This window comes from Thiohalophilus sp., from assembly GCF_034521165.1.
Classification (GTDB): Bacteria; Pseudomonadota; Gammaproteobacteria; order UBA6429; family Thiohalophilaceae; genus Thiohalophilus.
The window spans coordinates 748,348-802,747 of the sequence record NZ_JAXHMV010000008.1 but is presented as its reverse complement, the minus strand read 5'-3'; the positions used below and the strand labels follow the sequence as shown (position 1 = coordinate 802,747).

Genomic DNA, 54,400 nt, shown 5'->3' with positions numbered 1-54,400 from the left:
AGGAACTCTATCCGGCCACTATGGGCGGGAGATTCCATGACTTCTATAACAGCATGTTTCTTGCTCACCAGCTCATCTTCAAGCCTGATGTCGTTGCTGCTGTTGCGACCAATAGTGATCCGCTGTTTGTCGATCGGCAGTTTGATGCCGGCACTGTCATCGGTTTTCTGCACTAAAAGCGCCATGTCCGGCTCCGTTAACTCATCAGGGCAATAAAGTAAGGCAGCCAGGCCAGCAACACCAGGATGCCCGCGACCAGGACGGTATTGCGCACCCGGCCATAGCGCGCGTGCTCCTCGCCGGTACTCTGACTGCGCAGCATGGTAGTCATCAGCGAATCCAGCATCAACAACATAAACAGCAACGGCGCCAGCACCGGAATCAGCAGGGTCGGGACCACACCCCAGCCATGATAAACTGGCGAGGCACCCGGTTCCGGCTGCAGGATCACCGTCAGCAAGGCACACAGGATCAGCACAATGCGCAGCGGTTTAAGTTCAATCAGTAACTGCTTCATCACGAGGCGCTCTTATTTTCTTGGAAGAGATTGTATTTAGCCGGGAGTACCGCTGTACCCTGTCGTTTTCGAGTATACAAGTTTAGCGCCACTTTAGTGAAAACCGTGTTTGCCGGCACCGGGGTCGAAATCCACGCGCACCTGGTTCTCATGCGGCCGGTCGAAGACCAGGTCGATACTGAAACTCTCGCCCCTGAGATCGGCGCGGATCTGTTTTAACTCGGGCAGTCGTTCGGCCAGGTAGGAACAGGTCGCGGCAATACGTGGCTCATTATCGCTTTGAATTGACTCCAGCAGGGCATTGGCCACGTATTTGGCGCGCTGGGTCTGATCCGGTTGTGCGATGTGCTGCCCGGCCAGCTCAATCCCCTGATCCATCTCCCGGTCCATCTTGTCCAGATACTGCTTCTGCAGATCGCTCAGGGCCTTGTTGCGGTCGTATTCAATCGTCTCCTGGCCATTGACCAGCACCGCGACTTTTTCACTCATGTTCGACTCCCGCTAATAACAGACGGCCATCTTAGCAGAGAGGCGGAAGTGACCACGAACCGGAAACCGGACCAGGCTCTCAACTGCGTTGGTACAAAAACCCTTCGAAAGGCAGGTTATTGCAAATAAGAATCATTTTTATATTAAAGTTTACTAATGCTCTTCCGATTACCTCGACCGCGTCACTCAACCCGTTTTTGCTCGAGGCACACCCATGTTGAACAAACTCTCTAAGGATGGTCAATCAGACCGCGGTTGGCACGCAACAGACCCAGGATTTCCAGCAGTGAACTGGCCCGGCTTTCCTATGAACTGCAGGAACGGGTCAATCAGCTCAAGACCTGATCGAAAAGTTCAGCCGGCCGGCTCTGCGGGCTGGCCGGATTTGCCGATGAAGTCCTCGATGACCTTCACCGGCACCGCGCCCACCTGCTGGGCCTTGAGTTCACCGGCTGGGTTATAAAGCAGGAAGGTCGGCGTCCCGACCCAGCGGGCACCACTTTGTTGCATGAACCAGTGGGCCACGGCGTCAGCATTGCCGATCAGGTTGGGGAAATCGACCTTGTGCCGCCGGATAAAGTCTTCCGCGTCTTTTTTACCGGCCCAGCCGTCGATGGAGATCCCGAGCATGCGGGCATCCTGATCGGAATGGACAAAATGAAAATCGACATAACTGTGGATTTCACGATTGCAGACATGGCAATCGGAGGCCCAGATCATCACCACCGTCCACTGTTCGCCCCCTGTAAATTCCTTGATTGTCCGGGGCTCGCCTTCAAAATCCTTCAGCGGTGTCTCGCCCACGGCCAGGCCGGGGCTCAAACAGGCCAGTAACAACCCCAGGCGCAACAATTTCGAATACTGTAACGGCATAACCTTATAAACCTGCTATTGATTGAATATAAAATACTGTCAGCGTTGATAATACGACCGCCGTGCGGACAGACGGTTCCATGACGTCCTGAACACCCCTGTCCATCGCGGGGAATTATCGATTCTCACACCCGATCAGACAAAATTGTCTGACAATTATTCCCCCTCCCTCGCGACAGGAGCCAGCTGCCGTGATCAATACGCAATAGACGATGGCAGGCCGTTTTCATTACACTGGATGGGCCAAATAACAGGTAAAATCCCATGAGTTCAAGCGACTTTGCCACCTCAAGCAACGCGGAAACCGCGTTTTATGCCGCCTTCAGCGGCGGCAACCTGGAAGCAATGCGTCAAATCTGGCTGGATGGCGATGATACCAGCTGCATCCACCCGATGGGCGATCGACTGCTCGGCACCCAAGCGATTCTCAAAAGCTGGGAAACCATTTTAAGAAATACCGGCGATGTCATCGTGGAATTATCGGATCGGGTAATTCATGCCACGGACCGGTTCGCCGTGCATACGCTGGTGGAGAATATTCATACCCTGGAAGAGCCGGAAACGGTTTTCCGTTTTGTTGTAACCAACATTTACCAGCAAACCGCCGAGGGCTGGCGAATGTTCCTGCATCACGCCTCGCCCATGCCACGGGATATCTCGCAGGAAAAAGATCCCGCGCCTGTCGTGCACTGACCTGGTTCCCATCGCACTGTAGATCCTGTTTGCGGATACGCCAGGCTAAATTTTTTCTCGCAAACCGGTACGCCCACACCTCCTACCGGCACGGTATTCGATCGCCTATTGCGTTACCACCGCGATCACCTGCACCACGCCGTTTTGCAACTGCCATTTGATCTCCAGATCGTACAACTGCATGCCGAACACCCGCTCACTGTCGGGGGCTCTGTCCTGATAGGCCGGGCGGGGATCCTGTTGCAACACCTGTTCAATCAGGTCGGCAAGATTGGGATATGTTGCGCTGAATTTTTCCAGCTGCTGGCGGGCTGTAGCGGAGAAGTTAACCGGCAACTGTTTGTCCGGCGCCTGCGGGGCAAACCCGGCCCGGGCGTCGGGCACACTGTCGGCATAGGGGATATAGGGTTTGATATCCAGCACCGGCGTGCCGTCGATCAGATCCAGATTACTCACCTGTAATGTGACCCGACCTTCACCGGTTTCCACGCCATCGAGTGTCAGCAGGGACAGGCCGATCGGATTGGGTCGTTCCGGCGAACGGCTGGCAAAGACCCCGACTCGCCGGTTTCCCCCGAGTCGCGGCGGGCGCACGGTCGGTTTCCACGCTTCACGCTTGGCCTCGTGAAAGACAAATACCACCCAGATATGGGAGAAGCCCGCCAGCTCGCGCACGGCTTCCTCGCGGTTATAGGGCGCCAGGAGTTCTATTTGACCGGTCGCTGCCGGCGCCAGACGGGGCTGGCGCGGCACACCGAATTTATCGGAAAAACAGGAATGAACCACGCCAATTGGCGAGAACGAATAGTCCACTAGCGAATCTTTTGCAACGCGTAATCAAAAAAGCGTTGGGCATTGGTCAGCCGGATCTTCTTTTCCACCTCGGGTGGCAACTGATTCATCCAGCCGCGATGATAGTCATATAATGCTGCATACTGGGTCCAGCCATCGTCGGCCTCATGCCAGGTATAGACTTCATGTCCGCCTGAAACCGGATCGGTTCCGACCATGATGCGATCCTGAAACCGCATTATCCACTGCCGCCACTCCTCCGGGATCGGCTGGCCACGGACAACGAAATCCCCATAGTGCCAGGGATCCCGCGCCGACATATCCGCCCAGACATTGGGGCAAACGTCCATTACCGGTGTGATCGCCGCCGGTTGCAGGATACCGCCGACATGCGCCCACTGAAAGGTAACATCAGGGTGTTGCTCACAAATCGACAACATGTATTCATAACGGGATGAATCGGTATGGATGTTAACCGGTACATCGAACTCCCTGGCCAGATCCAGCAAGCCGAGAAATACCGGGTTGTCGCGACGCGGACCGGCGCCCGCAACCAGATGAATTTCCCCCAGTCCGTAAAACCTCCCGCTGGCCAGCGCCTCGCGGGCCTTGTCAACGACCTTTTCATCGTAAAACCAGTTCAGTCGATTGCCTGCATCGTAATAGGGAGTGTAAAACGGCACGATCCAGTCTTTACCCAGCTCCGACAGTTTAAGCGCAAAATCGGACGGCACACTGGAGACCACGGCCAGTACCACATTGTGTTTTTGCAGATCCTCCAGTGCCTGTTCCGGGCTGTAGATTTCGTCCTGATCCCAGTTGTAATGCAGGTGGATATCGGCAAACGGCGGCGGCTGTGGTTGTGACATCGACTGGCAACCAATCACGCTGAACGTTCCGACCGCCAGAAACAGGATGAGACGGTGCCACATGAGATTCTCCTTCAGGTAAGAGGATGGGTCCGCAACCGGTGCGGCAAGGCCAGATAGGCCTTGCTGCCCATTTCAGAAATCCGGCTGACAGCCCGTTCAAAACCCAACGCGAGGCGCTTGCCCGCATACAGTTCGGCGGGAGGCACTTCCGCCGCCGCGACCAGTTTGACATTATGATCATACAGCGCATCGATCAAGTGCACAAAACGCTTGGCAACATTATCGTGTGCTTCGGTCATGCGAAATATATTACTTATATAAACTGTGTGAAATTGCTGGGCGATCCGGATATAGTCATTGGCCGAACGCGGTGTATTGCACAGGGCGTTGAAATCAAACCAGACCACATCATCCGCCAGAGCCCGGTAGGCAATCGGGCGTTTGTTCACGGTTAACTGGCGATCGTGCTTGAGGGTATCCGGCGCCATCTGCTCGATCGCGGTGGTAATAAACTTTTCACCCTCTTCAGGCCCGGCGACATAGAAATGCTGACTGGCTTCCAGCAGCCGGAAACGGTAATCAGTCCCCTGCTCCAGATCCACTTCACAGGTATGCCATTTAAGCAGTTCAATGGCAAACATAAAGCGTTCGCGCTGCAGGCCGTTTTTATACAATTCATCAATCGGCGTATTGGATGTCGCCACCAGTGTCACGCCCTTGTCGAACAGCGCCTTGAGCAGGCCACTCAGCAACATGGCATCGGCGATGTCATGCACGTGGAACTCGTCCAGGCACAGTACCTTGAGCTGATCGGCGATTTCATTGGCGATGACGACCAGCGGATCGGGTGAACGGGGCAGATCGCGCAAGCGAGCGTGGATATCGATCATAAAACGGTGATAGTGCACCCGGTGTTTGTCTCGAAACGGCAGGCAGTCGTAAAAGCTGTCCATCAGGTAGGTCTTGCCACGGCCGGTGCCGCCGCGGACATACAGTCCCCGCACCGGCTCCGAGCGACGATCGAGCAGGCGCGCCAGCAGTCCGGGGCGCCGCTGTTGCGCCGCCAGCAGCGCTTCGTACAGACGCTGGGTCTGTTCCACCGCCGCAGCCTGCTGCGGGTCGTGGACAAACCCATTGTGCTCGAGGTCAAACTGATAGCGCTCTTGCGGTGTACTCATAGGGCAGGCGGCATTCCTGAACTGGTGTCTCTATTTAATGTATCGTAGTATTTTGGCAAAACTTGATACAACAAACGCACACATCAAAATTACGCTAACGCATGATCATTTATCTACATGGTTTCAACAGCAGCGGCGCCTCGGCCAAGGGCCAGTTTCTGCGTGAGCAACTGGACGATATACCGATACTGACACCAACTTACCATTATGATCCCTCGCGGGCTATTGTCATGCTGCAACACCTGGTCGAGGAGTCATTGCGACTGGACAGCAATCTGCTGCTGGCCGGGGCGTCCCTGGGAGGCTATTACACCCAGTACCTCGGGCAACGTTACTCGCTCAAACGGGTGTTAATCAATCCGGCGCTGATGCCCCTGGCAAGCCTGGAAACCTGTCTGGGAGAAAACATCAATTACTATACGGGTGAGCGTTATACACTGACCACCCGGCATCTGGATGCGCTGCGGGCGCTGGATGTACCGCACCCTTGCATCGCCTCCCCGCCGACGCTGTTACTGCTGGACAAGGGCGACGAACTGCTCGATTATCGACTGGCCACCGAACGCTATGACAACTGTGCCGACATCCGGCTGTATGATGACGGCGATCATGCCTTCCAGCATTTACCGGACGCCTTGCCGGCCATTCGGGGAGTGTATGCCCGCCCCTGGCCCGATTCAGGAACCGATAGCAAATAGCGCTTCGAGGTCGTGGCGGGAAAAAGCCTGGAATGCGAGCCTGGTTTCGGTATGCTGAATTGGCATAATCTGTACCATCCTGGCCGTCACCAGCTGTGACAGGGCATCGTTATCCCCACCCGGGCAATCGCCACCAGCTGTTCGGCTGCCTGATTGATTTTGTCCGCTCGACGCTGTTGAACACACCGAAACCCACCGACGATTAAATCCTCTGTTTGTTCAGTGCCGGTCAGTGTGTTCGGTATTTCGGTGGTTATATCCATTCTGGATGGTATCACGCAGGCAATCGCCAGCGAGACCGCCATGATCGGACCAATTTATATTCCTTCTCAGCGGCCCTCTGCGCCTTTGCGTCTCTGCGTTGAGTTTTCCTTTCTACAGCCGGATAAAGTGCGTCCTGCGCACCACCATCTCGATACCAGGATAACGCTGCGTGGAACGCCCTGTTCCTGCCTGTAAACGCTATAACACGCTTCAGCCGCGAAAACCGCACTGTTTGTGGCTAGCATCGCAGAACGGCTTGTTCTGTGACTGGCCACAACGGCACAGTGCCGCACGGTTGCGGGTCGTGCTGGATGTTCCATCCTTGCTGCGAATGGTCAGCGGCCCCCTGGCAATCAGCATCGCATCGTTCTTGACGGTCAACTGTAATGGCGTGACGTCATCTGCCAGCGCTTCACGGCGCTCATCGTCAAACCGGGCGGGATCGGCAAAACCGCAGCGCTTGTGGGCGCCATCGCAAAACGGTTTATCCCGCGACTGGCCGCAACGGCACAACCAGGCCTCATTGCCATTCAGCAGGAGATTCCCCTCGCCATCCTCGAGTGTAATCTCGCCTTCGAACTGCAGGGGTCCGTCCGGTCGAACAATCAGGGTATTGGGCTTGCTCAAGGGGCCTCCCTCGTGAATTTACTGGTTTGCGGCTCGCTGCCGTCAGGCGAATTGGCTATGTTATTATAAACAGGAATGTCGTTGCCACGGTGAATCCCATGCCCCTGTACGCGATGCGCCATGGTCGCACCAATTTCAATGATCTCGGTCTGTGTAATGATGACCCGGGCCGCGACGTGCACTTGACCGACACCGGGATTGCCCAGATCGAGGCCGCTGCCGAACGCCTGCGGGACGTGCCGCTGCAACATATCATTACTTCCGAACTGCCCCGCACCCGCCAGAGCGCCGACATCGTCAACCGCTATCATCAGATCCCGATCAGCGCGCATCCCGATCTTAACGATATTCGTTCGGGCTTCGACGGTCGTCCGGTGGCCGACTATTTTGACACTATCGGCGCCGATCCGCTGAACACCCGGCCGCCCGGCGGGGAGTCACTGCTCGAACACAAACAACGCATCGGCCGGTTTCTAGCGTGGTTGCAAGAGCAACCCGAAAAGAGCGTGCTGCTGGTGGTGCATGAAGAAACCCTGCGCGCGCTCAGTGCCTTGCTGAATGACCTGGATGATCAGACAATGGCCCGACTGAATTTTGACAACGGCCAGATCGTGGAGTTTGACTGGTGAATTACCCGGCCGACATGGTACCGCAAAGCTGGTTATGGCTCGCCGGGGTCCTCTATTTCCTGATCCTGCTGCTCGCCATTATCCAGGTCCACTGGCGCGAGTATCTGGCGCAGCCACACAAGGCCCATGTTTTTCTCGGCAGCAGTGTCGCCCTGATCCTGCTGTGGCAGATCACCACCACCCGCCTGCCGGGTCTGGAATACCACTATCTTGGCGCCACCCTGATGACCCTGATGTTCGGCTGGCAACGGGCCCTGATCGTGATCAGCCTGGTGTTGCTGGGACTCATTTATAACGGCAGCAGCGACTGGCAGACCTACCCGCTCAATGTGCTCGTAATGGGCCTGACCCCGATCCTGATCAGCACCGCGATTCTACGCCTGGCCGAATCCAGACTGCCCCACCATGTCTTCATTTATATTTTCATCAACGGCTTTTTCGGCGCGGCCCTGGCCATGGCCGGCGCCGCCAGTCTGGCTGCCGGCCTGTTACTGATCGCCGGCGCCTACAGTCCCGGCCAACTGGCCTATGATTACTTTCCCTATCTGCCGCTGATGATGTTTCCCGAAGCCTTTATCACCGGCATGTTCACCAGTATTCTGGTAGCCATGCGCCCGGAATGGATCGAAACCTTCGACGACGCCCGCTATATCCAGGGCAAATAATCACCGCTCTTTCCCTGTTCGAGTCGCACAGCCCCACTCTGATTCGATCAGCCATCACCGACACTTTGTCAGACTTTTCCTACACCACTTGTCTGATCTGGCCTACATCATTTTCAGCCTGGTCTGACAGACACCAGGCCCCACCCATACCTATCCTGACTGACGTTTCTGGTAAAAAAAGGATTACAAATGGGATTTGTCAGAACCCTGGAAGGGGGGCCCCCTCGTTCCGGTCGACATGATCGTATCAACAACGATCGTTATTTTCATGTTACAGGGCAAGGCTGGTATGCACTGACCCGGGAGGGACTCGGCGGGCCGTTTGTTGATAAACGGGAGGCCGAGATATTTGTTTACAAGGCCATTGCGGGAGAGCTCCTGCCGGAGAATCAGTATAACGAAGAAGCAACCGGGTAAATTCGACACTCACATGACGAAAATCGAAACCGGATTATAATGAACCGCATCGCAATGGGAAAAACAGGCTGATTCCACCACGCCGCCGGTGCTTTTATTTCAACAGCCAGCCATGGTTCTTTTATATCCGCTAATGCATCACCTTCTAACCGTATGGGACCTTTAGTGAAGCGGAACAGGTCCTGAGGCGCTATTTGCGATGCGGCAGTATCGTCCGCGACAGACAGGAACCCCGGTCAGCGTATTGAGCTTTAATAACCGTCAAAAAAAAACGGCCACCGACGGGTGGCCGTTTTTATTACGCCGATGAGACGGGGCTTATTCGATATGACAGGCTTCGTCAAAATCGAGTCGCGGGCCGCGCGGATAGAGTTTCGATTCATCGCCATAGCCCATGGCACAGATAAAGACCGACTTGATCTTGCCGTCAGGGAAAAACGCCCCGTCCATTTTGGCATTATCGAAACCGGACATCGGCCCGCAATCGAGTCCCAGGCTGCGCGCCGCCAGCATCAGATAAGCGCCCTGCAGCGAGGCATCGCGATGCGCGCTGTCCTGAATCTTCTCGGGTTTGCCCTCGAACCAGGATTTGGCATCGGTATGTGGAAACAGCTTGGGCAGTTTCTCGTAAAACTCCAGGTCCATACCGATAATCGCCACCACCGGCGCGGTCATCGATTTTTCCACGTTGCCTTCGGCCAGCGCCGGTTTCATCCGGGCCTTGGCCTCATCGGATTTGACAAACACAAAACGGGCGGGGCAGGAGTTGGCACCGGTCGGCCCCCATTTCATCAGGTCGTACAACTGCTGTAACAGTTCATCGCTGACCGGCCGATCCTGCCAGCCGTTGTGGCTGCGGGCCTTGCGAAACAGGGTATCGAGCGCGTCAGCATTCAGGGCTTCTGCCATTACTTTCTCCATGGATTATCAATTTGACTGCTATTATGAAGGCCGTCCCCCTGCCCTGACAAATGCGTGGTTATTCATTCAACAAATTATTAATGCCTTAACCCGGTATACGATGGCTGACCAGCAGGGCTTCGGGGACGTGAAATTTGATCACTGCGGGTAACTCCAGGCAAATGCCCGGCACCGGTTTAACCGATACCCACAGGACGTTGGTTTTCAGGTTCAGATCGGCAAACACCACGGTACGCTTATAGAGTTGCAGGACATGATCGATGCGGCCGATGATCTCCTGACGCATATCGACGCTGCGTCTGCGCAGACCGGGGATAATCATCATAAAGTCGCTGAGATATTGCCCGGTTTCATCCCGAATCGGCACCCGGGTATACAGCGGTTCGGCCGGCTCCAGACCCGGCCCGCACATCAACTCGGTTGAGCTCATCACCCCCTCCCGTCGTGAACCCGCCACACACGACCACTGACATACCTTCCCCGCAAATCTTGCGGGTATACCCTGCATGGTTGACGCTTACCTGTCTGTAACGGCCAGTCCTTAATTAGTTTTAGCAGCACCGTACTGAAATGCCACCGTCATATCCCCAGTTAGAACAGGCCTTTAACCGCATCGTGAGGATAATGCAGGGCAAATGTTAACCACCGAAACACTGAAAACACCGAATAACACTGAAAAAAAACATAATGAATATTCCGTTTCGGGGAGTTCAGTGGCTTCGGTGTTTTCAGTGGTGCTGCTATACCGCCGCAGGACTCACTGATCGAAATTCCTGCATACTCCATACTCTGACGAATCTTGCAGGTCACGTTGGCGAAGCCTACATGACTCTAAGAACAGGGCATCCACACCGTTCTTTGGGAATGCCAAAATGTCAGGCAGCGCGATGCGCAGCCTGACCTGCGCCTTGTGCAACTTTGGGGAACAGTTATTTAGCGACTGCATTGTAACAGTCTGCTCCGTGATCGACGCTAACGGGACGAGCGCGGCTTGAATCCGGCCGGTTTATTGGCCAGCCAGTCGACGAATTGTTTTATTTCGGGATGCGCGAGCAACCTGTCGCGCGTGTTGTATTCCAGGGCCAGCTGCTTTTCGTCCAGCACCCGGTGAATGTGATGATGGCAGGGACGGCACAGCCACAACACCCGACCGGTCATTTCCTCGCGGCTGAACAGTTTTTTCACCCGCTTGTTGCGATGGCGGGTACGCGGGATCAGATGATGTTTGGTCAGGCCGCTCTCCTGCCGCCCGCACAACGCGCAGATCTGCTCCAACTGACCCATCTCACGTCAGTTCATCGGCCCGGGTCAGATCGATCAACTGGCCGCTTTCCTCACCGAGGGTACCGCTATCTGCGATCGCTATCCGTGCCAGGTTGGCCGTGGTTAATAGTTTGTCTTTATCTGTGCGGGGCAGCGGTTCACCGCACAACCAGACCAGCAGCTCCTCCAGCCCGGGGTTGTGACCGACCAGCATGAGCGGGCCGTGGGGCACTCTCATATCGTCGATAATCCGCAGCAGGTCACTCCGCGAAGCCAGATACAGCCCCGGATCATAATGAATGTGGTTAAAATCGAACTCCAGCCGCTCACAAACCAGTTCGGTCGTCTGCCGGGCCCGCACGGCCGGGGAACTGACAATCAGCCCGGGCCGAAAACCCTGATCAAACATCCACTCGCCCAGCCGGTCCGCCTGCTCCCGCCCCGCATGACTCAGGGGACGATCGGCATCCTCCATCATATTATCACCCGCCTCGGCCCTGGCATGGCGTAACAACCACAGTTGTTTATCCGTCATTTCTCTCTCCTGCACATTATCCGGCGCACCGCATCACAGCGGTTCATTATCGAAACGGGCTTTGTTGAGACTCACGTTCTGGCGCTCCTGCAAGACCAGCATGCCGGCTCCGGCGATGATCAGCGCGCCGATCACAAACAGGTAACCGACCATCTCGTCCCAGAACAGATAGCCGAACAACGCCGCAAACACCACCGAGGTATAGGTAAAGGCGCTTACCTGCGACGGCGGAGCGATACTGTAACCCCGGGTCAGCAACAGCTGTCCCAGAGTGCCCACTATGCCAATCAACAGCAGTAATAACCAGCTGTCGGTATCCGGCGTTTGCCAGCTCCAGCTCAAGGGCACGGCTGAGACCAGGGTCGCGACCAGGGCGAAGTAGAACACGATGCGGGTGGTGGGTTCACTGCGTCCCAGCCGCCGCACGGTCACCTTGGCCACCGCCGCCAGCGCGCCGCCCAGCAGGCCGATCAACGCCACCGCTTCAAACCCGCCCTGCGGCTGCAACACCAGAATGACACCGATAAAACCGACCACCACGGCCAGCAAGGCGCGACGGGTGATCCCCTCACCCAGCCAGGCAATCGCCACCAGCGGGATAAACAGTGGCGAGGTCATCTTCAACAACATCCCGCTGGCCAGCGGCATATTGGCCAGGGCGTAGAAAAAACAGTACATAGCCGCCACGCCGAAGCCGGCGCGCATGACATGCAAATACCAGACGCGGGTTTGCAAATGCCGCCAGCCGTAACGCCACAGCAGCGGCAACAGCACCAGGGCGCCGAACAGGTTGCGCATGAAGACGATCATTTCGTTGGGCATATCGGCGGAGACCGCCTTGACCGCCGCCCCCATTGAGGCGAACATAAATTCAGACAGAATAATAAACAGACTGCCCAGAACCAGACTCTGGCGATACAACATACTATTCATGGCATATCGGCGCGAGCGACCGTTCCCGGAATAATGGTTGAGCAAATAACAGACGAACCGGTTGGCGACATGACAATCTCTGACTATTCTATACAGTGTGAGCAGGAGAGCCTGATTGTATAACAGCAATAACCCGACAGGCAGCACCTATGCAGTCCGATAAACCAAAAACCGGTCTGATTATGACCGGTGGCGGTGCTCGTGCCGCCTACCAGGTCGGGGTACTCAAAGCCGTCGCCGACATCCTGCCACGCGGAGCCAGCAGCCCGTTCCAGATTCTTTGCGGCACCTCGGCCGGCGCCATCAATGCCTGCGCACTGGCCACTCATGCCTACGACTTTCGCAAGTCGGTACAGCGCATCGCGATCATCTGGTCCAACTTTCATGCCGAACAGGTTTTTCGCACCGATGTCCCGGGCATCCTGCGCACCAGCTTCAACTGGTTCATGGCACTGATGTCCCTGGGCATGAGCCATCACAGCCGCGCGCTCTCCCTGCTGGACCGTTCCCCCCTGCAGCACCTGCTCGAACAGTACATTCGCACGGAAGACATTCAGCACTCCATCGACAAGGGGTATCTGCATGCATTGAGTGTCACCGCGTCCGGCTATACCTCGCATCAGTCGGTATCCTTCTTCCATGGCCAGCCCGAACTCGAATCCTGGAACCGTTTCCGGCGTATCGGGGTACGCACCGAGATCAACGTCGAGCACCTGATGGCCTCGTCGGCCATTCCGTTTGTGTTCCCGCCGCAGAAAATCAACCGGGAATATTTCGGCGACGGTTCCATGCGCCAGATGGCGCCGATCAGTCCCGCCCTGCATCTGGGGGCCAACAAGGTCATGATCATCGGCAACCACATGGAGAATCAGGAACCCCAACGCACCCGTGAGAATCGCGCGCCCACCATCGGCCAGATCGCCGGGCATGTGCTGGACAGCATCTTTCTCGACTCGCTGGATGCCGACATCGAACGGCTGGAGCGGATTAACGACACGGTCGATTTGATTCCGCAAAAGCAGCGTGACAAGCACGGCTTCCCCCTGCGCCATATCGACACGCTGGTGATCTCGCCCAGCCAGGATATCGGCGATCTGGCCGAGGAATATATCGACCAGTTGCCGCGCAGTATGCGTCTGCTACTGCGCGGCATCGGCGCCTACCGCTCGGACGGTTCGGATCTGGTCAGCTACTTGCTGTTCGAACGCGCTTACACCCGCAGACTGATCGATCTGGGCTATCAGGATACCATGAACAAGAGACACGAGCTGATGCAGTTTCTGGAGGTCGATCGCATGATTCAGGAGATGGCATCAAAAAAATAGGGCCGAGGGACGAGGGACGAGGTCCGAGGAACCAGAGGGATACGCCGGCACTGATTTTAATCACTTCTCCCCCGCATCAAGTTTGGATCTCCACGTCCTTTGCGTTTTTAGCAGAGGACGGGAGAAATGGCGGGTTCAGGCGCGACGATATTTACGCTGCGCTTTTTTGTTGCTGCCACGCCGTCATGGAGCCCAGGTACACATCCACGTTTTTGTAACCGGCACGCTCCAGCACACTGGCCGCGATGGCGGCGCGCTGGCCACTGGCACACATGACAGTGTAGGCCTTGTTGCTGTCCAGCTCGTTCAGCTTATCGGGCAGTTCACCCACATAGGTATGCACCGCTTCTTGCATGCGGCTCGCCTCGACTTCGTCAATTCCACGGACATCCAGTAACTGCCAGTCGGCCGGTTGCCTGTTCAGGCGCTGTTCGACGGTGGCCGTATCGACAAAGTCGATTGACTCGAATGGCTCGCCGGCGGTCACCCAGTCCATGATACCCGCCAGGTAACCTTCGACCCGATCGAGGCCGATGCGACCGAGATGACGGGCAGCCTGCCAGGCCTGATCGGCATTCTCGGCAATCAGGACCAGTCGCTGTTCCGGTTTGATCAACCAGCCGGCGAACGCCGGGATCATCGCTTCGGGCACACACAGGGAGCCCGGCAGGTGTGCCGAGGCATAGGCTTCGGTGCTGCGCACATCGATCCGGATTACCTGATCGCCCAGGTCCTTGATATCGTCGACACCCAGCGCGGCCGGTTCCGGATGCATCGGGTCTGTACCGCTCAGGTTCAATTGCTCCATAACCCGGAAGTACGGCGGCTGATAATGATGCTCGGCCACCTTCACCTTGATAAATTCATGGCGATCGGTGATCTGCAGACGTGGATTATTCTGCCGCTCGTGTCCCAGTGTAGAGAACTCGCGATCGGCCATGCCGCTGCCACAGACCGACCCGGCGCCGTGCGCCGGCAGCACGATCGCCTGATCGCCCAGGGCCAGAATCCGTTGCAGGCTGTCGTACAACAGTCCGGCGACTTCCTCGGCCCGCTCCGGGTAAAAGTCGGTCCGCCCGACATCGCCGATGAACAGGGCATCGCCGGTGAATACGGCAACAGCGTCCTTGCCACTGGCATCGTCATAGACCGCGATAGAAATGCTGTCGTCGGTGTGTCCGGGCGTTTCCATCACCTTCAGGCGCAGATCGCCCAGTTGCACCGTCTTGCCATCGCGAACGGTTTGCGCATAGCGCACCTCGCCGGCCGCATGGGGGCCATGATAAACCGTCGCCCCGGTGCGTTCGGCCAGCAGGCCGGCTCCGGAGACCAGATCCTCGTTGCGATGGGTTTCAAATACACAGGTTATGCGGACGTTATTCGCCGCGGCAATTTCTTCATAGACTTCGATATCCCGGCGCGGATCAATTACGGCCGCCTGGCCGTCGGCGCCGATGATATAGGACAGATGAGCCAATCCGGGGGATTTGATTTTTTCCAGAAACATATGCATCTCCTTTTACGTTTTCTCTCGCCAACCAGTAACCTGACCGGTAATTGCAGTATCAACAGCACGGCCAGATAACGATATCCTTTCGCTTCATATGGTCATACGCGCCGCAACGGTCAGCTTGAGTATAGGAAATGCTGTGAGGATAAGAAGGCCCGCTTGCAACCCGGGCAGACGCATCAATAGCGATATAAATTGTGGCAGTTGATAATTATCAATCAATGCACCCTTCGGGTGCAGGGACGAGTGACGAGGTACGAGGGGCGAGGGACGAGGGACGAGGGACGAGTAAAAGCCGATCGTGCAGGCCCGCAGGGTGCTGTGGCCGGTCTGCCAGTTTGCTCGTCAAAAAATTGTTAATTTTCCCCGTAGGGATCATCCATCAGCAAGACGCTGAGATAGGGGGCGTAGGTCAGTACCGCCCCCTGCACAATGCCCAGGTCATTGAATGCATCCACCACCTGTTCCATACAGGATTCATTCTCCGGATCATCCTTCAGTGCTTTCAGGGCAGCGAGCAACGGCTTGATCTCCTCGTCAGCCACATATTGCTCGAGCATCTGGATGGCCTCTTCAAGCCGGGCGGGACGAATGGATTTACCGAGGTATTTTGATCTTTTTGACTCTGGTTCGTCGAATTCCGGCGGTTCGTCAAAAACATTGCCGGCGATCCCGGCCGGTTGAGTATCTGCCTCGGAATCAGTAAAGCCATTGGATACCTGCACTATCTGTTGCTGCAGCGCCACGACAAACTGGTTAAATTCATCGGCGCTGGGATTATCCATCAATAACGACAGCAATGGCTCGGGTTCGGCACGGCCATAAAACTCGACACAGGCATTGTTGACAATGGGCTCGGGATCCAGCACCGACAAACCAAGCGTGATCTTCTCTTCTTTAAATGGCGTCTTTATTCGCACATGGATGACGTCATTAATAATCTCAAACTCCCGGGTGCCTTTTAAAAAGCGTTTCTGGACAAGTTTCATGGTCATGGCAGTGTGATTGCTCGTCGATGAAGGGCCGCGAGGCAGGATAATGCAAACCGTGCTCGTTTGCCACCGGCCCCGGGCCTTTTGAAAATGTCAGGTAGCGTTGCGCACAACCTGACCTGCGCCTCTGCGCACCTTCCAGGAATCGTTATTCAGTACAATCCGCAGGCTACTGGATGCGAATGGAGGCGTCCCTGTCCGAACGGGGTTCAACTTTACCGATGATTACCGCCGTCGGATAGCCCATGCCGTGCAGCGTTTCAATGCAGGCACTTACCTTTTCCCGAGGGATGCCGGCGAGCAGGCCCCCGGCGGTTTGCGGATCGTATAACAGAGGATAGGCCGGGTGATGTGAAACCCGCTCGACATCGTCAATGGCACGCCGCAGGCGCAGGTTTTGCGGCTGAAGGGATGAGAGGATACCCGCCTCAACGGTTTGCAGGGCGCCATCCAGTATGGGTAATGCATCCATATACAGCGTGGCATCAACGTCCGAGGCCCGGGTCATCTCGATCAAATGCCCGACGAGACCGAAACCGGTAAGGTCGGTACACGACGTTGCCCCGTGTTGCCGCAAACACCGTGCAGCCTGTTGACTCGAGATCAGCATCGACTGGATGGCCGCGTCGATCCAGCGCCCTTTGGCTTTCGCGCGCATTTCTGCCGCCAACAGCGTTCCTGTACCGATAGGTTTGGTCAACACAAGCGCATCACCCGGCTGCAAACCCTGCTTGCGCAAGGCGGTATCGGGATCAAGCAGGCCGTTGACGGTCAATCCAAAGGCCAGCTCCGCGCCTTCGCTGGAGTGTCCGCCGGCCAGCACGGCGCCGGAAGATTCAAGAACCTGTATGGCCCCGGCCAGTACATCATACAGCGTTTCTTCCACAATACGTTCACGTCCGTAGGGGACGGTGGCAATCGCCAGCGCCGATTGCGGTTCGGCCCCCATGGCAAAAACATCTCCCAGGGCATGGTTCGCGGCAATGGCGCCGAATGTATAGTTGTCATCGATAAAGGCACGAAAATAATCAACGCTCTGCACCATCACCTTGTCTTTGGGCAGGGTCAGCATGGCGCAATCATCGGGGGAGTCCCGGCCGATCAATACATCGTCACGTTGAGTGTCGGGCAGACGCTGCATCACCCGGGACAGCACCGTGGCGCCCACCTTCGCGCCACAACCACCACAACGCATGGCCAGCGTGGACAGTTCTTTTATCGCTTCTGCATCGGCGATACCACTGGCCAGTTCAGGGCTGTCTTCCTCGTCCATCTCGGGCAGCTCGTTATACTTGAGCATGAAGCGACGATCGATCCAGTCCTTGACGGTCCATAACCAGGCCGACGCATAGGACCAGTTCCCGCGCGATGCCACGGCGTATTGATCGCCGGTGCTGATCAGCCCGAGGAAATTCTTTTGGGGCCGGTAACGACGCAAGCGCCGGCCTGTCGCGGCGGCCGGGAGATTATGCGCGAGTACGGGTCCCTGGCGCACGGCAAACACCCCGGACTTGGGCCGTGAATCGGGTAATGAGGCGACATCCCCCGCCGCAAACACATCCTGGTGAGACAGTGACTGCAGATGCTCATCCACCCTGATAAAACCGGCTTCATCTACTGCAAGACCGGCTTTGGCCGGCCAGGCCGGCGCGGAGGCCGAAGTTACCCAGAGTACGGCGTCCGCATCATACGCCCCGCCCTCGGCGGTAAGCACCTTGTCCGCCCTGACCTCGGTCACCCGTGCCCCGGTTTTGACCGTGATATGGCGTTGCCGCAGAATCCGCTCGAAACGGTGCCGCACCCCGGCATTGTGCATGTACATAATGTCGTCGCTGGCACTCAACAGCGTGTAAACCACGTTTTCGGGATCCTTGCCGGCCGCTTTGAGTATTGTCTGCAAGCGCAGCTGCGTGGATAACGCCAGCTCCACGCCCCCGGCCCCGCCGCCGACGACCACGATGCGAAACGGCCCCTTGCTCACGCGGACGCGTTCGATCAGCTGTTCCCATTTATCCAGAAAGACATCGATGGGTTTCACGGGCAACGCGAACTCATCCACCCCCGGGATATCTGTGCTGACCGGTCGTGAGCCGGTATTGATCGACAAAATATCGTACGCAATCGGTGGACGCCCGCTGGCATATACCAGCTTGTTATCCAGATCCAGCGATTCGACCTCGGCATGATAAAGGCGCGCACCGGCAAAGCGGGCCAGCGGCCCCAGGTCGATATGGCACTCGTCATAGTCATAATGGCCGGCGATGAAACCCGGCAGCATGCCTGAATAGGGCGTATGAATATCCCGTGTAAGCAGGGTAACCCGCAAACCCGGAACCGGCCGCATACCGAGCCGCCTTAAAACTGTAACGTGGGAGTGGCCCCCGCCGATGAGGAGCAGGTCTTTAACAACCGGCGCGTCTGTCTTATGCATAACGATTCAACAGCTCTGTCAGCGTTCGGCGCAGGTCCGAAAACCGGCGAAAACATCGTTGCGTTCAGGACCGTAGTAGGTCCGCCAGGTATTGCGAATCATCCGTGCGCGGGTCGGCCAGGCGCCGCCGCGCAGGACCCGGGTTATCCCGAACAACGGCTGCGAGTAGTCCCCGTACATATCCGGTTCAAAACCGGGATAGGGCCCAAACGTGTCCCCGGTCCATTCCCAGACGTTGCCGATCATTTGCCGGCAGCCGAAGGCACTGTCGCCAGCGGCATGCGCGCCAACGTCCACCGTGCCCAGGGCGTAGCCATCCAGATTGGCCTGATCCGGGCGCGGCGGTTCATCGCCCCAGGGAAAGCGGCGCTTGACGGGCGATAAACTGCGGCCGTCCTGTGAAGGCTCGGCGGCAGCCGCCGCTTCCCACTCGGCTTCTGTCGGCAGGCGCCGACCGGCCCAGCGACAATAGGCCTGGGCCTCATGCCAGCAGACGTGGTTCAACGCCGCATTCATGGGCATCGGCTGCCACTGATCGAATTGTTTGATCTTCCAGCCGTCGGCATCAAGACGCCAGTAGACGGGATGTTCGAGCCGAACCTGGTTACGCCATTGCCAGCCTTCGTCATCCCAGTATTCACGTTTGTTGTAACCGTCGGCTTCGACAAAGCGCAGAAAATCGCCGTTGCTCACCGCCGCCCTGGCGATGGCAAAGGGTTCGAGCTCGACAGGATGTGCCCATTTCTCATTATCGAAGACAAAGCCCTCGGCGGGTCTTGCCCCGAGCATGAATTCACCACCGGGTATTCTGGCATCGCCTTCCAGGCCACCGGCATCCAGGATACGGTAGCCCGGCCGGCCGATGTCGGGTTCGGGATAATTCAGTGTCTGGCGGGTATAGGTATAGGCCTCATTGTGCATGTCATGATGAAAAACCGCATATTGGGCGAGGTAATCCCGCTGCGCATCCTCGCCGCTGGCCAGAGAAGCTTTTACCTGTTCCCTGACCGTCTGGATATAGTCCAGTGTCTGCGGCATGCCCGGCAGCGGCAGATCCCAGCGATCGTCATGCCCGATCGAAATCGAGTCGTACAACCGATCGGCATCCTCGCGGATCGGTGATTTTTTCAGGTGCTCTCGCAAGACCCAGAATTCATAAAAATAGGCCGCATGGCCTATCTCCCAGCGCAGCGGGTTAACGGTGGACAGCCGGGGACCCATCAATTGTTCCGCCGAGAGACCGTCAATCAGCGCCAGGGTGCGCGCGTGGGCGTCATCGATTTGCTTTGCGATTTGATCCGGATTAAGTTTATACATGCCTGAGTGACTCGGGTTATCATCTTTGATCAGCAAGCAAATCCATGTACGACAAGCAAGACACGATTTTTTGCATGAATAAATTTAGTATAAAGTTGCAAGGCCGGGCCCGCAATGCCCTGTCAAAGACAACGCAGTGGCCTGAAAACAATTATTTTTCTACCATCTTGACGTAATAAACTTATGCGCATCCTTCTGGTCACCCCCGCACCGCCAAAATCCCGGGCCGGCAACCGGACCACCGCTGCCCGCTGGGCCACGATCCTGACCGCGCTCGGTCATCGTGTGGCGATCAGCACCGACTTCAGCGGCCAGAACGCGGATATGATGATCGCGTTACACGCCTGGCGCAGCGCCGAACCCATCCGGCAGTTTGCCGAGGCATTCCCCCAACGCCCCCTTGTTGTGGCCATCACCGGCACCGATGCCTACCGTTTTATACATACTCACCCCGATACCACCCTGCAATCGATCCGCCTGGCCAGCCACCTGGTCGGCCTGCATGATCTGATCGGCAATACACTGCCAGAGGATCAGCGCAACAAGCTGCACGTCATTTACCAGTCGGCAAAATCCGTCCCCCGGCGCCAGCCATACCGGCGGTTATTTCATGTCTCGGTAATGGGGCATTTACGCGAGGAAAAGGATCCCCTGCGACCGGCGCTCGCCGCCCGTCTCCTTGCGCCCGACAGCCGCATCCAGGTGCATCAGTACGGTAAAGCGCACAGTGACGACTGGGCTGTACAGGCGCGCGCCGAGATGCAGGCCAACTCCCGCTATACATGGCACGACGAAATTCCCCACTACCGAATTCGACAGGTCTACCAGCGCACCCATCTGCTGGTATTGCCTTCGCGCATGGAGGGTGGGGCCAATGTCATTTCCGAAGCCGTTGTGGCCGGCGTGCCGGTCATCGCCTCGGACATCGAAGGGTCGATCGGACTGCTGGGTGAAGATTACCCCGGCTATTACCCGGTGGAAAACGAGCAGGCCCTGGCCGATCGCCTGCACAGGGCGGAAACCGACAGCCCCTTCTACAAAAAGCTCGAACAGGCCTGCATTGCCAAACAGCCGTTGTTCACCCCCGAAAACGAGAGCCAGGGATGGAAACACCTTTTAAGCAAACTCTGAGCAGCGCGGCCCGACGATGGAATGTGTCAGCGGCCTCTGAACATGTTTTTCAACCGGGCAACAAACTGTTCATACCACCCTGCCGGTTTGATGCTTTTGACACAACTCAACGCGAAACGCTCCCGGCGTTCGGACATCCAGTCCGGCTTGTAGGCATCATTGCCCGTCAAAAAATCGATCTCCTCGACCCGGTCGGTGTCGATCACATACGCCATCAAAAACGCGGTCAGGATGGAGCCCGGTGACCAGGGCTTCCACGCCTCGTCATACGCCAGCCGAAAGATGCTCGCCTTGCCGTGCAATACAAACCACAACTGCGCGGCGACGGGCTTGCCCGCGACATACAGCACCGCCAGCCGGGTCCAGCCCGGCCCGGAAAAGCCGGCCACCATCCCGTCAACCAGATCCGTATATTGCTCATTCGCCTTCCAGCTGGCACCGTAGACCGCGTAATAATCGGCCATGGCGTCGGGCACCTCATCGCCACAAAAAAGGCGAATGTCATAACCGTGTTCGCGCTCGAGCTTGCGTCGCTTGCGGGCAATTGTATTGCGCAGCCGGGCCGGGCGTGACGCGATATAGTCCTGATAGGACTCGCCCTGCACACGATAAATCCAGTTATACAGCCGAAATCGACGATAAAAGCTGAATCCGACCGCTGCCATCGCCCGTTGCAGATCATGCACCCGGCCATCATCGTCGGCCACCGGCTTCAGAAGCAATGAATCGACCGGCAGCTGCGCCAGCCCCCGGGCCAGGCAATCGAGAACTTGCGGCTGATCAGTATCCGCCAGCAGCAGACTATAAAATGGCGTGTAACGATGACTGAGGGCGTACCAGGTATTACCGGCACATTTGGCCAGCGGCAGAATGGCCATCACCTGCTCCCCGTCCACCACGCAGGCCAGCAGCATCGTCTGATCCGCATCCAGCCCGAAGGCCACCAGATTCTCAAACCACGCTCGCGAGAGAAAGATGCTCTCCTTCTCCCCCTGCGCGAAAAGCGCATTCGCACTCGCTGGTAGCTCGCCCCAGTCAGCGTAACAGACAAACCTCATCAAAGAACCTGGCTGTAGTGATAATTAGCGGAAATTCAAGCTGGCCGGATAAATCCTAATATAAAGAGTTATTGTTTATCACCGACCGGTTTTAATATCTGCAGCAGGGTTTTATGTAAATAAAATTTTCAAGCCGATCAGCACAAGTATAATACCACCTGCAAATTCGGCTTTACTCTCTAGCCAGGTTCCACTTCTGACCCCAATAAACACACCAACCCAACTAAAAACAAAAGTCGTCAGCCCGATAACAAGGCAGGCAACAAACGGATTTACCTCTAGCAGGGCTAATGTGAATCCGGCCGCCATTGCATCAATGCTTGTTGCTATCGCAAGCACTAACATGACTCTGTGCGTAATATTCGATATATCCTCTTCTATTCCCTCCGAAAAGGATTCATAAATCATTTTCCCGCCGATCAACACAAGAAGAAAGAATGCAACCCAATGCGCATATTCTTCAATCCAGCCCAGGACACCTTTCCCTCCAAGATAACCGATCAGCGGCATTAGCATCTGGAAAAGCCCAAAATATACTCCAGACTTGACAGCCAGAGCGTGAGGTGTTGTTTTTTGTTTGGCCCCCAGACCAATCGATACGGCAAAAGCATCCATGCTTAGTGCAATTGCCAAAAGCGCTACTTCAATCATCTATTGATCCTTCCGCTACCCTCCAGACAGAACTTTTACATATCTGCCGGAGTTTCCTGTTGCCCGCGAACGGCGTAGTGCCTGATTGCACCGATAAGATGCAACACAAGCAAAGCCGGAAGAATATATAGACCCGCATTTACATGAATCCACTCTATGGGCTCATGGATAATCGAAAAACTTCCCAGCGGAATACAAACGGAAAACCACCCGAAAACATCCATGCATTCACCTTCTGTAAACAGATACATCGGTCCTGTAATAATCAGTAATACCAAAAATGCCAATATCGCCCTGTGTACGATATAGGCAGCCCGGCGCTCCAGAGCGCTTTTCCCGATATTCTCCGGAAAACCCTCGTACAGTCTGAATATTAATCGCCATACCACGAACAGAAACACAAAGAAACCCAACGATATATGAATCGCTATCACATATTCCTCAACCACCTCTGAAGGCGCGAACGACGCCGCAAATCCCAGCGTAAGCATGACAACAACAAGTAGCGCGGTTATCCAGTGATTGATCGTCGATATTGCAGAGTAGCGGTCGTTGCCGGACATTTTCTTCCTCATTAATCAATGGTCAAGACAATTATACAGACACCATTCGGTCTGAATCCCGTGAGGCGGACATTACGAACGATATTCAAAAACATTTGCATAACCTCAATCCTATCAAGCTTTCGCTTCTTTTCGACATACACAGACCTGACTTTTTACCCGGGTATCAGGGTTCACCATGATCCTGACTCGAGGACATTCGGTGGGAGCCTGTTTACGAAATTTAGGCGGCCACGATTTGTACCAAATTAGATGGAGCTGCCCGATACCGCTTTGCTCTATCGGGCCTACTGGCCAAATAACTGTTCCAGATTCATGCCCACTTTATACTTTGGCTAATCCAGTAGGTCACGCTGGCGTTAGCCTGCGTGACACCCCTGCGATATGGAGAATGTCAGGTAGCGCTACGCGCAACCTGACCTACCTACCCGTCTGCACACCTTTTAGGAACAGTTATTTAGAGTCTGTTTTCGAAATTCAGCTCGCTCACAGGATGTACCATTTCGATAAACTGGATGCCGGCCCCGGCTTAGAGCATGCCGGGGCAGGCTCTCCGCCGGCATGACGACAATGGCGACTAATCGAGAGTGGCGCCCATTTTTCTGGCGATGGCGGCGATTAGCGGTTCGGGGGGATAGTCCGCGTCGGCACTTTGTATATAGGTCTGCCACTGCTCGAACTGCATGGCGAGATCGGGATTGGTGCCCTGGCAGCCCAGCAGGTTGATGACATGGTCACCCACTTCCCATGGCCCCTCACCGGTGATCTCACCTTCGACGACATGCGTCTGTTTCCAGGGCTGGCCTTCGTGCCAGTAAAGATCGAAATACAGCAGACCCTTCGGATGCGGAAAGTGATGGGCGATGACCTTCTCCTCGCCGTCGGGGGTGCGAATCATCAGCGGGGCGGTAATACTAAACAGATCAGCCATAATTTTCAGAGCAATGTTGAATTGTGAATTTTGGGTTTTGAATTATACCAGGCGCGCCCTCCGGGCGCAGGTACGAGGAACGAGTTACGAGGGACGAGGAAAGATTTCTGTCCTTTGCGTCCTCTGCGTCTTAGCGGCCTCCGCGTTATTTCCACAAACATCAAGAAATAACCGTCCGGCGGGCTGCTTCATCCCCTGTAAAATCGATCATCGCTTTCACCACCGCGGTCCAGGCAGTGGCCAGATTATCCAGGTTGTAACCACCTCCGCCCAGGGCCAGCAACCTGCCCTCACTGGTCTTGTCGGCGAGATGGCACAGGCGACGGGTGACGTGGGCGTGGCTGGCCTCGCTGTAATGCAGGTGGGTGATGGGGTCGCCCTTGAGACTGTCGGCGCCGCATTGCAGGAGGATCACCTCGGGCCGTTTTTGTTCGAGGAAGTTTTCCGCCTCGGGCCAGATCGCCAGAAACTGTTCATCGTCGGCCTGCATGGGCATGGGAATGTTCAGCTTGGTACCGGCGGCCTCGCCCTTGCCGGTCTCCTGCGAGAAACCACTGCCGGGATAAAGGTAACGGCCATCCTCGTGCACGTCGACGATAAACACCTCCGGATCATATTCGAAGCTGTAGAAAACGCCATCGCCGTGATGGGCATCGATATCGACATAGGCGATCCGCCTGATGCCGTAGACCTCGCGCAGGGTTTCGATGAGTACACCGCAGTCGTTGAAGACGCAGAAGCCGGCGGCGCGATCCCGATAGGCATGATGCAACCCGGCGATGGGAATAAAGGCGCGCGGGTAATTACCCGCCATCAGCTGGTCGAGCGCCGCCAGACCGGTACCCACCACGGTGGCGGCAGCGTCGTAAATGCCCTTGACCGCCGGGGTATCGGGATCGAGCATGCCGCGACCGCTTTTGGAAGCCGCCTCGACCTCGTCCACGTACTCGCGGGTATGAAAACGTTCGATCGCCTCGCGGCCGGCCGTGGCCGGCTCGCCACGGGTAACCTGGCTGTCCAGGCCGGATTGATGCAGGCGTTCCACGAACGCATCGTGACGCTTTGGCCCGAACGGATGCTCCGCGCCGAAGTGGTACCGGGCCAGTTGTTCGCCATGGTAGACAATGACGTTATCGGACATAGGCATAGCGTCGCTCTGACGGGGGATTTAATGCGTTGTACCTGTTTTATGTTTTTAGCATGAATCCCGGTCAGGGAAAACCGCCCCGCACAGGCCCCCGGACCAGCAATAAAAAAACGCGCCGGATGGCGCGTTGTGTGACAGGGATCGTGGGGGGAGGATCAACAGGCCGTGATGTCCGGGTGCAGGCCCTGGTGATGCAACACATCCATGACGCTCATGGGTATGTTGTGCCGCTCCTCGAATTCAACCAGCATGTCGTGGGCCTTGCTGGCCTCCACCTCCACATTATTGATATGAGGCAGGGACATCAGTTGCTCGCGCACCTCATCCAGGCGCTGGGTATCGAGTCTGTCATGAAAATGAATCTGGATTACATGCATAACATACCCCCGACAATGACAATGAATAAATAGGTCACTCAAGGTATAGGCGACCGGGGCCCGGTCCACAAGGCGGCGGCGACGAAAAAACGGCCGCGATCTTGCACGATGTGACCCACCCGGCATCCGGCGGGCGGTTCAATCGGCTTCCCCGCTCCCTTATAATGGTTCTCTCTTTTGTATGACGGGTAAGACGATGCTGGTACAGGAACAGATTACGGTCTCCACCCGTGGGCGGGGCACCTATGACATCAGCTCCGACGTGCGCGAGGTGGTCGCACGGGCCGGCATCGACACCGGCCTGTGCCATGTCTTCGTGCATCACACCAGCGCCTCGCTGATTTTGTGCGAAAACGCCGACCCGGCAGTGCGCCGGGATCTGGAAACCTTTATGGCCAATCTGGTGCCGGATGGCGATCCCATGTTCGAGCATGACGACGAGGGACCCGACGATATGCCGGCCCACGTGCGCACCATTTTGACCCAGACCGATCTGACCCTGCCGGTCAGCCAGGGCCGTTGCGCACTGGGCACCTGGCAGGGGATCTATCTGTGGGAACATCGCACTGCCGCCCATCGACGCCAGGTGACCGTGACGGTGCAGGGTTAAATCCCGAAACCGGCCGTTAACTGTTAACAAAACCGGGGCTTTTACAGTTTCATCGCCATCTGGCTACCGCCTGTCCGACCCTGTTCCCACCTGATTGATTTTTCACCCGCGCTTGACTATAGCTATAGAAGGCAAGCATCGAATGGAGGACAGGTATGAGCGAAACCCGCATTCCACGTGACGGGGAAGCCGGCCCGGTCCCCTTTCGTAGCGGTCGCTTTTTCAATATCGGCAGTCAATGGTATTTCGCCTGCCGGGAAGGGATCGATCGTGGCCCGTTCAGCACCCGCCATATGGCCGAGCTGGCGCTTTGCGAATACATTGAAAACTGCCGTCACGTCAGGCGCGCCAACGGTTTTTAAACCGCACGGCGACAACAGACTGTTCAGGCGTGTAACAGCTCGGGGCAGCGCACACCCGTGCCCCCCAGCCCGCAATAGCCGCCGGGGTTTTTCGCCAGGTATTGCTGATGATAATCCTCGGCAAAATAAAATTCCGGCGCCTCCCGAATTTCGGTCGTGATCGGCCCGTAGCCGGCCCCCTGCAGGCATTGCTGATAATGCTCACAGCTCTGTTCGGCCAGCTCGCGTTGTTCAGGGCTATAGATATAGATGCCCGAACGATACTGGGTGCCGATATCGTTGCCCTGGCGCATCCCCTGGGTGGGATCGTGACTTTCCCAGAAGCTTTGCAGCAACTGCGCGTAAGGGATCTGCTGCGGATCAAACACCACACGGACCACTTCGTTGTGGCCGGTCATGCCGCTGCACACTTCCCGGTAGGTCGGATTGGGCGTATAACCCCCGGCATAACCGACCGCCGTTGAATACACGCCGGGCAGTTGCCAGAAACCGCGTTCCGCGCCCCAGAAACAGCCCATCCCGAACATCGCCAGCTGCATGCCTTCAGGGTAAGGCGGCAGCAGCGGATGGCCGTTGACATAGTGCGCCCCGGGGACCGGCATGGCCTCCTCGCGTCCCGGCAAGGCTTCGTCGGGGCCGGGCATGGCGGTTTTTTTCATTGCGGCAAACATGCTTTTCTCCTGTTGCTGCATCAAGTCTGCTACCGGCGGGCGGACAACGCAAGCCTGTAAACCTCGGGGTTATCGGGCCAAATGGCTTTCGATTAGCCGTTTAGTCGACAGGCTGAAAATAGTATCCTGTAAGTCGATTTCAAATGACAGAGTTGACTCTATCGTGGCCAGAATCTGCATCGAACCGTCCGGCCGGGAATTCGAAGCGGCCAGCGGCGAAACCATCCTGGAAGCGGCGCTGCGTGCCGGTTTGAACGTTCCCTACAACTGTAACAACGGCAGTTGCGGGCAATGTGCGGCCCGTATCATCGAGGGGGAAATCGGAAAACATTTGCCCCATGATTTCACCTTCAAACAGCATGAGAAAGATCAGGGGCTGTTTTTAATGTGTTCAGCCACCCCCGGCTCGGACATGATCATTGAAAGCCGTACCATGGGCAATGCCGCCGATGTGCCCCACCAGGAGATCGAGGCGAAGGTGTATAAAATTGATGAGGTTGCCGATAACGTGCGGGTATTGCAATTACGCACGCCGCGCAGCCAGACCCTGCGTTTTCTGGCCGGCCAGTATGTCACCCTGCATATCGACGGCCTGGCACCGCGCAACAAGTCCGTCGCCAGTTGTCCCTGCAACGGCATGTATCTGCAGTTTCATATTCGTTATGCCGGGGAGGATCCGTTTGCACGCTATGTGTTCGAGGAGCTGACGCCCCGTTCATCTATGCGTGTCAGCGGTCCGCACGGGGAATTTACCCTGGATGAAAGTTCGAACCGACCTCTGATTTTTATCGCCAACGATACCGGTATCGCGCCCCTCAAAAGCCTGATCGAGCACTGCATTGCCCTGGAAAGCAACCAGCCCATGCATCTTTACTGGCTACTGAAAAGCCGGGCCGAGCATTACCTGTCCAATTATATTCGCTCGTTGCAGGACGCGTTGGATAACTTCCTGTATACACCGATCTTCATGGACGAACTGGATGAGGCGGCAGCCGATCCCGAACAGATCCTGCGGCAACTGGGGCAACGGATCGTCACCGACTATCCCTCTTTGGAAGCGTATGATGTGTATATGAACGGCCCCGCGGAGAAGTACCGCAGCCTGACGGATATCTTTATTGAGCACAGTCTGCCGCAAAACCGGCTATTTATCGACTCACTCAAACGTTACTGACAACACCCGAAATCAACTGCTACCCGCCTATAATACTCTCGCAGAGACGCAGAGCGCGCCGAGGATAAGCAAGATCATATTTCTTTGCGCCGTGGCGTCTTGGCGAGAGTTAAGCTTTTTCCTCCTACTGTACATCAGACCAAAACAGGCATAACCACCGAAAAACGGCGTCCAGGTCCGTCAGGCACACAGCTGTCTGGCCAACTGTTCCAGGCTGTCACCGGCCTGGATCACTTCATCGGCGATGAGTATCACGTTCTCTTCTTCGAGCCCGAGCCGCTCGAGCAGGGCTTCGTCGAGTTCCAGCACCGGGGTATCGGTCAGGCCCTGGGATGACAGCAGCGCTTCGACCAGATTCAGCAAGCCGATTAGGGTTTCATGCTCGCCATCGTAATCGGTATTGTGGTGATGACGAGCCACCGTGGCCAGCATCTGTGGCATGTCCCAGTAGCGCATGGCCATCTGGCCAAGTTCGCCGTGACTGACCCCCATCAGGTTATACTCAAGACGGTTGAGCGCCACATCGGGATGCCGCTGGACAAGCTGACTCAATGCCTGATGTTCCTGCGGAAACAGGTACCCGAGTACAAACAGGCCGATATCATGTAACAGTCCGCATAAATAGGCGGTGCCGGGGTCCGGCCGCTTTGCCGCCGGTATCTGCCCGGCCAGTTGTTGCATCAGCGCGGCACTGTAGGTGGCATGCCGCCACAGGCGCCGGGCACCCAGTACGCCGTCGGTGGAAATGTGTAACACGCGACCGACCGACAACCCCAGGGCCAGTTCCAGGGCCGGGCTCACCCCGACAACCCGCAGAACCGCATCATCAATCGCGGTTACCGGGGAATGATGAGTGAAAAAAGCGGAGTTGGCATAACTGATCAACTGAGCCGCCAGCACCGGGTCCTGTTCGACAATGTCGATCAGATCCCTGGCGTTAACCTCTTCGTGCTGGCGCAACGCCAGAATCCGGATGACCGTTTCCGGCAAGGGGGGCAAATCGCGCAAACGACGCATGCGCTCCGCCAGCTTCATACCTGCTCCCTGTTCGGCCAGTAGTTCGTCAAATGGCTTACCGGTCTCCATGGCTGTCCTCTGTTGCCTGATTCGGGTTAAATCCTTTCATCCTTGAAATTCTTCGGACCACGGGCGAAATACTTTAGGCCCGGGGCCAACAAAACATCGTTGTCGACCGCAATCAGGCCTCATCCGCCTGTTCGCGCGACCGGCTCCAGCGCCGCCATATAAGCCCGGCCGGGCGGTCCTCCCCGGTCAATACGTATTCCAGCACATTGAGATTCGCCACCAGCCACTCGACCGAGGCCTGGATCCCGTCACGACCGCATAACAGAAGTCGATCGCCGCTCTGCAGCGGCTCCTGGGCTGAGGGCAACAGGATCTCCTGCTCGGCCTCGTCACCGTCACGCTGAATCAACAAGACAATCAGTGGCAACTGCTTGCTGTACTCATGGGGGTCGGTCGTCAGATTCTGGATATCGAGGGATTCGCCGGCTTCCAGCATGGTGTGAACCGCCGGCGCGATCGCTTCGTTCAGCGTCAGCATCCAGACATGCGGCGCCTCATCGCCGGTGATACCGCCAATCCGACTGATCAGCTCATTGGCCCAGTCATCGTCATGGCGGCGGGCCAGGCGCAGAAAATTCGCCAGCAGGGGCGTTGTGATAATGGCAAAGATCTTGTGTGCGATGATGCTGCCGCGTTGCATGATCAGATCGCTTTGCACAGCATTGAAAATCATATCGTTGGCACGACTGTTCTGCCGCAGTACCGTGAACAGATCGGGGTTCAGGCCCCTGGCTGTCATCACAATCGACAGGTTATTGGCATCGTCATCGGTCCCCGCCACCAGTCCCACCGCGTGTTGTATATCGGCCTCATGCAGGGTATCGGCCTCGGTACCGCGTCCCACTACCACGCCGTCACTCGGGGTGCCGGTTCGCTCCGGCGTGGCCTCGATCACCGTGGTGGCGATCCCTTCAGCTTTGAGCCGTTCATGCACGGCCTTGCCAAACCGCCCGTAACCGCACAGGATCCAGCGGCCGGTTGGCGGGAACACCGGCTCGCGCAGGGGTTCATGTGGCACGCTGGTCATCCATTCATACAACAGATACATGCCGGGGGAATGCAGAGCCAGGGCCAGCCGGCCCGCAAAGGTATCGAACGGGTTGATAATATGGTCCGTGCCGAACGAGGCGATGTTTTTCTCGACATCGTGGGTTTCCGCCCGGGCAATGGTGCGTAAGCCGGGATTTAGCAGTTTACTGGTGATGGCAATCTTGAGATTCACCGCGTCCTCATTGGTCAGGGCCACCACGCCGGCGCAGTTGTAATACTGCAATCCGGCCTTGACCAGGTTCTCGGGAATCGATGCATCGGCACACAAACCGGGGACGAAGGTTCGATAGCCGGCCAGATCCAGCTGGTTGACCCGGTTTTGATCAATCTCCACCACCACGGCATGAATCCCCGCCTCGCTCAGGGCGCGGACCAGAAAGTTGCCGGTATCACCGTAACCGCAGATCAGATAAAACGGTTCGCTGATCCGCCGCACATTACGACGAAACGCCCTTTCTGTCAGCAAAGTACGAAAGGCCGGATCCTGAATAATGGTCAGCAGATAACCGATGGCATACAACCAGCTGATGACCGTGGCATAGATACTGAAGGTCGCCCACATGCGTTGCGCACCGGTGAACTCATAGGGAATCTCGCCGAAGCCAATAGTGGTTCCCATATAGCTGACAAAATAAAACGCATGGAAAAAATCCATGCGCCAGGGATTACCTTCATCATCCACGCCCGGGATTAACACAAACCCGAGAATCGACATCGCATAAACACTGATTAGCACGATTAGCGGGACATGCAGACGCCGCAGGAAAACGAACAGGATATTATTCATCAGGCCGGACCGTCCGTCAGCGGCGCATCATCGCTGTTTCAATCACAAACAGGACGACCGAAGTAATATTGGCCAGCAGCGCGCCGCCGGAGAGCGAAACGATGGCCGCCATCACATGCGGGGTCATACCGGTGTGCGTGACATGTTCGACCACGCCCCAGATCACAACGGCAATGATCAATTGCACATCGGCGACCAGACTGGTGGCCAGCAAGACCGCGCCAATATGGGTCCGATCGCCGAATTTCAAGACCGTGGCAATCAGGCTGATCACCAGTGCCGCATACAGCTCGTAGACATTATGGTGGACAGGGTTGTCGATATCGCCGATGAAAAAGCCGAAGTTAATCGTCAGAGCAAGCACAATAAAAAATGCGAAAATCACCTTTTCGAGGTTCATTACAGGACTCCTGTTCTTATTGGCGGACCGGTTGTCTCCCCGGTTACTCAGAGTCTAGCATTATGTCAGTCCGGGCCAAGCTTTATACCGGAATCCCGACCTCTTTGCGGGCGGTTGTCAGGGTGCTGAAGGCGCTCCCCGGAGCGACCGGCTCACGCCGTCAACCGCTGTACCTGCCAATGCTGACTGCTGGAGGGGGTATTATGGCCGTCTTCACTTGATCATCACAACGGCAACTGCGACTATTTGTCCGGCCGAAGGGCAAGCCAGTCTATCCCCCATTCACCATTTATATTGACGAACAGGGAGTCATCACCATGCAAGCTGTCGTTATGACCGGGGCGGGCGATCCGTCCGTATTACAGGTCGTGGAGCAGGACGAGCCACAACTGCAACAGCCCACCGATATCAAGGTGCAACTGCATGGGGCAGGCATCAATCCCATCGACACCAAGCTGCGTCAACGTGGCGTGTTCTTCGAGGATGCCTTGCCGGCAATTCTGGGCTGTGACGGTGCCGGGGAGGTGGTGGAAGTCGGCGACCAGGTACAACGTCACCAGGTCGGGGATCGGGTCTGGTTCTGTCACGGCGGCCTGGGTCGCGAACCGGGTAACTACGCCGAGTATACCGTGGTACCCGAAACCGTCGCCCGGCCGTTACCGGACGAGATTGATTTTACGACCGCGGCAGCCGGGCCGCTGGTGCTGATTACCGCCTGGGAAGCGCTGTATGATCGCGCCCGATTGCAAAACGGCCAGAGCGTTCTGGTCCATGCCGGCGCCGGCGGGGTCGGCCATGTGGCCATTCAGCTGGCCAAACTGGTGGGGGCGCGGGTGATCGCCACCGTCAGCGACGCGGACAAAGCCGCCTTTGTGCGCGAACTGGGTGCCGACGAGGTCATCAACTACCGGGAAACGGATGTGGTCGAGGCCGTCATGGCGCTGACCGAAGGCCGGGGCGTCGATGTGGCCTTCGACACGGTCGGCCCGGCGGTCTTCAACCAGAGTCTGTCGGCTGTCGCCCATTATGGCCAGCTGGTGACCCTGCTCGATCCGAGCAAGGAGGTTAACTGGGGCATTGCCCGCCAGCGTAATCTCGGGATCAGCTTTGAGTTAATGCTCACCCCGATGCTAGAAAATCTTCCCCAGGCCCGGGCTCACCAGGGAGACATCCTGGATCGTTGTGCCGGTTACCTGCATAGCGGGCAGTTAAAGCTGCATGTCAGCAAGACCTTGCCGCTGGCCGAGGCGATGCAGGCGCATCAGCTGATTGAAGCGGGCCACACGCGTGGCAAGATTGTATTGCAACCCGGTGCCTCCTGATCGGCCCCGTTCAGGCCGCCGGCAACGGCTCCACATCCGCCACCGGATAGGCACGGCGAACAAACTCGCGCGAAGGGACGCCAACGATCTGGCTGTTGAGATGCATGACGCATTCACGCGCCACGGCCCGCGTCTCGGCCAGCGTCCCCCGGCGGTAACTGACAATATCGCTGGTTGCACTGGCAATCACATAACAGTACCAGTTGTCGCCGCTTTGCCCTTGCGGCGGCCCGCTTTTTTCGATCGAAACCAGTTTATATCTGGACATAGCCTTCTCCTTGCCGATGTTTTTTCAATCACGGGCAAACGATAATCCGGCAATATGTCCAACTTGTGACAATCCGATGTGAACTTCATGAAAGATATCAACAAGACACTCGAACAACATCAACGCCGTCTGAGCCGTTGCCGACGCTGCCCCGACATGCAGGGCCCGCCGGTCACCGGTCAGCCGGCAGTCTCGCCGGTGATGTTAATCGGCCAGGCACCCGGCAATCGCGAGATCGAACTGCACCGCCCCTTCGCCTGGACCGCCGGCAAGACCCTGTTTGGCTGGTTTGAACGGATCGGCCTGGACGAAGCGGCGTTTCGCCAGCGGGTTTACATGGCCGCGGTGTGTCGCTGCTTTCCCGGCAAACTCGACAAGGGCGGCGATCGGGTCCCGGGCAAAGAAGAAATCGCCAACTGCCGCAGCTGGATGGAAGCCGAAGTCGAACTGCTGCAACCGCCGCTGTTGATCCCGGTGGGCAAACTGGCGATCGGTCAGTTCATGCCGGTCAGTAAACTTAATGAGGTGATCGGTCAACGTCACCGGCTTGAGGTGGCAGGCAAAGTACGCGATATCATTCCCCTGCCCCATCCCTCGGGCGCCTCCACCTGGCACCGCACCGAACCCGGTATCACCCTGCTCAACAAAGCCTTGCAGGCGATCAAACGGCATCCGGCGTGGAAGGAAGCACAGGATCAGTGCTGAATAGTGAGTCTGTAGGAGCGCCCCGCGGGCGCGATTGCCGAATCCAGCACCGTCGCGGTCGAAGCCCGCTCCCACAAATAGAAGTTGGCAGTTGGCAGTTGGCAGTTGGCAGTTGGCAGAAATAGTGTAGGCCAGGTTGCGCGCAGCGCTAGCTGGCATTCCACGTTTCGACAGCGTGCCTGTTATCTCTCGCAGAGGCGCCACGACGCCGAGCGATATCAGCTGTTTATTCCTCAGCGAGTTCTGCGCCTCTGCGAGAGCCAACTATATTCGTACCAAAATAGCGAGCCTGTGGGAGCGCCCCACGGGCGCGACTGCCGAATCCAGCACCGTCGCGGTCGAAGCCCGCTCCCACAAATAGAAGTTGGCAGATGGCAGTTAGCAGTTAGCAGTTAGCAGAAAGTTCTAACCCGGTTTTTTTCTATCAACTGCCATCTGATGACTGTAAACTTTCTTGGGTCTTCACCCGTTGTAGTGGGTCGCCATTTCGTATTTTTCTGGCATTAACGACAGCCCACCGCAGTAAAACAATATGGCGGTTTTGAATCGCTCCCGATTTCGAAAGCCGCGCGCCTTATCTTTGAGCATCTTGATTTGACTGTTGATACTCTCCGCCCGGGCATTGGTGACATCCAATACTATGGCATTGATGATGCCCCACAGGTGTTGCTTAATCATCCGAGCGACCTTTTTGACAGGCTCAAGGCGGCTGCGGATGGCCCACTGATACCATTGCTGCCAGGCGCGCTCGGCCCAGCCGCGTTTGATATAGCACCACAAGCCCTTGGCGTGTTCCTTAATGACCCACGCTCGCCCGGTTTTGTTCGCCGCACGCGCCAGTTGCTCTATCTCGCGGCGCAAGTTGCGTTTTAGATCGTCATAGTTACGCAACCAACCATACTTCGTGCCCTTTAATGTCTCATCGCCTTGCCTCATCAGTTGGCGATGCTCTTGTTTGCGAACCATATCGACCGCCTGGTTCAGATGCTGGTTGACGTGGAATTTGTCGAAGGCGATTTTGTGTTCGGCCTCGGGAATGTGCTCGCAGGTGGCACGAATGTAAGCCGGCCACATATCCATCGAAATACTCTGTATTTGGGCCTTTTGCGCGGCGGTCAAGCCCTCATAGAATCCGCCCAGACTGGCGCCGCTGCGATCCTCGGCCACGTGCAGAACATGCCCGCGGGCATCGTGGACGACGGTCACGTACTCGTGGCGCTTTTGAAAGGCCACTTCGTCCACGCCCAGCTGCGCCAGCGCGGGCTTACCCCGGCGCGAGAGGCCACGTTGCACGGCTCGCTGCATGATGCCATCCACAGCATTCCAGCTCAGCCCCATCATCCGGCTGACTGATGAGGCGGTGCTCTCTTTGAGCAACCGGATCACCATGGCCTCAAACAAGACCGTGTAACGCGAATTATCTTGTGCCCAAGGGACCTCGATCGTCTGAACGCCGTGTTCAGGGCATTGAATGCGGGGCACGTCGGCCACCACTTGGGTCTTGAATTGGCAGGTATCCAGATGTCGCCAGCGACGGGCGCGCTTGTCATACCGCGGTGCCGATTGACCGCAGGTGGGGCAAGACAACGATGCTCCGTCTTCTAGCTCAACGTGAACCTCAACCGTTTTGTCCGACGCGATGAATTGAATGCCGCTGACAAACCACGGTGAGCCGATGCCCAGTATCTTTTCATATAAGGTCGTCTCGTCCATCATCGATTTAACCTAGCAAACCCACTACAATTGGGGAAGAACCACTTTCTTTTCTGCCAACTGCCATCTGACGACTGCAAACTTTCTTTTCTGCCAACTGCCATCTGACGACTGCCAACTTTCTTTTCTGCCAACTGCCATCTGACGACTGCAAACTTTCTTTTCTGCCAACTGCCATCTGACGACTGCCAACTTTCTTTTCTGCCAACTGCCATCTGATGACTGTAAACTTTCTTTTCTGCCAACTGCTATCTGACGACTGCAAACTTTCTTTTCTGCCAACTGCCATCTGACGACTGCAAACTTTCTTTTCTGCCAACTGCCATCTGACGACTGCCAACTTTCTTTTCTGCCAACTGCCATCTGATGACTGCAAACTTTCTTTTCTGCCAACTGCCATCTGACGACTGCCAACTTTCTTTTCTGGCATCACGCCGGTGGAGCCGTGATCACATCCTCATAGGGATGACGCCGACTGATCTGGCCATCGGCCTCGAACACATCCAGCAGGGTCTCATAGCTGGGGCGGGGAATGTCGGGCGAGCTCTGCCAGCAATCCAGTGCCTGGTAGGCGGCGAGGGTTTGCATCAGCACTTCGGGGTCGATGCCGGGGAAAAAGTGTTGTTCTTCTCTGGCCAGTTGTTCGGCCGGCGTCTCGATCACATGTTGCTGGGCGCGGCGATAGGCGCGCATAAAGGCCCCTGCCATATCGGTTTGCAACCACTGCGGTGTCGCGCACAGGCTGCTGAAGGCGACCGGACCGATCTGCTCGCCCACCGAGGCGACCACATGGCCAATGCCGTCATGTTCCAGTTGTTGCGGGGCCGGGCCCTGCTGATGAATGTAATCTCCTTCGCCATTACGAAACGCCCGGTCCATGGCCGTGACATCACCGGCGTCAATGATATCGATGGTGCCCGGGTCAATCTCCTGCTGCCTGAGAACATAACGAAACATGGCGGCAGGCTGGAACAGGTGGTCCACCAGGACACGCTTGCCCGGTAACTGTGACCAGTTGAAATCGGGCTCGGGCTGGCGTGCAGCCAGAAAGAACCCGTCGCGATCGTTAATCCGGGCGAAATGAACATAAGGCGGAGTCTCACCGCGTTCCAGATAGGCAAAACTGGTCGCAGGAGCGGCCTGGGCGACATGTACCGTGCCATCACGCAGGCCGTCTTCCAGCGGATGCTCGGCATCGACCACGCTGTACTCGACCTCAAGGCCTTCGGCTTCTAAAAATCCGGCACTCATGGTCGCCAGCAGGGGGCTGTAAAAGGCGGAGTGGCGTAATACGCGAATGTGTATCATCTGCATAAGTTTACTCTGTCGGTTTGCGTCGTGCGATAATGTGAATATAGCGGGCCATGGAACGAAACGGTTCCAGCGTGGAGTAACGCAGCTCCATCTCCAGCAGTTCGTCGAACGTCATTTTATCCCGGGTCGGGCGGTGCATGAAATCGACAAACGTCCTCACCCCGCTGCTGGCCACCACCTGCAATCCGGCTTGTTGCAGCCAATCGCCAACCTCCTCCGGTACCAGCGGATTATCCGGAGTCAGGTATTTGCCTTCCCCGGCCAGATCCCCGCTGTGCAGCTTTTTGAAATTGCCGTTCAGCAGATGCCGGTACTCCAGCGCATGACGATTGAAAAACAGCAGCGAGAGCCAGCCGCCGGGGCGGACCAGTTGTTGCAACGCCGCCACTGCCTGGCGGGGATCGGCCAGCCATTCCAGCACGGCATGACACAGCACCAGATCAAAGGGTTCTGTCTCGCCGTCGGCCAGCTGCTGAAACGGCATATGCCGGAAAACATAGCGCGCCATGGCACCGCCCTGGTTAAGCGTCACCTCGGCCGCAGCCAGTTGCTGTTGCGAAATATCGCACAACAACAACTCGTGTCCCTGCCTGGCCAGCCGCCGGCTGAAATGGCCCATGCCGCAACCGGCGTCCAGAATTCGCCAGGGGCGACCCGCGTCGAGCTGCGGGATATGCTGCTGGACATCCCGCCACAGCACTTCCAGCCGCAGTCGTCCTTTCAGCGAGGCATAGATATTCTTTTTAAATCGCTGATGCAGGGGATCGAAGTTACGATCCTCACTCTGGCTCATGGGTTGTCCGACTCCAGCCATTCGACCAGATAGTACAGCCGCGCCCCTTCCGAGGAGCGGGAGGGGCCAACCACCATGGCGGGATAGAAATTTTTCTCCGGATTGGCGCCGGCCAGCGCCGCCTCGGCACTGGCAACCACCTCGACACTGCCTTCCGGGAAGCGATCCCGCTTGCGCCGCGGACAATAGACCACGGCAAACTGTTCCTGTACCACGTCGCTGTCGGGATCGAGATCAATGCGCATAATGTGCTCTCCGCATGCCGGTAATCTGATCATAGATCAGACTCTGATGAATATTGAGTTATTCTAGCACTGTGCATGGCAGATGGCAGAAATAGACCGGGAATCGTCACATAGGCTTCGCCAATGTGACCTACGGCTGAATAGCGAGTCTGTAGGAGCGCCCCGCGGGCGCGACTGCCGAATCCGGCACCGTCGCGGTCGAAGCCCGCTCCTACAGGGATTGTGTAGAGGGAATCGTCACATAGGCTTCGCCAATGTGACCTACGGCTGAATAGTGAGTCTGTAGGAGCGCCCCGCGGGCGCGATTGTCGAATCTGGTGCCATCGCGGTCGAAGCCCGCTCCCACAAATAGAAGTTGGCAGTTGGCAGAATTTTATGCGAGGTTTTTGCTGCCAACTGATGACTGCCTACTTTGTTCGCATGGGACGCACCCTATCGGGCTACGACACCATTGCGGCGTAGCCGTTCCTACAACTGCCGACTGCAAACTGCGACTGCCAACTTTCTCTTCAGACACCATCGCGGCGCAGCAGCTCCTACAGCTGCCAACTTTTTCTTCATCACCCGGAATTTCTTTATCCGGCAGTCATCCGTGGTCACAAAACGTTCATCGGGCTGTCAGGGTTTTGTCATCTACATATCCCATCCTTACTGGCAGGATTATATAAAGAGTATCCTGATTATGAATGCCATACGCCACAGTCTGTTTATCAAACGCATGGTGGCATTTGAGCTGGCCCTGTGCAGCCAGTTCAACCGTGCCAGCCATGTCCGGGTCATCAAGTCGCTGTTTGCCTTTATCAGCCGGCTGGGTGACGGGATTTTCTGGTACACGCTGATCGCGCTGTTACCGTTGATCTATGGCAGCGCGGCACTGGGCGCAGCGCTGCATATGTCAATCGTCGGGGCACTGGCACTGGCACTGTACAAGGCCATCAAATCCGTCACCGAACGGCCCCGGCCCTGTGTGGTCAAACAGGAGCTGCTGCTGGGAACGGCCCCGCTGGATCAGTACAGTTTCCCCTCCGGACACACCATGCATGCGGTCTCCTTTACCCTGGTGGCCCTGCATTATTACCCCGAACTGGCCATCGTCCTGCTGCCGTTTACTGCACTGGTGGCCCTGTCCCGGGTGGTCCTTGCCCTGCACTATCCGACTGACGTGTTGTGCGGCGCCCTGCTTGGCGGCGGGCTTGCCCTGCTCTCATTCACCATAAGCGGCTAAGCGGGCGGTGGTATGCGGATAGTGATGGTTTCCGATGTGTATTTTCCCCGCATCAACGGCGTCTCCACTTCCATTCAGACTTTTCGTGACAGCCTGCAGGCACTGGGACACGATATCCGGCTGATTGCACCCCGTTACAGCGCTGAGGATCCGGCCCAGACAGGTATTTCGCGTATCCAGTCGCGCCCGGTACCGTTTGATCCCGAGGACCGGCTGATGTCCGTTACCGCCGTGGATCGGGAAATTGCCCGACTGCATCGGGAAAAACCGATCGATCTGATCCATATCCAGACGCCGTTTGCCGCCCACCGCAGTAGCAAACGCATGGCTCGCCGACTGGGCATCCCCTGTATCGAGACCTATCACACCCATTTCGAGGAATACATGCACAACTATGTGCCGTTGATTCCCCGCCGGGTATTTCGTCCCCTGATCCGCTTTATAACCCGCCGGCAGTGCCACAACCTGCAGGGGTTGATCGTCCCCTCCAGCGCCATGCTCAAGGTGATTCGCGATTATCACATACCGTTGCCAACTCGGACCCTGCCCACGGGCATCGATCCCGAACGTTTCTCGCGCGGTGACGGACACGCCTTTCGCAAGCGCCATCATATCGAACCGGACCGTCCGGTGATGGTGCATATCGGGCGTATCGGCCACGAGAAAAACATCGACTTTCTGCTGCACGTGCATCACCAGGTGTTGCAACAGTTGCCACAGACCCTGTTTGTGATTGCCGGGGAAGGGCCCGCGCTCGAACATTTAAAACAACTGAGCGACAAACTGGGCACCCGGGATAATATCCGGTTTGTCGGCTATCTGGATCGCAACACCACGCTGCTCGACTGTTACCGTGCCGGCAATGTATTCGTCTTCTCCTCGCGCACCGAAACCCAGGGACTGGTCCTGCTCGAGGCGATGGCCTGTGGCGTACCGGTGGTCTCGACCGCCGAACTGGGGACGCGGGATATTCTCTTGCCCCAGCGTGGCGCGCTGGTCGTCGAGGAGGATGTGGATCAGTTCGCCGCCACGGTGCAACAGGTACTGGAACTGCCCGGGCTGCAACGACGGATGAGCCACGAAGGGCAGGACTATGTGCACGAATGGTCGCACAGTGCCCTGGCACATTCTCTGGCGGATCTCTATCGGCACACGATCGACACCTTTGTCACATCAGCCGCCGATTCTGCGCAAACCGAACGTTCGACCACCTGAACAAACCGGCGTGAGAGAAATTACTTCAGGCTCGAAGCCGCCTTTTGTACCGCGGGTTCCGCCCCGGTATTGGGCGCCAGGTTGGCATAAAACTGATCCGTGGCCTGATACCAGGAATGGGACAAACTGTAATCGCGGGGATTTTCCGGGTTGATCGCCAGTGCCCGCTTCGCGGCCCGACCAAGATCCTCGTCCAGACAACCGGTGATTCCGTTGATTACCACATCCTTCGGTCCGGTCACCGGATAGGCGGCCACCGGCACACCGCAGGCCATCGCCTCCAGCATCACCAGGCCGAACGTATCGGTCAGACTGGGGAAAACGAACACGTCACAGGCGGCGATGGTTCTTGCCAGCTCTTCGCCGAAACGGAACCCGGTAAACACCGCCTCTGGATATTTTTGCTGCAGCATTTCCCTGTCCGGCCCATCACCCACCACGTAGTGGGTGCCCGGCAGATCCAGCGACAGGAAAGCCTCGATATTCTTTTCCACCGCCACCCGGCCGACATAGACAAAAATCGGCCGTGGCGCGGACAGGTAATCCTTGCCATAGGGTCGAAACAGGTTAACGTCCACCCCGCGTCCCCATACCTCGACATGCGTGAAGCCGTGTTCCAGCAAACGCTGTTGCATGGAGGGTGTCGGCACCAGCGTGCGTTCGGCCGGACCGTGAAACCATTTAAAAAAAGCATAGCTGAGCCGCAAGGGGATCGGCGCACGCAGACGCAGATACTCGGGAAACTGCGTGTGATAGGAAGTGGTAAATTTAAGTTTGTGGCGCCGGCAATAACGCCGCACCGCCATCCCCACCGGCCCTTCGGTCGCAATATGGATCGCCTCCGGCGCAAACGCCTCCAGCATGGCGGCGATCCGCCGATAGGGAAACAGCGCCAGCCGGATATCCGGATAGGTCGGCAACGGCACGGTTTTGAACGGTTCGGGGGTAATCATGGCCACTTCATGACCGGATTGTTCCAGGATATGCCCGGTCGTTTTCAGTGTGGTCACCACGCCGTTGGTTTGTGGCGCCCAGGCGTCCGTCGCGATGGCAATTCTCATGCGATCTTCTTGTCCGCATCCGTGACCGGATGTTGCTTGATGGGCCTGACCACATCGGACCAGTGCAGGATCTCCAGCATGCCGTCCCGATGCTCGACCATGGCGGTACAGTTTTCCACCCAGTCGCCATCATTACAGTACAGCACATCGCCGATCTGGCGAATTTCGGCATGATGAATGTGACCGCAGACCAGCCCGTCCACGCCGACACGGCGGGCCTCGTGGGCGACAGCCTGCTCGAAATCGTGAATCACGTTAACAGCGTTTTTGACTTTGCTTTTAAGAAACGTGGAAATGGACCAGTACGGGAACCCCAGACGACGACGGAAGGCATTCAGCCAGCGATTGGTATACAGCAGCACATCATAGGCCCGTTCACCCAGATACCCGACCAGCTTGCTGCAGCGGATGGCATTATCGAATTCATCGCCATGCAACATCAGCAGGCGTTTTTTATCGGCCGTTTCATGGATGTAACGGTTATGAATGGCGATATTGCCAAACACCATGCCGTCCAGTTCCCGGAAGTCCTCATCGTGGTTGCCCGGGATATAAACCACTTTGGTGCCGTGTTTGGCCTTGCCCAGTATCTTGCGTATGACATCATTATGACTTTGTGGCCAGTAAAGTCCTTTTCGGCGCATATACCACAAATCAAAAATGTCGCCGACCAGAAACAGGTACTCACACTGCACTGAATCGAGAAAATCAATCAGATACTCGGCCTTGCAGCCACGATAACCCAGATGGATATCGGACAACCAGACACTGCGGTACCGGAGGGGACGGAGCTGGTGGACGGAATTCATTATCCTGACCTCGGCTGGTTTTTAACAAGCCTAGGGGGTCAGTGTGACAAAATAGAGAAAATACGATGACAAAAAGAAGACAGTTGGCAGATGGCAGATGGCAGATGGCAGATGGCAGATGGCAGATGGCAGATGGCAGAATATTCTGATTCCGGTATTTTGCTGTCAACTGATGACTGCCTACTTTGTTCGCGTGGTAAGGCTTGTATAAAAACCCTTCCCCACCATCGCGGCGTAGCCGCTCCTACAGCTGCCGACTGCAAACTGCGACTGCCAACTTTCCCTTCACAACTCAGGACTTTTTTTACCCATCACCGCAAACACCGGGTCCGAATAATCCAGCTGCCCGCTATAGGGGTCCTCGGCCGGCCGGGGATGGCCGCGCAGGGATTCGGAGGCCAGTTGTTCGAACCGGCCGCCCAGACGCAGGTAATCAATGACCACCTGCATACGTTCGAACTCATACAGCTCGCTCCACAACTGGACCGCCTTGGTTGGGAACCAGCGATCGGAGAAGGTGATTAGCAGCGGGGCACCGGGTTTCAGTACCCGCGCGACCTCGTCAATGACCAGGCGGGGAGATGTCAGGTATTCGATCGAGGCGGTACAGATCACCGCATCAAAATGCTCACCCTCGAATGGCAGGTAACTGTCCTGGTTCAAATCCTGCACGGTATAGTCATGCAGTCGCACATTGGCCTGCATTTCTTCGGCATTCATGCCCAGGCCGTGGACTACCAGATTATCGGGCTGCGCCGGCAGGTGAGAGACCCAGCTCGACATCAGATCCAGGACCCGCATGCCCGGTTGCAGAAAACGGGCGTAGAAGTCCTGGATGTGTCGGCGACAGGTGGCATCCAGGTGCTGTACCAGACGGGGGCTGGTATAGAACTCACTATCCTCCGCCTCATCGATTCGCCGAAAGGCCTGTTCGGTAAAAAAGTCGGTATCGGTATCCGGCAGGCTGGCCTGCATCCCCGGACCATGGCTGGCACAGGCCGCCAGGATATCGCCGGGTGAGTCGACCTGATCACTGCCGTTCTGAGGCTCATCCGGCAGGGTAGCTTGCAATTGCAGGCGCCGGCCTGCCAGCGGGTGATTGAGATCGATGCACAATTCCCGCTCGCTAGCCCGCAGGCAACGTAACGCCCGGTTCGGACCGGGATTGACCTCGATCGCCTCGCTGACAAAGCGATACGGATAGAACCGGCCGGTACGCGGTGTCACCGGGGGCAGCGGATGCTTGCTTCGACGCCGAAATTGTTCCCGGGGCAGAGTCCTGATCAGATTTTGCTGGTATTTCTCCTGCCAGTCATCGAACAGAATATCCACCTGCGCGCTTTGATCCGCAGACAGTTCCTGCAAGCGAGATCCCAGATCGGCCGGGAAACGCTCCTGCGTCAGATCGATCTGCCCGAAGTAATAGCGATCGCGATGATGGGCATGAGGACTGTCCCACTCCAGGGCGATTTCCAGCGGCGTCACGCGCATCGGTGCTCTAACCCGAACTAAACACCGATTTTTTGCGCAAATATCGATCCACTGCTCTGGATACGATTGCAATAATCTTCGTTATAACTCGCCTGTACCGCATTGATGACGGACGGACGCTGCAACAGGGTCTCCGCCCAGGGCGCGATCTGCGGCGCATCTTCATAGACATCCTGTGCTTGCATCCCTTCCAGACAACGTAGCATGCGGAAAATCGGCGCATAGACGGCATCAACCAGTGAAAAGTTATCACCATTGAAATAAGGTCCGCCTTCGAAAAACTCATCCAGGGTTTCAAGACGATCCTTGACTCCCATCAGATTCTGCTTATAGGTCGCTTCATCGGGGGTATTGGCGTACGTAAAGACCGCGCCAAGAAGTTCGTTGCCAAACTCGATCCAGGCACGGTTTTTAGCACGAGCAAAGGGATCTTCGGGATACAGGCTGCCGGGTGTGACCTCATCCAGAAACTCGCAAATCGCCATGGACTCGAACAGGGGCTGATCGTCCACCAGCAGGACCGGGACTTTTTCCAGAGGCGAAACCTCGTGAAACCACGCCGGAGGATTATTGAGATCGATATATTCGATCTCGTAGGGCACCTCTTTTTCCAGTAATGTAATAACCGAGCGTTGAACAAAGGGGCAGAGTGAGAAACTGATTAACTTGAGTTTGGGTAATGACATGATCCGTGAGTCCTGATTAATTTTATGACATTTATTCGAGTGAACACCGCGCAGGTAGTGCGGGACTTGATAACGCAAAACAGTATATCAAGCGTTTGGCGGGCGCGAACACCCTGGGTATCTAGTCGCTAAACCGACCCTGTTGCAAAAATGCGCAGGCCTGAGTCGCCACATCGCGGGCAAAAAGCATGCTCAGGTGCGTATGCGGGAGCGTCAGATGCTGCGCCAGTCCGTCAGAGCGGGTTTCGCTCACCGACACCGTCCCATCATGCGGCCTGACCAGCTTGCCCGGCGCCAGCAACAGACCAATCCCCCGCGGCCGGTTACCGGCAATCATCGCAGACTCCTGCACGCCATGCCATTTCGGTGCATCGCCCAGCAGCCCGGCGTGCATCGAGCGTCCCAGCAACCAGCGGGTAAGACGATGTTCAGCCAGATGTTGTGCGACCACGCTGCCCTGCAAGGGGGTTCCCAGCATAATGACCCGACCGGGATGCGCCGGTGTCCCCTGCTCAAACAAATGCGCCAGCACGATGCCACCCAGGCTGTGTGCCACCAGATGTACCCGATCGGCCTGGATAGATTGCAGATAGTCCCGTAATCGGGCTGCATTTTGCTGTGGTGTCCGGCGCAGACCGGGATATCGAAAATAACGACAGTCGTAACCACACTCTCGCAGACGACGACCCAGTGGCCGCAATTCCAGACCGGTCATCCAGATACCATGAACCAGAACGACAACCTCGCGGGACATGGAAATTACCTGATCAGCGTATAGAGCAGATAGGCACTGCTGGCCAGAACCAGTCCGGCTCCCCAGAAAGCCAGCCAGAATTGCCGGGCCCGCATACCGGCAAGCACGAATATAACACCGGTAAACAGACCGAACACGGCCGTTCCAACTATCATGCCATCGACTTCCTGGCGGGCCTGCTCCGGGTCAGTTCCAATTCGATACCGCATGCTTGCTCCTGTCGTGACGCTGTTTTATCGGTAAACTGAATTCGAAGACATAACCCGGTCCGGTCCCCGGGTAGGCGCGTAATTCGCCGCCCATACTTTCGATGATACTGTTGGCGATTGGCAGACCCAGGCCGATGCCATGCTTTTTGGTGGTCACCAGCGGCGTGAAAATATTTTCGCGCATATTTTCAGGAACACCCGGCCCGGTATCACGGAATGAGACTTTGACAAACTCATCCTGTTGTTCGGTCATGATGGTCAGTATTCGCTCTGACTCAATCTCATCCATTGACTCGATCGCATTAATTACCAGATTCAGGATCACCTGCTGGGTCAATACCGAGTCAACCAGGATCAGTGGCAGGGATTTCCCAAGCACGTAAATTACCTGAACCTGGCTGCTTTTTATCTTGTTCTCCACCAGCCGCAGGGAATCCTGTACCAGCTCATTGATATCCACAGAGGAAAATTTAATGTCCTTGCGATTGACAAAATCACGCAACTTGTTGATGATTTTCCCGGCGCGTTCCGCCTCATCACTGAGACGGCCAAAAACCTCCTGAAGATCCTTGTTACTCAAACGGCCTTCTCTGGCACGGTTCAGTCCGCCCTTGGCGTAACACATAATCGAGGTTAACGGCTGATTGATTTCATGGGCCAGACTGTTACCCAGCTCGCCCACCGAAATATAGCGAGACAGACGGGCCCGCTCTTCCTCCTGGTGATGTTTCTGCTCATCCGCCTGTTTCTTCTCGGTAATATCTTCGGCAATACCGGCAAGTCGGTAAATCCGACCGGATTCATCGTACACCGGGAAACCCTTGTCCTTAATCCAGCGCACCGTATTATCCGGCCGGACAATACGGTACTGGATTTCGAATTTAGCGCCCCGCTTGAAGTGTTGATACTCACTGAAGACCCGCACTTGATCTTCTGCATGGATCGAGTCGTACCACAAATTCGGCTCGGCATAAAACGTCTCCGGCTCATGCCCCCAGATATCAAAACAGGAAGGGCTTATATAAACGACATGATCGTCCCGGGCATCCACAAGCCAGAAGACTTCATTGATATTCTCGGACAACTGGCGCAACCGTAATTCACTTTCCTGCAGGCGTCGATGTGAAGTACGCAATTCTTTTTCTGAATCGCGTCGCTCGGTAAAAATAGCAGCGACAACCATAGCCGTAATCGTGGTGACACAGATAAACATGATCACAAACAGAAGACCAAGCACTCCGGATTCGAACAAAAATAATTCCCAGTCAGGATGATAGGAAAACAACAGGGCCATACTGATGATAATGGAAGCGAGTGTTGCACCCATTTGTTCAAAGCTGATCGCAACGAATACTGTCAAAGGTAATATCAGATAAAACAATGCCAGTTTACCGGTCGCATTATTCGGACCCCAGGAAAAACTGTATAAACAAATCAGGATAAGTAATAAGGCATAGAGCGAAAACTGACCAACCCGCTTCGGCTGCAGGATATATTGGCAATCATCAATAATATCGGAATCCAGGCGTGCCTTGCTGTCAGCGCTGCGACAGAAATACAGCAGATTGCGCCAGACCATAAAAAACGGGACGATCAACAAAATTCCAACACTGCTTCCAAGCCACCATGTCATCCAGACATACACAAGGTCCTGGCCTGTTGCGTACCCGGTGACCCCCATGCTTGTACTTCCGATCAGGCTGGAGATCAGGGGTGCAGAAAAACTGATCAGTGAGAAATGCAATACTTCCCGGACATGACGAAACTGGAGTTTAAGCCGACCACGCATAACCAGGTACCAGGCAGCCAGGGCTTCCAGCACCTGGCCACATGAAACCAGTAATCCCACTTGTAATGGCATATCCAGTCGATAAATCAACAAGGCCGTGCCAATAACAATGCCGGGCCAGTAACGGGGTCCCAGCAGAATGAAGACGAGGACAGACAGGCCTGATGCCGGCCAGAAAGGGGTCACCCCGGAATAGCCCGACTCGATCTGCAGTCCAAGCTCGCCCAGCAGATAATAGGCCACCCCGAACGCGAGCACGACGGCGGCATACTTCAGTGAACCCGGCCAGACCAGCCGCTCGGGCAACATGTATCGAGGTTTTTGGTTCAACACCGGTATCGCCAAAAGCTGAGAATATCAACGCTAACTGTATGTGATAGTAACCGTTTGGGCAAGCCCGCCCCGCGCGAAACGGGGTTGATCCATGCTATTCTCAAGCCATGAACAACGAACAAACCAACAGCCGCGTGGATGAATACTTCGTCATCCGGATAGAACGCCAACTCCGCACGGAACAGACCCGGCTGGCCAAACGGGACATTTTTCTCGGCGAGAACGATCAGCTGGTCCCTGTCCGGGATGCCCGGCGCTTCGACTCTGCCGAGTTCGCCGCCAGCCATATCGAAAACCTGGAAGAGCAGAACCAGTATCAGTACATCATCCAGTTCTGCAGCAGTAAAAAACCAAACGAGTCGCCGACCGAAATCGAGGAACTGATTAACCGGATTATGGAGATCCCCTACCCCTATCGGCGTACGGCCTATAACTGGCTGCGGGGTCGGGATGTACAGGCCCTGTTACGTCGTGAATCCGAAGAGGTCTGCGAGCGCCATCGCCGGGTATTGCTCGACCACGACATCGATATCACCCGCAAAAGCGACATCATCCTGATGAAGCCCAAACGCAAGAAGTTCAACATCAACACCGGCCAGCAGTCCGACACCGCGCCGCGCCAGTACTTCGCCTACCCCGGGCAGAAGCCCCTCCCGGTCCCGTCAGACGAGGAAGGCGGGTCTGAATAAATAGCCCTCTTGCTGAGCATCTGTGGAAGGAACGCAGAGGACGCAAAGACGCGGAGAACGCAAAGAAAAAATTATTTCAAAATCACATAACCATGCAATTAATCCTGGCCAGGGTTAACTCACCATATTCGCTGTTTTATTCAAAAAAATCTTTGCGACCTTTGCGTCTTTGCGTCCTTTGCGTTATTTGCAGCGGCATGAGAAAAGTGGCAGCTTAGTCTGTGGCCAACACGCAGACGGTGACCTCTTCACGGTCGTGATAGAGCTGCTTGCAGCGGATGGTGGTATTGATGCCTGCATGAGCCAGTTCGTCATGCAGCATGGTCAGGCACTCCTGCACTTCCTGGTAGCGTTTTTTCATGGGCAGTTTGAGATTAAAGATGGTATACCGGCACCAGCCGTTGACCAGCCAGCGGGCCATCAGGGCGGTGACTTTTTTCGGCTTGTCGACAATGTCACACACCATCCAGTCGACTGTCTTTTTCGGCTGATAACGAAAGCCGTCTTCGCGAACGTGCTCGAGTTGTCCCGAGTCCAGCAGTTCCTCCTGCATGGGCCCGTTATCGACTGCAATCACAAACAGATGCCGCTGTATCAGTTGCCAGCTCCAGCCACCGGGCGCGGCGCCCAGATCCACCGCTTTCATGCCCGAACGCAGAAACTGTTCGCGCTCATCCTCGAACATCAGTCGCAGGATGCCCTCTTCGAGCTTCAGGGCCGAACGGCTCGGTGCGTTGCGCGGGGCCCGCAGGCGCGGGATACCCATCAGCCAGATCGAACTGTTAGCCAGCGGCGCGTAACCGACATAGGCGGCATGGGTGGAGAGAAAACAGAGATGCAGTCGATAGTCCGCGTTCGCCCGGTATAACCCGCCGGCTTCCAGCTGCGACTCCAGCGGGCGGGCCAGCGCCCGGCAGAGTTTCTGCAGCTCCTTGCCGGTATTGGTATCCGGGGTTTCGATAAAGAACCCGGCATACTGGCGAGACTGTTGCTGCAATAACCTCAGGATGGGGGTCAGCCGATCGGCCAGCGGCAGATCATTGAGCAGTTCATCGATGGCAAACCACTGACGGGTAAAGATCAGATCTTCCAGGCGCAATACCGCAAACAGGTCGGCACCGGGATCATGGCTGGTGTAAACCACATAGCCATTGTCCCCCCGGGCCTTGCAGTAACCGCTGATACCCCGCTGCAGTGCCTCGCCCTGGATCTCGGCGGCACATTCGTTCTCGAACCCGGCACGGCAATATAACAACCAGCTGGCCATTTAACCCGTCACCCGGTCTGTCGCTCGAGCCATTGCAGATTTACCAGCGCCTGCGCATCATCATCCCCACAGATCGAAACCGTGGCGCTGAACTGTTCACACACCGCGGGCCGTTCGGGGCGCCCGAACAGCCGACACAGATTATTCTCATCCAGCTGGATGCAGCGTATGCCGGCCGGTTTTCCGCCTGGCATCCCGGGAATCGGCGAGGAGATGGACGGCGCGATACAACAGGCGCCACACCCGGCCCGACAGGCGATGGTGTCTGTCACTCCCCTTTTATTCGAATCAGCCATCAGCTCTCCCCGCCGGACATGGCGGCCACCAGCGCCAGCTCGCCCGGCCTGACCGAATCGAGATTGAATTTTTTCGCCGCGGAGGCCATGCGCGTCAGGGCCGCCGAGACACTCATCGGCGGGGTGGTATCGCCTTTTTTGGCGCGATGAAAGCGCACCGGATTGATCCGCGCCACCACGTAGTTGCGCAGGTAGGGCGACTTGAAGCCGCGTGCTTTCAACTTCTCGATAATCTTTTTCACCTGTACATCGATCTCCTGCAACCGCGCCGCCTGGGCTTCGCGCTCACGCAGGCTGACGCGCAGGGTGCGCTCGCTGAAGCGATCCAGTTTTTTCAGCAGCGGGCTGTAGGCCCCGCCGGCGAAGCGCTTGTTCTGCGCATAGATGATCCCCAGGGTCAGCAGCTCCGGCGCCTCGAACTCGGCCGCAAAATCGATCTCCTTGGCCCGGGGTTTGTTCCCGGCCAGCGCACGCGCCATGCGGATCACCTCCAGGCTGCGATCCTTGAGGTTATGGGCCTTTTCCGTATTCAGGGCCAGGATCCGATAGGCCAGCTCCTCATCGGGCGAGACCAGCGCGGTGATCTGGCGCAGGCCCAGCATTTTGGCCGCCGCCAGCCGGTGGCGGCCATTGGGCGTCCACAGGCTGCCGTCGTCGCCGCGCACCACGATCAGCGGATCCAGAAACGACCCGCTCTCCTCGATCTTCTCGGCCAGACGTTTGACATGGGTCGGGGAGAGATCGCGCTGGAACGGCGTCGGCTGTACCGCCCTGAACGGCAGCACCGCCATCACCACCGGCCGGCCGGACAGGGGCTCGCGGTACGCCCCGATGGCGGCGCCACCGACGGCCTGAATCTCGTCGATCAGCGGCGCCACGCTCTTGTCCTCCAGTGGCAGGACCACCTGCTCGGCCTTGAGTCCACGCTGTTCCTTGCGCGGCGCCAGCTTGCCGGTTTTTTTCTTGCGCACGGCTTTCTTTTTGGCTTTCTTTTTCGCCGCCGTCTTCTTTTTACTGACTTTCTTTTTCGCTGCCATAGTCGGGTAATTTCTCAGATAGTCGTCGCCTGTCGCATTATCGGCCAGCCAGTAAACGCCGTACAGTGAAATTGAAATTGCCGCGGCTGATCTCCTGCGCCAGTGCCGGCACCCCGTTCAGTTGTTCGCGCAATCGCTGGCTGGATGAGGGCTGACGTAAAAAGCAGGCAATATAATTTTCAAATGCCGGCAAGGTAAACTGATATCCCTGCGGCAGCGCCTTGCGTAACTTCGCCTGATGATACCAGGCACAATCGCGCAGGCTCTTGCGCGAGACGAAATTCATCACCAGCATCCCGTCACGGCTCAGGTTGCGCGTGAGCAGTTCGAACCATTCTTGATCCGCGCTGATCGCCCTGACCGGCTCGCCCGCCTGTTCGCCGAACAGGTCCTCGATAATCAGGTCAAATTTCGGGCCGCGATAATTGCGCAACCACTCCCCCGCCTCCGCCTGGTGCAGCTGTGCGCCGCACTGTGCGATCTCGAAATAGTCCCGCGCCACCTGCACATGGATCGGATTGAGTTCCACCCCCACCATTTCGGTAACATCGACATAACGCTGTAACTGGTGAAACACCGTCCCCCCACCGACGCCCAGCATCAGTACCCGCCCAAACCGGGGCGGTTGCCGAAATAACGCCGGCAGCCACAACAGATCCCAGATGCCGCCCGCCAGGGTCCGTTGCGGATGATACTGGCTGTGAAACACCCCGTCGGTATACAGACGGCGGGTGCGTCCCGCGGTGCGCACTTCATAGGTGGAACCCTGGTAAGTCTTTTGCCAGAGAATGGCCATGCCCGCTGATGTCCCCTGTTAACTGCGCAGCCCGGCGGCAGTGGCAGATGAATTGCAATTATCGACGGCTAGTTTACCATAACGGGAAATCCCGTCGCCTTGCGACGGCGTCTTCCCGCCCAGTGACGAGGCAATGCATGTCAAACCGTACCCTGAACCTGACTGACACTGTTTACGATTACCTGCTTGATCATTCCCTGCGCGAGAGTCCGCTGTTAAAACAGCTGCGCGAGGAAACCGCCACCCTGGAGATGGCGCGTATGCAGATTTCCCCGGAACAGGGGCAGCTGCTCAATCTGCTGGTTAAACTGCTCGGTGCCAGACAGGTGATCGAGATCGGTGTGTTCACCGGCTACAGCGCCCTGTGCATGGCCGAGGCCCTGCCGAACGACGGGCGCCTGGTGGCCTGTGACATCAACCAGGAATGGACCGACATGGCCCGACGTTACTGGCAACAGGCCGGAGTCCATAAAAAAGTCGAGCTGCTGCTGGCGCCGGCCGACAAGACCCTGCAAAAACTGATCGACACCGGCAATGCCAACAGTTTCGATTTTGCCTTCATCGATGCCGACAAAAGCCATTATCTGACCTATTACGAACAGTGCCTCAAGCTGATTCGCCGGGGCGGTCTCATCGCCATCGACAATACGCTCTGGAATGGCGATGTCGCCGACCCCGCCGTTAACGACGAGGATACCCGGGCGATCCGCGAACTGAACGACGCCCTGCACAGCGACTCGCGGGTGGACATCAGCCTGCTGCCCATCGGCGACGGGTTGACCCTGGCGCTCAAGCGCTGAAACCGGCCCGGCCCGTATGTCCCGTACCCTGATTCTCTGGTTCCGGCAAGACCTGCGCCTGCACGACAACCCCGCCCTGCAGGCCGCACTGGCGGATGCCGAGCGGATCATTCCTTTATATATACACGATGACACTACCGCCTGGGCGCCGGGTGCGGCCAGTCGCTGGTGGCTGCACCATAGCCTCACCGCGCTGGCGGACCAGCTCAAACAGCGCGGCAGCCGTTTGATCCTCCGTACCGGGGAAAGTACCGGGGTAGTGCAACAGCTCATTGACGAAACCGGCGCCGAGGCCGTGTATTGCAACCGGATCTATGAGCCGGCCCGGCTCAAGCGGGACAAACAACAGCACCGGCAGTTAAATGACAACGGCATCACCTTCAGCGTCTACCAGGGCAACCTGCTGCGCGAACCGGACACCGTGCACAACCAGAGCGGACAACCCTACAAGGTCTTCACCCCGTTTTATAAATGCTATCTGCGCGAAGGCTGGGACAACCACATCTACAAAACGCCCGGACAACTGCCCGGCGTCTCCACCCGGATCAAATCCGAAAAGATAGCCGATCTGGAACTGCTGCCCACCATCGGATGGGACAGCGGCTTTGTCGATCACTGGCAACCCGGCGAGGCCGGGGCCTGGAAACAGCTGCGCCGCTTTCTGCATGACGATCTGGCGGATTATCACCAGGCACGGGATGTGCCCTCATTGCAGGGCACCTCGTGTCTCTCGCCACACCTGCACTTCGGCGAGATCAGCGTGCGCGCTATCCTGGCCGAATTGGATCGCCAGGGACTGCGCAAGCAGGGCGAAGGCTTTATCCGCGAGCTGATCTGGCGCGACTTTGCCCATTCGGTGCTGTTCCACTTTCCGCACACCACCGACAAACCCTTCGACACGCGGTTCGACAACTTCAAATGGAAACAATCGAAAAAGCTGTTACAGGCCTGGCAGCAGGGCCAAACCGGCTATCCCATCGTCGACGCCGGCATGCGCGAACTGTGGCACACCGGTTATATGCACAACCGGGTCAGGATGATCGTCGCCTCATTCCTGACCAAAAACGGCATGCAACACTGGAAAAAAGGCGCCGAATGGTTCTGGGATACCCTGGTGGACGCCGATCTCGCCGCCAACAGCATGAACTGGCAATGGGTCGCCGGCTGCGGCGTCGACGCCGCACCCTATTTCCGCATCTTCAATCCCGTCACCCAGAGCCAGAGATTCGACAAACAGGGCCTGTATATCCGTCAATGGGTTCCGGAACTGACCCATCTGCCAAACAAACATATCCATGAGCCATGGAAAGCACCAGATGAAGTTCAACAAGCGGCGGAATGTATTATCGGCGAGGATTATCCAAAACCGATCCTGGATCTCAAGGCAACCCGGGAAGCGGCACTGGAGGCATACAAGAAACAGATTTCTGGGAAATCATAGTTCTCACTGATATCTCAACCCACCACAATTGGGGAAGAGCCTCAAATTAATGTTATGACTTCTTTTAGTTTCCCTACAGTAATGGGCAATCCCTGGTTATAAAAAATCCCCAATAACTCTTCTGCTGTAAAAGGCGGATTCTTGAGCCGTTCTCTTTGTTCGCGTACTACAGCGCAAAATGCAGTTGGATTAAGATCAAACAA

General features: G+C 56.7%; 62 protein-coding genes (2 of these 62 running past the window's edge). 17 read left to right on the top strand and 45 right to left on the bottom strand.

Features of this window, described 5'->3' with window-relative positions; genetic code table 11:
• From U5K34_RS08675 to U5K34_RS08660, 4 genes are all read right to left on the bottom strand, one after another.
• On the bottom strand, positions 1-185 hold the start of the coding sequence (locus tag U5K34_RS08675; protein ID WP_322567988.1) for an FHA domain-containing protein. It extends 238 nt beyond the left edge of the window; only the first 185 of its 423 coding nucleotides appear in the window; it begins with the start codon at positions 183-185; the stop codon falls past the left edge of the window.
• An 11-nt stretch (positions 186-196) separates the two neighbouring features.
• Positions 197-517 carry a hypothetical protein gene (locus U5K34_RS08670; RefSeq protein ID WP_322567987.1) on the bottom strand — a complete coding sequence of 107 codons (321 nt, stop codon included), beginning with the start codon at positions 515-517 and terminating at the stop codon, positions 197-199.
• 93 nt (positions 518-610) lie between these two features.
• The gene (locus U5K34_RS08665; RefSeq protein WP_322567986.1) at positions 611-1,006 is read right to left on the bottom strand and encodes a hypothetical protein; all 396 of its coding nucleotides are present in this window, start codon (positions 1,004-1,006) and stop codon (positions 611-613) included.
• A gap of 354 nt (positions 1,007-1,360) precedes the next feature.
• Positions 1,361-1,879, bottom strand: a complete 519-nt coding sequence (locus U5K34_RS08660) for a TlpA disulfide reductase family protein (protein WP_322567985.1) — start codon at positions 1,877-1,879, stop codon at positions 1,361-1,363.
• 264 nt (positions 1,880-2,143) lie between these two features.
• Here U5K34_RS08660 and U5K34_RS08655 point away from each other — a divergent pair, with 264 nt between their 5' ends.
• On the top strand, positions 2,144-2,572 hold the full coding sequence (locus U5K34_RS08655; RefSeq protein ID WP_322567984.1) for a nuclear transport factor 2 family protein: 429 nt from the start codon (positions 2,144-2,146) through the stop codon (positions 2,570-2,572).
• 105 nt (positions 2,573-2,677) lie between these two features.
• Here the strand turns inward: U5K34_RS08655 and tsaA are convergent, their stop codons facing one another.
• Genes tsaA through zapE form a run of 3 tightly spaced genes read right to left on the bottom strand, consistent with a single transcriptional unit; the run spans position 2,678 to position 5,414 of the window.
• Positions 2,678-3,385 carry a tRNA (N6-threonylcarbamoyladenosine(37)-N6)-methyltransferase TrmO gene (tsaA, locus tag U5K34_RS08650; RefSeq protein ID WP_322567983.1) on the bottom strand — a complete coding sequence of 236 codons (708 nt, stop codon included), beginning with the start codon at positions 3,383-3,385 and terminating at the stop codon, positions 2,678-2,680.
• Positions 3,385-4,296 (bottom strand): amidohydrolase family protein, encoded by a 912-nt coding sequence (locus U5K34_RS08645; RefSeq protein WP_322567982.1) that lies wholly within the window; start codon positions 4,294-4,296, stop codon positions 3,385-3,387. The genes tsaA and U5K34_RS08645 overlap by 1 nt, the downstream gene beginning before the upstream one ends.
• A gap of 11 nt (positions 4,297-4,307) precedes the next feature.
• Positions 4,308-5,414 (bottom strand): cell division protein ZapE, encoded by a 1,107-nt coding sequence (zapE, locus tag U5K34_RS08640; RefSeq protein ID WP_322567981.1) that lies wholly within the window; start codon positions 5,412-5,414, stop codon positions 4,308-4,310.
• 101 nt (positions 5,415-5,515) lie between these two features.
• Here zapE and U5K34_RS08635 point away from each other — a divergent pair, with 101 nt between their 5' ends.
• Positions 5,516-6,112 (top strand): YqiA/YcfP family alpha/beta fold hydrolase, encoded by a 597-nt coding sequence (locus tag U5K34_RS08635; protein WP_322567980.1) that lies wholly within the window; start codon positions 5,516-5,518, stop codon positions 6,110-6,112.
• A 474-nt stretch (positions 6,113-6,586) separates the two neighbouring features.
• On the opposite strand, the gene U5K34_RS08630 is transcribed toward U5K34_RS08635, so the two are convergent.
• Positions 6,587-7,003 (bottom strand): CDGSH iron-sulfur domain-containing protein, encoded by a 417-nt coding sequence (locus U5K34_RS08630; protein ID WP_322567979.1) that lies wholly within the window; start codon positions 7,001-7,003, stop codon positions 6,587-6,589.
• Positions 7,004-7,101: 98 nt separating this feature from the next.
• Between U5K34_RS08630 and U5K34_RS08625 the strand changes: the two genes are divergently transcribed.
• The 3 genes from U5K34_RS08625 to U5K34_RS08615 all read left to right on the top strand — a co-directional run bounded on the left by U5K34_RS08625 (position 7,102) and on the right by U5K34_RS08615 (position 8,714).
• Entirely contained in the window at positions 7,102-7,632 is a 531-nt protein-coding gene (locus U5K34_RS08625) for a histidine phosphatase family protein (protein WP_322567978.1), read from the top strand.
• Positions 7,629-8,297 carry an energy-coupling factor ABC transporter permease gene (locus tag U5K34_RS08620; protein WP_322567977.1) on the top strand — a complete coding sequence of 223 codons (669 nt, stop codon included), beginning with the start codon at positions 7,629-7,631 and terminating at the stop codon, positions 8,295-8,297. Before U5K34_RS08625 ends, U5K34_RS08620 begins: the two co-directional genes overlap by 4 nt.
• A 189-nt stretch (positions 8,298-8,486) precedes the next feature.
• A complete protein-coding gene (locus U5K34_RS08615; RefSeq protein ID WP_322567976.1) occupies positions 8,487-8,714 on the top strand; it encodes a hypothetical protein in 228 nt (75 codons plus the stop codon).
• 318 nt (positions 8,715-9,032) lie between these two features.
• On the opposite strand, the gene U5K34_RS08610 is transcribed toward U5K34_RS08615, so the two are convergent.
• The 5 genes from U5K34_RS08610 to U5K34_RS08590 all read right to left on the bottom strand — a co-directional run bounded on the left by U5K34_RS08610 (position 9,033) and on the right by U5K34_RS08590 (position 12,366).
• Positions 9,033-9,623, bottom strand: a complete 591-nt coding sequence (locus U5K34_RS08610; RefSeq protein WP_322567975.1) for a malonic semialdehyde reductase — start codon at positions 9,621-9,623, stop codon at positions 9,033-9,035.
• Positions 9,624-9,720: 97 nt separating this feature from the next.
• Positions 9,721-10,065: a hypothetical protein gene (locus U5K34_RS08605; protein WP_322567974.1), complete on the bottom strand. Its 345-nt coding sequence runs from the start codon at positions 10,063-10,065 to the stop codon at positions 9,721-9,723.
• 542 nt (positions 10,066-10,607) lie between these two features.
• Positions 10,608-10,919: a hypothetical protein gene (locus U5K34_RS08600; RefSeq protein WP_322567973.1), complete on the bottom strand. Its 312-nt coding sequence runs from the start codon at positions 10,917-10,919 to the stop codon at positions 10,608-10,610.
• Between the two features lies 1 nt (position 10,920).
• On the bottom strand, positions 10,921-11,433 hold the full coding sequence (locus U5K34_RS08595; protein ID WP_322567972.1) for a SixA phosphatase family protein: 513 nt from the start codon (positions 11,431-11,433) through the stop codon (positions 10,921-10,923).
• A 33-nt stretch (positions 11,434-11,466) separates the two neighbouring features.
• The gene (locus tag U5K34_RS08590) at positions 11,467-12,366 is read right to left on the bottom strand and encodes a DMT family transporter (RefSeq protein ID WP_322567971.1); all 900 of its coding nucleotides are present in this window, start codon (positions 12,364-12,366) and stop codon (positions 11,467-11,469) included.
• Between the two features lie 149 nt (positions 12,367-12,515).
• Here U5K34_RS08590 and U5K34_RS08585 point away from each other — a divergent pair, with 149 nt between their 5' ends.
• Positions 12,516-13,691, top strand: coding sequence for a patatin-like phospholipase family protein (locus tag U5K34_RS08585; RefSeq protein ID WP_322567970.1), 1,176 nt, complete (start codon positions 12,516-12,518; stop codon positions 13,689-13,691).
• Positions 13,692-13,842: 151 nt separating this feature from the next.
• Here U5K34_RS08585 and U5K34_RS08580 read toward each other — a convergent pair whose 3' ends face one another.
• The 4 genes from U5K34_RS08580 to senA all read right to left on the bottom strand — a co-directional run bounded on the left by U5K34_RS08580 (position 13,843) and on the right by senA (position 19,941).
• Positions 13,843-15,198, bottom strand: coding sequence for an MBL fold metallo-hydrolase (locus U5K34_RS08580; protein ID WP_322567969.1), 1,356 nt, complete (start codon positions 15,196-15,198; stop codon positions 13,843-13,845).
• A 359-nt stretch (positions 15,199-15,557) separates the two neighbouring features.
• Positions 15,558-16,196 (bottom strand): hypothetical protein, encoded by a 639-nt coding sequence (locus tag U5K34_RS08575; protein WP_322567968.1) that lies wholly within the window; start codon positions 16,194-16,196, stop codon positions 15,558-15,560.
• A 166-nt stretch (positions 16,197-16,362) separates the two neighbouring features.
• The gene (gene selD, locus U5K34_RS08570; RefSeq protein ID WP_322567967.1) at positions 16,363-18,624 is read right to left on the bottom strand and encodes a selenide, water dikinase SelD; all 2,262 of its coding nucleotides are present in this window, start codon (positions 18,622-18,624) and stop codon (positions 16,363-16,365) included.
• Positions 18,625-18,642: 18 nt separating this feature from the next.
• The gene (gene senA, locus U5K34_RS08565; RefSeq protein WP_322567966.1) at positions 18,643-19,941 is read right to left on the bottom strand and encodes a selenoneine synthase SenA; all 1,299 of its coding nucleotides are present in this window, start codon (positions 19,939-19,941) and stop codon (positions 18,643-18,645) included.
• 183 nt (positions 19,942-20,124) lie between these two features.
• Between senA and senB the strand changes: the two genes are divergently transcribed.
• Positions 20,125-21,072: a selenoneine biosynthesis selenosugar synthase SenB gene (senB, locus tag U5K34_RS08560; protein WP_322567965.1), complete on the top strand. Its 948-nt coding sequence runs from the start codon at positions 20,125-20,127 to the stop codon at positions 21,070-21,072.
• A gap of 26 nt (positions 21,073-21,098) precedes the next feature.
• Here the strand turns inward: senB and U5K34_RS08555 are convergent, their stop codons facing one another.
• The 6 genes from U5K34_RS08555 to U5K34_RS08530 form a co-directional block, all read right to left on the bottom strand.
• Positions 21,099-22,130, bottom strand: coding sequence for a GNAT family N-acetyltransferase (locus U5K34_RS08555; RefSeq protein ID WP_322567964.1), 1,032 nt, complete (start codon positions 22,128-22,130; stop codon positions 21,099-21,101).
• Positions 22,131-22,241: 111 nt separating this feature from the next.
• Complete coding sequence (locus U5K34_RS08550) at positions 22,242-22,781, bottom strand: manganese efflux pump MntP family protein (protein ID WP_322567963.1); 540 nt, start codon at positions 22,779-22,781, stop codon at positions 22,242-22,244.
• 35 nt (positions 22,782-22,816) lie between these two features.
• Positions 22,817-23,344, bottom strand: a complete 528-nt coding sequence (locus U5K34_RS08545; RefSeq protein WP_322567962.1) for a cytochrome b — start codon at positions 23,342-23,344, stop codon at positions 22,817-22,819.
• A gap of 577 nt (positions 23,345-23,921) precedes the next feature.
• Positions 23,922-24,275, bottom strand: coding sequence for a hypothetical protein (locus U5K34_RS08540; RefSeq protein ID WP_322567961.1), 354 nt, complete (start codon positions 24,273-24,275; stop codon positions 23,922-23,924).
• Between the two features lie 160 nt (positions 24,276-24,435).
• Positions 24,436-25,416 (bottom strand): hypothetical protein, encoded by a 981-nt coding sequence (locus tag U5K34_RS08535; RefSeq protein WP_322567960.1) that lies wholly within the window; start codon positions 25,414-25,416, stop codon positions 24,436-24,438.
• 161 nt (positions 25,417-25,577) lie between these two features.
• Complete coding sequence (locus U5K34_RS08530) at positions 25,578-25,799, bottom strand: hypothetical protein (RefSeq protein WP_322567959.1); 222 nt, start codon at positions 25,797-25,799, stop codon at positions 25,578-25,580.
• A gap of 196 nt (positions 25,800-25,995) precedes the next feature.
• On the opposite strand from U5K34_RS08530, the gene U5K34_RS08525 reads away from it, so the two are divergent.
• On the top strand, positions 25,996-26,409 hold the full coding sequence (locus tag U5K34_RS08525) for a secondary thiamine-phosphate synthase enzyme YjbQ (protein ID WP_416224068.1): 414 nt from the start codon (positions 25,996-25,998) through the stop codon (positions 26,407-26,409).
• A 155-nt stretch (positions 26,410-26,564) separates the two neighbouring features.
• The gene (locus U5K34_RS08520; RefSeq protein ID WP_322567957.1) at positions 26,565-26,771 is read left to right on the top strand and encodes a DUF6316 family protein; all 207 of its coding nucleotides are present in this window, start codon (positions 26,565-26,567) and stop codon (positions 26,769-26,771) included.
• Between the two features lie 23 nt (positions 26,772-26,794).
• On the opposite strand, the gene msrA is transcribed toward U5K34_RS08520, so the two are convergent.
• The gene (gene msrA, locus U5K34_RS08515) at positions 26,795-27,442 is read right to left on the bottom strand and encodes a peptide-methionine (S)-S-oxide reductase MsrA (protein ID WP_322567956.1); all 648 of its coding nucleotides are present in this window, start codon (positions 27,440-27,442) and stop codon (positions 26,795-26,797) included.
• A 163-nt stretch (positions 27,443-27,605) separates the two neighbouring features.
• Between msrA and U5K34_RS08510 the strand changes: the two genes are divergently transcribed.
• A complete protein-coding gene (locus tag U5K34_RS08510; protein ID WP_322567955.1) occupies positions 27,606-28,616 on the top strand; it encodes a 2Fe-2S iron-sulfur cluster-binding protein in 1,011 nt (336 codons plus the stop codon).
• Positions 28,617-28,796: 180 nt separating this feature from the next.
• On the opposite strand, the gene U5K34_RS08505 is transcribed toward U5K34_RS08510, so the two are convergent.
• The 3 genes from U5K34_RS08505 to U5K34_RS08495 form a co-directional block, all read right to left on the bottom strand.
• Positions 28,797-29,702 (bottom strand): HDOD domain-containing protein, encoded by a 906-nt coding sequence (locus U5K34_RS08505; protein ID WP_322567954.1) that lies wholly within the window; start codon positions 29,700-29,702, stop codon positions 28,797-28,799.
• Between the two features lie 112 nt (positions 29,703-29,814).
• Positions 29,815-31,539, bottom strand: a complete 1,725-nt coding sequence (locus U5K34_RS08500) for a potassium channel family protein (RefSeq protein WP_322567953.1) — start codon at positions 31,537-31,539, stop codon at positions 29,815-29,817.
• Positions 31,540-31,555: 16 nt separating this feature from the next.
• On the bottom strand, positions 31,556-31,939 hold the full coding sequence (locus U5K34_RS08495) for a DUF6394 family protein (protein WP_322567952.1): 384 nt from the start codon (positions 31,937-31,939) through the stop codon (positions 31,556-31,558).
• A 317-nt stretch (positions 31,940-32,256) separates the two neighbouring features.
• Here U5K34_RS08495 and U5K34_RS08490 point away from each other — a divergent pair, with 317 nt between their 5' ends.
• Positions 32,257-33,261, top strand: coding sequence for a zinc-dependent alcohol dehydrogenase family protein (locus U5K34_RS08490; RefSeq protein WP_322567951.1), 1,005 nt, complete (start codon positions 32,257-32,259; stop codon positions 33,259-33,261).
• A 10-nt stretch (positions 33,262-33,271) separates the two neighbouring features.
• Here the strand turns inward: U5K34_RS08490 and U5K34_RS08485 are convergent, their stop codons facing one another.
• The gene (locus U5K34_RS08485) at positions 33,272-33,529 is read right to left on the bottom strand and encodes a hypothetical protein (RefSeq protein WP_322567950.1); all 258 of its coding nucleotides are present in this window, start codon (positions 33,527-33,529) and stop codon (positions 33,272-33,274) included.
• An 87-nt stretch (positions 33,530-33,616) separates the two neighbouring features.
• Between U5K34_RS08485 and U5K34_RS08480 the strand changes: the two genes are divergently transcribed.
• Positions 33,617-34,234 (top strand): uracil-DNA glycosylase family protein, encoded by a 618-nt coding sequence (locus U5K34_RS08480; protein ID WP_322567949.1) that lies wholly within the window; start codon positions 33,617-33,619, stop codon positions 34,232-34,234.
• A gap of 462 nt (positions 34,235-34,696) precedes the next feature.
• On the opposite strand, the gene U5K34_RS08475 is transcribed toward U5K34_RS08480, so the two are convergent.
• Genes U5K34_RS08475 through U5K34_RS08455 form a run of 5 tightly spaced genes read right to left on the bottom strand, consistent with a single transcriptional unit; the run spans position 34,697 to position 38,299 of the window.
• Positions 34,697-35,950, bottom strand: coding sequence for an ISL3 family transposase (locus U5K34_RS08475; protein WP_322563751.1), 1,254 nt, complete (start codon positions 35,948-35,950; stop codon positions 34,697-34,699).
• Between the two features lie 4 nt (positions 35,951-35,954).
• Positions 35,955-36,377, bottom strand: a complete 423-nt coding sequence (locus U5K34_RS08470) for a hypothetical protein (RefSeq protein ID WP_322567948.1) — start codon at positions 36,375-36,377, stop codon at positions 35,955-35,957.
• Positions 36,377-37,261, bottom strand: coding sequence for an ABC transporter substrate-binding protein (locus U5K34_RS08465; protein WP_322567947.1), 885 nt, complete (start codon positions 37,259-37,261; stop codon positions 36,377-36,379). The genes U5K34_RS08470 and U5K34_RS08465 overlap by 1 nt, the downstream gene beginning before the upstream one ends.
• A gap of 4 nt (positions 37,262-37,265) precedes the next feature.
• Entirely contained in the window at positions 37,266-38,054 is a 789-nt protein-coding gene (locus tag U5K34_RS08460; protein WP_322567946.1) for a methyltransferase domain-containing protein, read from the bottom strand.
• On the bottom strand, positions 38,051-38,299 hold the full coding sequence (locus tag U5K34_RS08455; protein ID WP_322567945.1) for a hypothetical protein: 249 nt from the start codon (positions 38,297-38,299) through the stop codon (positions 38,051-38,053). Before U5K34_RS08455 ends, U5K34_RS08460 begins: the two co-directional genes overlap by 4 nt.
• A 682-nt stretch (positions 38,300-38,981) precedes the next feature.
• On the opposite strand from U5K34_RS08455, the gene U5K34_RS08450 reads away from it, so the two are divergent.
• Together U5K34_RS08450 and U5K34_RS08445 are read left to right on the top strand one after the other, a co-directional pair.
• Positions 38,982-39,524: a phosphatase PAP2 family protein gene (locus tag U5K34_RS08450; protein WP_322567944.1), complete on the top strand. Its 543-nt coding sequence runs from the start codon at positions 38,982-38,984 to the stop codon at positions 39,522-39,524.
• Positions 39,525-39,536: 12 nt separating this feature from the next.
• A complete protein-coding gene (locus U5K34_RS08445) occupies positions 39,537-40,739 on the top strand; it encodes a glycosyltransferase (RefSeq protein WP_322567943.1) in 1,203 nt (400 codons plus the stop codon).
• A gap of 20 nt (positions 40,740-40,759) precedes the next feature.
• On the opposite strand, the gene U5K34_RS08440 is transcribed toward U5K34_RS08445, so the two are convergent.
• From U5K34_RS08440 to U5K34_RS08410, 7 genes are all read right to left on the bottom strand, one after another.
• Complete coding sequence (locus U5K34_RS08440) at positions 40,760-41,800, bottom strand: glycosyltransferase family 1 protein (RefSeq protein WP_322567942.1); 1,041 nt, start codon at positions 41,798-41,800, stop codon at positions 40,760-40,762.
• A complete protein-coding gene (locus U5K34_RS08435) occupies positions 41,797-42,609 on the bottom strand; it encodes a UDP-2,3-diacylglucosamine diphosphatase (protein WP_322567941.1) in 813 nt (270 codons plus the stop codon). Before U5K34_RS08435 ends, U5K34_RS08440 begins: the two co-directional genes overlap by 4 nt.
• Before the next feature lie 285 nt (positions 42,610-42,894).
• Positions 42,895-44,100: a methyltransferase domain-containing protein gene (locus U5K34_RS08430; protein WP_322567940.1), complete on the bottom strand. Its 1,206-nt coding sequence runs from the start codon at positions 44,098-44,100 to the stop codon at positions 42,895-42,897.
• A 17-nt stretch (positions 44,101-44,117) separates the two neighbouring features.
• Positions 44,118-44,786 (bottom strand): glutathione S-transferase family protein, encoded by a 669-nt coding sequence (locus U5K34_RS08425; protein WP_322567939.1) that lies wholly within the window; start codon positions 44,784-44,786, stop codon positions 44,118-44,120.
• A gap of 121 nt (positions 44,787-44,907) precedes the next feature.
• Positions 44,908-45,540, bottom strand: a complete 633-nt coding sequence (locus U5K34_RS08420) for an alpha/beta hydrolase (protein ID WP_322567938.1) — start codon at positions 45,538-45,540, stop codon at positions 44,908-44,910.
• A 5-nt stretch (positions 45,541-45,545) separates the two neighbouring features.
• Entirely contained in the window at positions 45,546-45,749 is a 204-nt protein-coding gene (locus U5K34_RS08415; protein WP_322567937.1) for a hypothetical protein, read from the bottom strand.
• A complete protein-coding gene (locus U5K34_RS08410) occupies positions 45,727-47,868 on the bottom strand; it encodes an MASE1 domain-containing protein (protein WP_322567936.1) in 2,142 nt (713 codons plus the stop codon). Before U5K34_RS08410 ends, U5K34_RS08415 begins: the two co-directional genes overlap by 23 nt.
• 110 nt (positions 47,869-47,978) lie before the next feature.
• Here U5K34_RS08410 and U5K34_RS08405 point away from each other — a divergent pair, with 110 nt between their 5' ends.
• The gene (locus U5K34_RS08405; RefSeq protein ID WP_322567935.1) at positions 47,979-48,560 is read left to right on the top strand and encodes a hypothetical protein; all 582 of its coding nucleotides are present in this window, start codon (positions 47,979-47,981) and stop codon (positions 48,558-48,560) included.
• A 214-nt stretch (positions 48,561-48,774) separates the two neighbouring features.
• On the opposite strand, the gene rlmM is transcribed toward U5K34_RS08405, so the two are convergent.
• Genes rlmM through U5K34_RS08385 form a run of 4 tightly spaced genes read right to left on the bottom strand, consistent with a single transcriptional unit; the run spans position 48,775 to position 51,956 of the window.
• Positions 48,775-49,827, bottom strand: coding sequence for a 23S rRNA (cytidine(2498)-2'-O)-methyltransferase RlmM (rlmM, locus tag U5K34_RS08400; RefSeq protein WP_322567934.1), 1,053 nt, complete (start codon positions 49,825-49,827; stop codon positions 48,775-48,777).
• Between the two features lie 8 nt (positions 49,828-49,835).
• On the bottom strand, positions 49,836-50,087 hold the full coding sequence (locus U5K34_RS08395; RefSeq protein WP_416224067.1) for a YkgJ family cysteine cluster protein: 252 nt from the start codon (positions 50,085-50,087) through the stop codon (positions 49,836-49,838).
• 35 nt (positions 50,088-50,122) lie between these two features.
• Positions 50,123-51,160 carry a ParB/RepB/Spo0J family partition protein gene (locus U5K34_RS08390; protein ID WP_322567932.1) on the bottom strand — a complete coding sequence of 346 codons (1,038 nt, stop codon included), beginning with the start codon at positions 51,158-51,160 and terminating at the stop codon, positions 50,123-50,125.
• 37 nt (positions 51,161-51,197) lie between these two features.
• Complete coding sequence (locus tag U5K34_RS08385) at positions 51,198-51,956, bottom strand: hypothetical protein (protein WP_322567931.1); 759 nt, start codon at positions 51,954-51,956, stop codon at positions 51,198-51,200.
• 137 nt (positions 51,957-52,093) lie between these two features.
• Between U5K34_RS08385 and U5K34_RS08380 the strand changes: the two genes are divergently transcribed.
• Entirely contained in the window at positions 52,094-52,756 is a 663-nt protein-coding gene (locus tag U5K34_RS08380) for a class I SAM-dependent methyltransferase (RefSeq protein WP_322564895.1), read from the top strand.
• A 16-nt stretch (positions 52,757-52,772) separates the two neighbouring features.
• Complete coding sequence (locus tag U5K34_RS08375) at positions 52,773-54,197, top strand: deoxyribodipyrimidine photo-lyase (RefSeq protein WP_322567930.1); 1,425 nt, start codon at positions 52,773-52,775, stop codon at positions 54,195-54,197.
• A gap of 41 nt (positions 54,198-54,238) precedes the next feature.
• On the opposite strand, the gene U5K34_RS08370 is transcribed toward U5K34_RS08375, so the two are convergent.
• Positions 54,239-54,400, bottom strand: partial view of a PIN domain-containing protein gene (locus U5K34_RS08370; protein ID WP_322567929.1) — the final stretch only. 408 nt of this gene lie beyond the right edge of the window; the window shows 162 of its 570 coding nt (coding positions 409-570); its start codon lies beyond the right edge, outside the window; it ends in the stop codon at positions 54,239-54,241.

What these genes read in the sequence shown, in the direction of transcription:
- U5K34_RS08670 (WP_322567987.1), bottom strand. Translation starts at nt 517, where the DNA reads ATGAAGCAGTTACTGATTGAACTTAAACCGCTGCGCATTGTGCTGATC.
- U5K34_RS08665 (WP_322567986.1), bottom strand. Translation starts at nt 1,006, where the DNA reads ATGAGTGAAAAAGTCGCGGTGCTGGTCAATGGCCAGGAGACGATTGAA.
- U5K34_RS08660 (WP_322567985.1), bottom strand. Translation starts at nt 1,879, where the DNA reads ATGCCGTTACAGTATTCGAAATTGTTGCGCCTGGGGTTGTTACTGGCC.
- U5K34_RS08655 (WP_322567984.1), top strand. Translation starts at nt 2,144, where the DNA reads ATGAGTTCAAGCGACTTTGCCACCTCAAGCAACGCGGAAACCGCGTTT.
- U5K34_RS08645 (WP_322567982.1), bottom strand. Translation starts at nt 4,296, where the DNA reads ATGTGGCACCGTCTCATCCTGTTTCTGGCGGTCGGAACGTTCAGCGTG.
- zapE (WP_322567981.1), bottom strand. Translation starts at nt 5,414, where the DNA reads ATGAGTACACCGCAAGAGCGCTATCAGTTTGACCTCGAGCACAATGGG.
- U5K34_RS08635 (WP_322567980.1), top strand. Translation starts at nt 5,516, where the DNA reads ATGATCATTTATCTACATGGTTTCAACAGCAGCGGCGCCTCGGCCAAG.
- U5K34_RS08625 (WP_322567978.1), top strand. Translation starts at nt 7,102, where the DNA reads ATGCCCCTGTACGCGATGCGCCATGGTCGCACCAATTTCAATGATCTC.
- U5K34_RS08615 (WP_322567976.1), top strand. Translation starts at nt 8,487, where the DNA reads ATGGGATTTGTCAGAACCCTGGAAGGGGGGCCCCCTCGTTCCGGTCGA.
- U5K34_RS08610 (WP_322567975.1), bottom strand. Translation starts at nt 9,623, where the DNA reads ATGGCAGAAGCCCTGAATGCTGACGCGCTCGATACCCTGTTTCGCAAG.
- U5K34_RS08605 (WP_322567974.1), bottom strand. Translation starts at nt 10,065, where the DNA reads ATGAGCTCAACCGAGTTGATGTGCGGGCCGGGTCTGGAGCCGGCCGAA.
- U5K34_RS08600 (WP_322567973.1), bottom strand. Translation starts at nt 10,919, where the DNA reads ATGGGTCAGTTGGAGCAGATCTGCGCGTTGTGCGGGCGGCAGGAGAGC.
- U5K34_RS08595 (WP_322567972.1), bottom strand. Translation starts at nt 11,433, where the DNA reads ATGACGGATAAACAACTGTGGTTGTTACGCCATGCCAGGGCCGAGGCG.
- U5K34_RS08590 (WP_322567971.1), bottom strand. Translation starts at nt 12,366, where the DNA reads ATGAATAGTATGTTGTATCGCCAGAGTCTGGTTCTGGGCAGTCTGTTT.
- U5K34_RS08585 (WP_322567970.1), top strand. Translation starts at nt 12,516, where the DNA reads ATGCAGTCCGATAAACCAAAAACCGGTCTGATTATGACCGGTGGCGGT.
- U5K34_RS08580 (WP_322567969.1), bottom strand. Translation starts at nt 15,198, where the DNA reads ATGTTTCTGGAAAAAATCAAATCCCCCGGATTGGCTCATCTGTCCTAT.
- U5K34_RS08575 (WP_322567968.1), bottom strand. Translation starts at nt 16,196, where the DNA reads ATGACCATGAAACTTGTCCAGAAACGCTTTTTAAAAGGCACCCGGGAG.
- selD (WP_322567967.1), bottom strand. Translation starts at nt 18,624, where the DNA reads ATGCATAAGACAGACGCGCCGGTTGTTAAAGACCTGCTCCTCATCGGC.
- senA (WP_322567966.1), bottom strand. Translation starts at nt 19,941, where the DNA reads ATGTATAAACTTAATCCGGATCAAATCGCAAAGCAAATCGATGACGCC.
- senB (WP_322567965.1), top strand. Translation starts at nt 20,125, where the DNA reads ATGCGCATCCTTCTGGTCACCCCCGCACCGCCAAAATCCCGGGCCGGC.
- U5K34_RS08555 (WP_322567964.1), bottom strand. Translation starts at nt 22,130, where the DNA reads ATGAGGTTTGTCTGTTACGCTGACTGGGGCGAGCTACCAGCGAGTGCG.
- U5K34_RS08550 (WP_322567963.1), bottom strand. Translation starts at nt 22,781, where the DNA reads ATGATTGAAGTAGCGCTTTTGGCAATTGCACTAAGCATGGATGCTTTT.
- U5K34_RS08545 (WP_322567962.1), bottom strand. Translation starts at nt 23,344, where the DNA reads ATGTCCGGCAACGACCGCTACTCTGCAATATCGACGATCAATCACTGG.
- U5K34_RS08540 (WP_322567961.1), bottom strand. Translation starts at nt 24,275, where the DNA reads ATGGCTGATCTGTTTAGTATTACCGCCCCGCTGATGATTCGCACCCCC.
- U5K34_RS08535 (WP_322567960.1), bottom strand. Translation starts at nt 25,416, where the DNA reads ATGTCCGATAACGTCATTGTCTACCATGGCGAACAACTGGCCCGGTAC.
- U5K34_RS08530 (WP_322567959.1), bottom strand. Translation starts at nt 25,799, where the DNA reads ATGCATGTAATCCAGATTCATTTTCATGACAGACTCGATACCCAGCGC.
- U5K34_RS08525 (WP_416224068.1), top strand. Translation starts at nt 25,996, where the DNA reads ATGCTGGTACAGGAACAGATTACGGTCTCCACCCGTGGGCGGGGCACC.
- U5K34_RS08520 (WP_322567957.1), top strand. Translation starts at nt 26,565, where the DNA reads ATGAGCGAAACCCGCATTCCACGTGACGGGGAAGCCGGCCCGGTCCCC.
- msrA (WP_322567956.1), bottom strand. Translation starts at nt 27,442, where the DNA reads ATGTTTGCCGCAATGAAAAAAACCGCCATGCCCGGCCCCGACGAAGCC.
- U5K34_RS08505 (WP_322567954.1), bottom strand. Translation starts at nt 29,702, where the DNA reads ATGGAGACCGGTAAGCCATTTGACGAACTACTGGCCGAACAGGGAGCA.
- U5K34_RS08500 (WP_322567953.1), bottom strand. Translation starts at nt 31,539, where the DNA reads ATGAATAATATCCTGTTCGTTTTCCTGCGGCGTCTGCATGTCCCGCTA.
- U5K34_RS08495 (WP_322567952.1), bottom strand. Translation starts at nt 31,939, where the DNA reads ATGAACCTCGAAAAGGTGATTTTCGCATTTTTTATTGTGCTTGCTCTG.
- U5K34_RS08490 (WP_322567951.1), top strand. Translation starts at nt 32,257, where the DNA reads ATGCAAGCTGTCGTTATGACCGGGGCGGGCGATCCGTCCGTATTACAG.
- U5K34_RS08485 (WP_322567950.1), bottom strand. Translation starts at nt 33,529, where the DNA reads ATGTCCAGATATAAACTGGTTTCGATCGAAAAAAGCGGGCCGCCGCAA.
- U5K34_RS08480 (WP_322567949.1), top strand. Translation starts at nt 33,617, where the DNA reads ATGAAAGATATCAACAAGACACTCGAACAACATCAACGCCGTCTGAGC.
- U5K34_RS08475 (WP_322563751.1), bottom strand. Translation starts at nt 35,950, where the DNA reads ATGATGGACGAGACGACCTTATATGAAAAGATACTGGGCATCGGCTCA.
- U5K34_RS08470 (WP_322567948.1), bottom strand. Translation starts at nt 36,377, where the DNA reads ATGCCAGAAAAGAAAGTTGGCAGTCGTCAGATGGCAGTTGGCAGAAAA.
- U5K34_RS08465 (WP_322567947.1), bottom strand. Translation starts at nt 37,261, where the DNA reads ATGCAGATGATACACATTCGCGTATTACGCCACTCCGCCTTTTACAGC.
- U5K34_RS08460 (WP_322567946.1), bottom strand. Translation starts at nt 38,054, where the DNA reads ATGAGCCAGAGTGAGGATCGTAACTTCGATCCCCTGCATCAGCGATTT.
- U5K34_RS08455 (WP_322567945.1), bottom strand. Translation starts at nt 38,299, where the DNA reads ATGCGCATTGATCTCGATCCCGACAGCGACGTGGTACAGGAACAGTTT.
- U5K34_RS08450 (WP_322567944.1), top strand. Translation starts at nt 38,982, where the DNA reads ATGAATGCCATACGCCACAGTCTGTTTATCAAACGCATGGTGGCATTT.
- U5K34_RS08445 (WP_322567943.1), top strand. Translation starts at nt 39,537, where the DNA reads ATGCGGATAGTGATGGTTTCCGATGTGTATTTTCCCCGCATCAACGGC.
- U5K34_RS08440 (WP_322567942.1), bottom strand. Translation starts at nt 41,800, where the DNA reads ATGAGAATTGCCATCGCGACGGACGCCTGGGCGCCACAAACCAACGGC.
- U5K34_RS08435 (WP_322567941.1), bottom strand. Translation starts at nt 42,609, where the DNA reads ATGAATTCCGTCCACCAGCTCCGTCCCCTCCGGTACCGCAGTGTCTGG.
- U5K34_RS08430 (WP_322567940.1), bottom strand. Translation starts at nt 44,100, where the DNA reads ATGCGCGTGACGCCGCTGGAAATCGCCCTGGAGTGGGACAGTCCTCAT.
- U5K34_RS08425 (WP_322567939.1), bottom strand. Translation starts at nt 44,786, where the DNA reads ATGTCATTACCCAAACTCAAGTTAATCAGTTTCTCACTCTGCCCCTTT.
- U5K34_RS08420 (WP_322567938.1), bottom strand. Translation starts at nt 45,540, where the DNA reads ATGTCCCGCGAGGTTGTCGTTCTGGTTCATGGTATCTGGATGACCGGT.
- U5K34_RS08415 (WP_322567937.1), bottom strand. Translation starts at nt 45,749, where the DNA reads ATGCGGTATCGAATTGGAACTGACCCGGAGCAGGCCCGCCAGGAAGTC.
- U5K34_RS08405 (WP_322567935.1), top strand. Translation starts at nt 47,979, where the DNA reads ATGAACAACGAACAAACCAACAGCCGCGTGGATGAATACTTCGTCATC.
- rlmM (WP_322567934.1), bottom strand. Translation starts at nt 49,827, where the DNA reads ATGGCCAGCTGGTTGTTATATTGCCGTGCCGGGTTCGAGAACGAATGT.
- U5K34_RS08390 (WP_322567932.1), bottom strand. Translation starts at nt 51,160, where the DNA reads ATGGCAGCGAAAAAGAAAGTCAGTAAAAAGAAGACGGCGGCGAAAAAG.
- U5K34_RS08385 (WP_322567931.1), bottom strand. Translation starts at nt 51,956, where the DNA reads ATGGCCATTCTCTGGCAAAAGACTTACCAGGGTTCCACCTATGAAGTG.
- U5K34_RS08380 (WP_322564895.1), top strand. Translation starts at nt 52,094, where the DNA reads ATGTCAAACCGTACCCTGAACCTGACTGACACTGTTTACGATTACCTG.
- U5K34_RS08375 (WP_322567930.1), top strand. Translation starts at nt 52,773, where the DNA reads ATGTCCCGTACCCTGATTCTCTGGTTCCGGCAAGACCTGCGCCTGCAC.